50 protein-coding genes, 2 tRNA genes and 13 pseudogenes (2 of these 65 only partly in view) are annotated in these 57,671 nt (G+C 35.2%); 28 read left to right on the top strand and 37 right to left on the bottom strand.

Annotated elements, in window-relative coordinates; all coding sequences use genetic code 11:
* Positions 1 to 48: the 3' end of a hypothetical protein gene (locus OOK90_RS06165; RefSeq protein ID WP_209472434.1), read on the top strand. The gene continues 387 nt to the left of window position 1, outside the view; 48 of the gene's 435 nt are visible here — the last part of the coding sequence; its start codon lies off the left edge, out of view; the stop codon is at positions 46 to 48.
* A 70-nt stretch (positions 49 to 118) separates the two neighbouring features.
* On the opposite strand, the gene ccmE is transcribed toward OOK90_RS06165, so the two are convergent.
* Genes ccmE through OOK90_RS06125 form a run of 8 tightly spaced genes read right to left on the bottom strand, consistent with a single transcriptional unit; the run spans position 119 to position 7,072 of the window.
* Positions 119 to 511 carry a cytochrome c maturation protein CcmE gene (ccmE, locus tag OOK90_RS06160; RefSeq protein WP_174515681.1) on the bottom strand — a complete coding sequence of 131 codons (393 nt, stop codon included), beginning with the start codon at positions 509 to 511 and terminating at the stop codon, positions 119 to 121.
* Entirely contained in the window at positions 495 to 632 is a 138-nt protein-coding gene (locus OOK90_RS06155; protein ID WP_209472432.1) for a CcmD-like small membrane protein, read from the bottom strand. Before OOK90_RS06155 ends, ccmE begins: the two co-directional genes overlap by 17 nt.
* Positions 629 to 1,501 (bottom strand): biotin--[acetyl-CoA-carboxylase] ligase, encoded by an 873-nt coding sequence (locus tag OOK90_RS06150; protein WP_264705882.1) that lies wholly within the window; start codon positions 1,499 to 1,501, stop codon positions 629 to 631. The genes OOK90_RS06155 and OOK90_RS06150 overlap by 4 nt, the downstream gene beginning before the upstream one ends.
* Positions 1,502 to 1,505: 4 nt before the next feature.
* Positions 1,506 to 2,891: an NADH-quinone oxidoreductase subunit N gene (locus OOK90_RS06145; RefSeq protein ID WP_209472428.1), complete on the bottom strand. Its 1,386-nt coding sequence runs from the start codon at positions 2,889 to 2,891 to the stop codon at positions 1,506 to 1,508.
* Positions 2,888 to 4,330, bottom strand: coding sequence for a complex I subunit 4 family protein (locus OOK90_RS06140; RefSeq protein WP_010962955.1), 1,443 nt, complete (start codon positions 4,328 to 4,330; stop codon positions 2,888 to 2,890). The genes OOK90_RS06145 and OOK90_RS06140 overlap by 4 nt, the downstream gene beginning before the upstream one ends.
* Positions 4,331 to 4,333: 3 nt before the next feature.
* On the bottom strand, positions 4,334 to 6,181 hold the full coding sequence (nuoL, locus tag OOK90_RS06135) for an NADH-quinone oxidoreductase subunit L (protein WP_264705881.1): 1,848 nt from the start codon (positions 6,179 to 6,181) through the stop codon (positions 4,334 to 4,336).
* A 4-nt stretch (positions 6,182 to 6,185) separates the two neighbouring features.
* Positions 6,186 to 6,494 carry an NADH-quinone oxidoreductase subunit NuoK gene (nuoK, locus tag OOK90_RS06130; RefSeq protein WP_010962953.1) on the bottom strand — a complete coding sequence of 103 codons (309 nt, stop codon included), beginning with the start codon at positions 6,492 to 6,494 and terminating at the stop codon, positions 6,186 to 6,188.
* Complete coding sequence (locus OOK90_RS06125; RefSeq protein WP_010962952.1) at positions 6,485 to 7,072, bottom strand: NADH-quinone oxidoreductase subunit J; 588 nt, start codon at positions 7,070 to 7,072, stop codon at positions 6,485 to 6,487. Before OOK90_RS06125 ends, nuoK begins: the two co-directional genes overlap by 10 nt.
* Before the next feature lie 212 nt (positions 7,073 to 7,284).
* Between OOK90_RS06125 and OOK90_RS06120 the strand changes: the two genes are divergently transcribed.
* Both OOK90_RS06120 and OOK90_RS06115 read left to right on the top strand, forming a co-directional pair.
* Positions 7,285 to 7,713 carry a WD_0964 family protein gene (locus tag OOK90_RS06120; protein ID WP_010082321.1) on the top strand — a complete coding sequence of 143 codons (429 nt, stop codon included), beginning with the start codon at positions 7,285 to 7,287 and terminating at the stop codon, positions 7,711 to 7,713.
* Between the two features lie 127 nt (positions 7,714 to 7,840).
* The gene (locus tag OOK90_RS06115) at positions 7,841 to 9,757 is read left to right on the top strand and encodes an ATP-dependent helicase (RefSeq protein WP_264338041.1); all 1,917 of its coding nucleotides are present in this window, start codon (positions 7,841 to 7,843) and stop codon (positions 9,755 to 9,757) included.
* A 223-nt stretch (positions 9,758 to 9,980) separates the two neighbouring features.
* Here OOK90_RS06115 and OOK90_RS06110 read toward each other — a convergent pair whose 3' ends face one another.
* The 5 genes from OOK90_RS06110 to OOK90_RS06095 form a co-directional block, all read right to left on the bottom strand.
* Positions 9,981 to 10,124, bottom strand: a complete 144-nt coding sequence (locus OOK90_RS06110) for a Putative reverse transcriptase (protein ID WP_022626389.1) — start codon at positions 10,122 to 10,124, stop codon at positions 9,981 to 9,983.
* A 162-nt stretch (positions 10,125 to 10,286) separates the two neighbouring features.
* Positions 10,287 to 10,523, bottom strand: a complete 237-nt coding sequence (locus OOK90_RS06610) for a hypothetical protein (RefSeq protein ID WP_238513961.1) — start codon at positions 10,521 to 10,523, stop codon at positions 10,287 to 10,289.
* Positions 10,524 to 10,540: 17 nt separating this feature from the next.
* Complete coding sequence (locus OOK90_RS06105) at positions 10,541 to 10,669, bottom strand: hypothetical protein (protein WP_255317429.1); 129 nt, start codon at positions 10,667 to 10,669, stop codon at positions 10,541 to 10,543.
* A 33-nt stretch (positions 10,670 to 10,702) separates the two neighbouring features.
* Positions 10,703 to 10,906, bottom strand: a complete 204-nt coding sequence (locus tag OOK90_RS06100) for an IS5 family transposase (RefSeq protein ID WP_007549940.1) — start codon at positions 10,904 to 10,906, stop codon at positions 10,703 to 10,705.
* A 91-nt stretch (positions 10,907 to 10,997) separates the two neighbouring features.
* Complete coding sequence (locus OOK90_RS06095; RefSeq protein WP_010962950.1) at positions 10,998 to 12,164, bottom strand: aspartate kinase; 1,167 nt, start codon at positions 12,162 to 12,164, stop codon at positions 10,998 to 11,000.
* Between the two features lie 135 nt (positions 12,165 to 12,299).
* On the opposite strand from OOK90_RS06095, the pseudogene OOK90_RS06785 reads away from it, so the two are divergent.
* Positions 12,300 to 12,476: pseudogene (locus OOK90_RS06785) on the top strand (WPE palindromic element domain-containing protein); the annotation flags it as partial.
* A gap of 114 nt (positions 12,477 to 12,590) precedes the next feature.
* Here the strand turns inward: OOK90_RS06785 and OOK90_RS06085 are convergent.
* A complete protein-coding gene (locus OOK90_RS06085; RefSeq protein ID WP_264705880.1) occupies positions 12,591 to 14,045 on the bottom strand; it encodes a hypothetical protein in 1,455 nt (484 codons plus the stop codon).
* 343 nt (positions 14,046 to 14,388) lie between these two features.
* Here OOK90_RS06085 and OOK90_RS06080 point away from each other — a divergent pair.
* Both OOK90_RS06080 and OOK90_RS06075 read left to right on the top strand, forming a co-directional pair.
* A pseudogene (locus OOK90_RS06080) lies at positions 14,389 to 15,735 on the top strand (IS110 family RNA-guided transposase).
* A pseudogene (locus OOK90_RS06075) lies at positions 15,736 to 15,846 on the top strand (IS110 family transposase); the annotation flags it as partial.
* A 193-nt stretch (positions 15,847 to 16,039) separates the two neighbouring features.
* Here OOK90_RS06075 and OOK90_RS06070 read toward each other — a convergent pair.
* Positions 16,040 to 17,022: pseudogene (locus tag OOK90_RS06070) on the bottom strand (IS4 family transposase); the annotation flags it as partial.
* 107 nt (positions 17,023 to 17,129) lie between these two features.
* Between OOK90_RS06070 and OOK90_RS06065 the strand changes: the two are divergent.
* From OOK90_RS06065 to OOK90_RS06040, 6 genes and pseudogenes are all read left to right on the top strand, one after another.
* Positions 17,130 to 17,282, top strand: coding sequence for a hypothetical protein (locus tag OOK90_RS06065; RefSeq protein ID WP_155975182.1), 153 nt, complete (start codon positions 17,130 to 17,132; stop codon positions 17,280 to 17,282).
* The gene (locus OOK90_RS06060) at positions 17,267 to 18,208 is read left to right on the top strand and encodes an IS5 family transposase (protein WP_264705879.1); all 942 of its coding nucleotides are present in this window, start codon (positions 17,267 to 17,269) and stop codon (positions 18,206 to 18,208) included. Before OOK90_RS06065 ends, OOK90_RS06060 begins: the two co-directional genes overlap by 16 nt.
* 15 nt (positions 18,209 to 18,223) lie before the next feature.
* A complete protein-coding gene (locus OOK90_RS06055) occupies positions 18,224 to 18,562 on the top strand; it encodes a hypothetical protein (RefSeq protein WP_231115842.1) in 339 nt (112 codons plus the stop codon).
* Positions 18,563 to 18,574: 12 nt separating this feature from the next.
* The gene (rpsO, locus tag OOK90_RS06050; protein ID WP_264705878.1) at positions 18,575 to 18,847 is read left to right on the top strand and encodes a 30S ribosomal protein S15; all 273 of its coding nucleotides are present in this window, start codon (positions 18,575 to 18,577) and stop codon (positions 18,845 to 18,847) included.
* A gap of 14 nt (positions 18,848 to 18,861) precedes the next feature.
* A complete protein-coding gene (pnp, locus tag OOK90_RS06045; RefSeq protein ID WP_264705877.1) occupies positions 18,862 to 21,135 on the top strand; it encodes a polyribonucleotide nucleotidyltransferase in 2,274 nt (757 codons plus the stop codon).
* Between the two features lie 205 nt (positions 21,136 to 21,340).
* A pseudogene (locus OOK90_RS06040) lies at positions 21,341 to 21,724 on the top strand (IS66 family transposase); the annotation flags it as partial.
* Positions 21,725 to 21,752: 28 nt separating this feature from the next.
* Here the strand turns inward: OOK90_RS06040 and OOK90_RS06035 are convergent.
* Positions 21,753 to 22,563, bottom strand: a pseudogene (locus OOK90_RS06035) (IS630 family transposase).
* Positions 22,564 to 22,652: 89 nt separating this feature from the next.
* Positions 22,653 to 23,485: pseudogene (locus OOK90_RS06030) on the bottom strand (IS5 family transposase).
* A 57-nt stretch (positions 23,486 to 23,542) separates the two neighbouring features.
* Between OOK90_RS06030 and OOK90_RS06025 the strand changes: the two are divergent.
* Positions 23,543 to 24,159: pseudogene (locus tag OOK90_RS06025) on the top strand (transposase); the annotation flags it as partial.
* On the opposite strand, the gene OOK90_RS06020 reads toward OOK90_RS06025, so the two are convergent.
* The gene (locus tag OOK90_RS06020; RefSeq protein WP_256437677.1) at positions 24,152 to 24,286 is read right to left on the bottom strand and encodes a hypothetical protein; all 135 of its coding nucleotides are present in this window, start codon (positions 24,284 to 24,286) and stop codon (positions 24,152 to 24,154) included. The pseudogene OOK90_RS06025 and the gene OOK90_RS06020 overlap by 8 nt on opposite strands.
* Positions 24,277 to 27,075 (bottom strand): WPE palindromic element domain-containing protein, encoded by a 2,799-nt coding sequence (locus tag OOK90_RS06015; RefSeq protein ID WP_264329429.1) that lies wholly within the window; start codon positions 27,073 to 27,075, stop codon positions 24,277 to 24,279. Before OOK90_RS06015 ends, OOK90_RS06020 begins: the two co-directional genes overlap by 10 nt.
* 99 nt (positions 27,076 to 27,174) lie before the next feature.
* On the opposite strand from OOK90_RS06015, the gene OOK90_RS06010 reads away from it, so the two are divergent.
* The 8 genes and pseudogenes from OOK90_RS06010 to OOK90_RS05975 all read left to right on the top strand — a co-directional run bounded on the left by OOK90_RS06010 (position 27,175) and on the right by OOK90_RS05975 (position 36,217).
* A complete protein-coding gene (locus tag OOK90_RS06010; RefSeq protein WP_209473246.1) occupies positions 27,175 to 30,273 on the top strand; it encodes a phosphoribosylformylglycinamidine synthase subunit PurL in 3,099 nt (1,032 codons plus the stop codon).
* Between the two features lie 95 nt (positions 30,274 to 30,368).
* Complete coding sequence (locus OOK90_RS06005; RefSeq protein WP_264705876.1) at positions 30,369 to 30,881, top strand: hypothetical protein; 513 nt, start codon at positions 30,369 to 30,371, stop codon at positions 30,879 to 30,881.
* A 50-nt stretch (positions 30,882 to 30,931) separates the two neighbouring features.
* Entirely contained in the window at positions 30,932 to 31,072 is a 141-nt protein-coding gene (locus OOK90_RS06000; RefSeq protein WP_010962923.1) for a hypothetical protein, read from the top strand.
* Positions 31,073 to 31,497: 425 nt separating this feature from the next.
* Positions 31,498 to 34,293, top strand: a complete 2,796-nt coding sequence (gene uvrA / locus OOK90_RS05995; RefSeq protein ID WP_264705875.1) for an excinuclease ABC subunit UvrA — start codon at positions 31,498 to 31,500, stop codon at positions 34,291 to 34,293.
* Positions 34,294 to 34,474: 181 nt separating this feature from the next.
* Positions 34,475 to 34,675, top strand: coding sequence for a hypothetical protein (locus tag OOK90_RS05990; RefSeq protein WP_264705874.1), 201 nt, complete (start codon positions 34,475 to 34,477; stop codon positions 34,673 to 34,675).
* Positions 34,676 to 34,942: a hypothetical protein gene (locus OOK90_RS05985; protein ID WP_244663111.1), complete on the top strand. Its 267-nt coding sequence runs from the start codon at positions 34,676 to 34,678 to the stop codon at positions 34,940 to 34,942.
* 121 nt (positions 34,943 to 35,063) lie between these two features.
* A pseudogene (locus tag OOK90_RS05980) lies at positions 35,064 to 35,324 on the top strand (double zinc ribbon domain-containing protein); the annotation flags it as partial.
* 60 nt (positions 35,325 to 35,384) lie between these two features.
* Positions 35,385 to 36,217, top strand: a protein-coding gene (locus OOK90_RS05975) for an IS5-like element ISWpi1 family transposase (RefSeq protein WP_094189578.1) whose coding sequence is annotated in 2 segments (ribosomal slippage) — positions 35,385 to 35,754 and positions 35,754 to 36,217 — 834 coding nt in all. Because the reading frame shifts where the segments join, the coding sequence is not laid out codon by codon here.
* Positions 36,218 to 36,239: 22 nt separating this feature from the next.
* Here the strand turns inward: OOK90_RS05975 and OOK90_RS05970 are convergent.
* The 5 genes and pseudogenes from OOK90_RS05970 to OOK90_RS05950 all read right to left on the bottom strand — a co-directional run.
* Positions 36,240 to 36,650: pseudogene (locus tag OOK90_RS05970) on the bottom strand (IS110 family transposase); the annotation flags it as partial.
* Between the two features lie 267 nt (positions 36,651 to 36,917).
* Positions 36,918 to 38,930: pseudogene (locus tag OOK90_RS05965) on the bottom strand (hypothetical protein); the annotation flags it as partial.
* Entirely contained in the window at positions 38,911 to 41,265 is a 2,355-nt protein-coding gene (locus OOK90_RS05960) for a VirB4 family type IV secretion/conjugal transfer ATPase (RefSeq protein WP_264705872.1), read from the bottom strand. The pseudogene OOK90_RS05965 and the gene OOK90_RS05960, both read right to left, overlap by 20 nt.
* Before the next feature lie 44 nt (positions 41,266 to 41,309).
* Positions 41,310 to 41,684, bottom strand: a complete 375-nt coding sequence (locus OOK90_RS05955; RefSeq protein ID WP_022626145.1) for a hypothetical protein — start codon at positions 41,682 to 41,684, stop codon at positions 41,310 to 41,312.
* 101 nt (positions 41,685 to 41,785) lie between these two features.
* Positions 41,786 to 42,721 (bottom strand): hypothetical protein, encoded by a 936-nt coding sequence (locus OOK90_RS05950; RefSeq protein ID WP_264705871.1) that lies wholly within the window; start codon positions 42,719 to 42,721, stop codon positions 41,786 to 41,788.
* A 127-nt stretch (positions 42,722 to 42,848) separates the two neighbouring features.
* Between OOK90_RS05950 and OOK90_RS05945 the strand changes: the two genes are divergently transcribed.
* A protein-coding gene (locus OOK90_RS05945) for an IS5-like element ISWpi1 family transposase (RefSeq protein ID WP_094189578.1) occupies positions 42,849 to 43,681 on the top strand; the annotation gives its coding sequence in 2 pieces (ribosomal slippage) (positions 42,849 to 43,218 and positions 43,218 to 43,681; 834 coding nt in all).
* A gap of 22 nt (positions 43,682 to 43,703) precedes the next feature.
* Here the strand turns inward: OOK90_RS05945 and OOK90_RS05940 are convergent.
* The 3 genes and pseudogenes from OOK90_RS05940 to OOK90_RS05930 form a co-directional block, all read right to left on the bottom strand.
* Positions 43,704 to 43,910 (bottom strand): annotated as a pseudogene (locus OOK90_RS05940) (DUF350 domain-containing protein); the annotation flags it as partial.
* Between the two features lie 113 nt (positions 43,911 to 44,023).
* Positions 44,024 to 45,052 carry an NAD(P)H-dependent flavin oxidoreductase gene (locus OOK90_RS05935; RefSeq protein ID WP_209472394.1) on the bottom strand — a complete coding sequence of 343 codons (1,029 nt, stop codon included), beginning with the start codon at positions 45,050 to 45,052 and terminating at the stop codon, positions 44,024 to 44,026.
* Between the two features lie 5 nt (positions 45,053 to 45,057).
* On the bottom strand, positions 45,058 to 45,579 hold the full coding sequence (locus tag OOK90_RS05930) for a cytochrome b (RefSeq protein WP_010082022.1): 522 nt from the start codon (positions 45,577 to 45,579) through the stop codon (positions 45,058 to 45,060).
* Between the two features lie 825 nt (positions 45,580 to 46,404).
* Between OOK90_RS05930 and OOK90_RS05925 the strand changes: the two genes are divergently transcribed.
* From OOK90_RS05925 to OOK90_RS05905, 3 genes and pseudogenes are all read left to right on the top strand, one after another.
* Positions 46,405 to 47,601 carry a phosphoglycerate kinase gene (locus OOK90_RS05925; RefSeq protein WP_010963073.1) on the top strand — a complete coding sequence of 399 codons (1,197 nt, stop codon included), beginning with the start codon at positions 46,405 to 46,407 and terminating at the stop codon, positions 47,599 to 47,601.
* Positions 47,602 to 47,650: 49 nt separating this feature from the next.
* Positions 47,651 to 48,430, top strand: a pseudogene (locus OOK90_RS06780) (EndoU domain-containing protein).
* A gap of 97 nt (positions 48,431 to 48,527) precedes the next feature.
* On the top strand, positions 48,528 to 48,878 hold the full coding sequence (locus tag OOK90_RS05905; RefSeq protein WP_007549043.1) for a diacylglycerol kinase: 351 nt from the start codon (positions 48,528 to 48,530) through the stop codon (positions 48,876 to 48,878).
* Between the two features lie 11 nt (positions 48,879 to 48,889).
* Here OOK90_RS05905 and OOK90_RS05900 read toward each other — a convergent pair whose 3' ends face one another.
* Together OOK90_RS05900 and OOK90_RS05895 are read right to left on the bottom strand one after the other, a co-directional pair.
* On the bottom strand, positions 48,890 to 49,834 hold the full coding sequence (locus OOK90_RS05900; RefSeq protein WP_264706186.1) for an RluA family pseudouridine synthase: 945 nt from the start codon (positions 49,832 to 49,834) through the stop codon (positions 48,890 to 48,892).
* Positions 49,825 to 50,889, bottom strand: a complete 1,065-nt coding sequence (locus OOK90_RS05895; protein WP_264705870.1) for a hypothetical protein — start codon at positions 50,887 to 50,889, stop codon at positions 49,825 to 49,827. The genes OOK90_RS05900 and OOK90_RS05895 overlap by 10 nt, the downstream gene beginning before the upstream one ends.
* A 31-nt stretch (positions 50,890 to 50,920) precedes the next feature.
* Here OOK90_RS05895 and OOK90_RS05890 point away from each other — a divergent pair, with 31 nt between their 5' ends.
* Complete coding sequence (locus OOK90_RS05890; protein WP_264705869.1) at positions 50,921 to 51,172, top strand: hypothetical protein; 252 nt, start codon at positions 50,921 to 50,923, stop codon at positions 51,170 to 51,172.
* On the opposite strand, the gene OOK90_RS05885 is transcribed toward OOK90_RS05890, so the two are convergent.
* Together OOK90_RS05885 and OOK90_RS05880 are read right to left on the bottom strand one after the other, a co-directional pair.
* Positions 51,166 to 51,522, bottom strand: a complete 357-nt coding sequence (locus OOK90_RS05885) for a hypothetical protein (protein ID WP_264705868.1) — start codon at positions 51,520 to 51,522, stop codon at positions 51,166 to 51,168. The two genes, OOK90_RS05890 and OOK90_RS05885, sit on opposite strands and share 7 nt — an antisense overlap.
* Before the next feature lie 61 nt (positions 51,523 to 51,583).
* On the bottom strand, positions 51,584 to 53,758 hold the full coding sequence (locus OOK90_RS05880) for a ComEC/Rec2 family competence protein (RefSeq protein WP_264705867.1): 2,175 nt from the start codon (positions 53,756 to 53,758) through the stop codon (positions 51,584 to 51,586).
* A gap of 62 nt (positions 53,759 to 53,820) precedes the next feature.
* Between OOK90_RS05880 and OOK90_RS05875 the strand changes: the two genes are divergently transcribed.
* Positions 53,821 to 53,897 (top strand) — tRNA-Met (locus tag OOK90_RS05875).
* A gap of 3 nt (positions 53,898 to 53,900) precedes the next feature.
* Here OOK90_RS05875 and pdxH read toward each other — a convergent pair.
* Genes pdxH through OOK90_RS05860 form a run of 3 tightly spaced genes read right to left on the bottom strand, consistent with a single transcriptional unit; the run spans position 53,901 to position 55,423 of the window.
* Positions 53,901 to 54,494 (bottom strand): pyridoxamine 5'-phosphate oxidase, encoded by a 594-nt coding sequence (gene pdxH, locus OOK90_RS05870; protein WP_209472544.1) that lies wholly within the window; start codon positions 54,492 to 54,494, stop codon positions 53,901 to 53,903.
* A 16-nt stretch (positions 54,495 to 54,510) separates the two neighbouring features.
* A complete protein-coding gene (mutM, locus tag OOK90_RS05865) occupies positions 54,511 to 55,314 on the bottom strand; it encodes a bifunctional DNA-formamidopyrimidine glycosylase/DNA-(apurinic or apyrimidinic site) lyase (RefSeq protein WP_264705866.1) in 804 nt (267 codons plus the stop codon).
* Positions 55,280 to 55,423, bottom strand: a complete 144-nt coding sequence (locus OOK90_RS05860) for a hypothetical protein (protein ID WP_187296969.1) — start codon at positions 55,421 to 55,423, stop codon at positions 55,280 to 55,282. Before OOK90_RS05860 ends, mutM begins: the two co-directional genes overlap by 35 nt.
* A gap of 19 nt (positions 55,424 to 55,442) precedes the next feature.
* On the opposite strand from OOK90_RS05860, the gene OOK90_RS05855 reads away from it, so the two are divergent.
* A tRNA-Thr gene (locus OOK90_RS05855) sits at positions 55,443 to 55,515 on the top strand.
* 46 nt (positions 55,516 to 55,561) lie between these two features.
* On the opposite strand, the gene OOK90_RS05850 is transcribed toward OOK90_RS05855, so the two are convergent.
* The 3 genes from OOK90_RS05850 to OOK90_RS05840 all read right to left on the bottom strand — a co-directional run.
* The gene (locus OOK90_RS05850) at positions 55,562 to 57,088 is read right to left on the bottom strand and encodes an acyl-CoA carboxylase subunit beta (RefSeq protein ID WP_209472540.1); all 1,527 of its coding nucleotides are present in this window, start codon (positions 57,086 to 57,088) and stop codon (positions 55,562 to 55,564) included.
* Between the two features lie 107 nt (positions 57,089 to 57,195).
* Positions 57,196 to 57,480 (bottom strand): hypothetical protein, encoded by a 285-nt coding sequence (locus OOK90_RS05845; protein ID WP_264705865.1) that lies wholly within the window; start codon positions 57,478 to 57,480, stop codon positions 57,196 to 57,198.
* 42 nt (positions 57,481 to 57,522) lie between these two features.
* Positions 57,523 to 57,671, bottom strand: partial view of a hypothetical protein gene (locus OOK90_RS05840; RefSeq protein WP_223823154.1) — the 3' portion only. It continues 208 nt past the right edge of the window; only the last 149 of its 357 coding nucleotides appear in the window; its start codon lies off the right edge, out of view — the gene reads right to left on this strand; its stop codon occupies positions 57,523 to 57,525.

Here is a 57,671-nt window from a genome sequence, read left to right as displayed (position 1 = left end):
ATGATGAATGGGAAGCACCAACTCACTCTGATATATTGTAGTAGTTAGGAAAGTCACAGCTTGCTAGCAGGCTGTTACTCTCTCTACATACTATTTCAATATAGCCAGATTAAGGAATCTATTTTAAAACTTTCGGCATATAGTTCTCATCATGTTTTGCAAACACCGTATCTGCAAGAAAGGTATTATTATCAGACATTTTACCTTGCACAACAACACCACTTTTTTCTGAAAACATCGGTGGAAGTATTCCCTGGTATTTTACCACAACGCTTTTGTTAAAATCTGTCATTTGAAAAACTACTTCACTTTCGCTCCGTATCACACTATCTTCAACAACCATTCCACCAACACGGATTGGCTTTTGACTATTTGGTAAAACTATTGCCTCACTTACTGTATAGAAAAATGAGATATTTTCTTTGAGCGTTGTTAAAATAAAAAAGACTATGCAGCTTAAAAAGCAGAAAATTCCTGAAGTTATAAGTAATCGCTTATGTTTCTTCTTCATTATTATCTTTCAGGCTTTCTAGAATTTTTTTACTTTTAGTATAGCAAGAAATGGTAAAAATTAGCTCTCCAACAATCAGCGTGAAACTAATAAGGTAAGCAAAAATTACATATGTATTCATAATGCACTGCCAATAAATAACTCACCTGCATCAAAATAAATTAAGCTTCCATCCTTTTGCTGCAACACCAATTTACCACTTTTATCTATATCAGCAAAAATTCCTTCATACAATTTGTCAGCTAACTTTACACTGATTTGCTCATTCATTTTGAATGCTTTTTTTAACCACATTTCTCTTATAGCATAAAACCCATCAAATAGCCATTGCTTTCTTAGCTTATTAAAATTTATTATTAATTCCTTTAACAGATCTATGTTAGACACAGACTCACCGTAATTGCTAATGCACGTTGTTCCTGGAAGTGGTGCATGACTGACATTAATTCCAATTCCTATAATGAGCCAATTCGAATTGGATCTTTTTTCAAGCAATATTCCGCTTATTTTCTTGCCATCAATAAGGGCATCATTTGGCCACTTATACTGGAGATTTAGACCATTTATAAATGACAGTATAGTATTTCCAACAGCAAGAGCAGTAACAAAAGTCAATTCTGTTAATTTGCTAACATCCGCAATTTTATTCACCAAACCCTTCTCTGTCATCCCAATGCCCTCTGATGTCATCCCAGTGCTTGACACTGGGATCCATTCTTCTTTTTTTCTAGATTCCAGCTTCACGCGCTGGAATGACACCGAAAGCTGGCTTTCATTCAGATAATCGTTAAAGAGGTTTATCACCAAACTCGCATAAAAATTACCCTCTGGAGAAACCCAACTTTTTCCGGTGCGCCCCCTGCCTTCTGTTTGTTTATCGGCAATAATAACGGTTTCATTTGATATTCCTTTATCAATTAAATCCAACGCTTCTTTATTAGTGCTTGAAACTTCTTTGTAATGATGAATATGAAAGGCCTCAGGGATCACCTTGTCAGCCCTTTAGTTCAATGAGTGAGTAAAGATCTTCTACATACAAGAAAAGAACGAGGTTGATCAGTGAAGCCACTGAAGTGATAATGAATAGACCCTTAGAATAAGCAACCTTATTACCACTAGCTTTATCAAAATACATAACTTTCATGATATTTAAATAATAGTAGCATGATATCACACTCGCTATTACAAGGATCAAGGACAGGCTGATAAAGCCAGAATTTATTAAACTTTTGAATATAAAAAATTTAGCGAAAAACCCAGCAAGTGGAGGTATTCCCGACATTGAGAGTAACAGCACAGAAAGATGAAATGCTACAATTGGGCGTTTCTTCCCTATACCAGATAAATTTGCAATATCACAATCGTCATCGTCAATTTGTACGAGATATGAGAATAGCCCTATGCTTGTGATGATATATATCACCAGATACATTAAGGCACTATCTGTTCCTGCTTGTGTAAAAATAGAAAGTGAAGCAAATATAAAACCAATGTGACCAATTGAACTGTAAGCAAGCAGCCTTTTTAAGTTTTGCTGACGTAAGGCCCCAAAAGCTGAGATAAGCACAGACAATGCTGAAACGTATAAGAAAATAGGCTGAACATAACTTTTTACATTTACTAACTCTTCATTCATCAATCGAATTAAAAATGTTACAAGTGCAGCTTTTGGGGCCGTAGAAAAAAACGCAGTTACTATGGTAGGTGCACCTTGATAGACATCTGGAGCCCACATATGAAAAGGAGCAATAGCAAGCTTGAAACACAAACCAATTAGGACAAAGACTAACCCAAAAACTATTCCATAAGTTATCTGATGGTTTTGCAAGAATGAACCGAGCTCAGAGAAATTGACTTGTCCTGTATATCCATAAAGCAGCGACATTCCATATAGCATAATGCAGGAAGATAATGCACTGAGTGTAAAATATTTCACTCCTGCTTCACATGAATAAATCGAATCTTTATTAAAGCTCGCAAGAACATACAAAGATATACTCATCAACTCAAAAGCTAAATAAAAAGAAATCAGACTATTTGCTGAAACCAAAGTTATCATGCCAAATAGCGCAAAAAGAATCAGCATTGAAAATTCATACTTATAGTCATATTTTGATAAATTCAGCATCAAAAGTATTAAAATTCCTGTGCTGAGAATTAACCCTTGGGCTGACCTGATGTATAAATTGAGTTTTAACAACGAATTAAAGAGAAAAATTTCATTGTTTTCTGCCGAAAGAATTAAAATAATCAAAGTTACCACTGTGCAGCCAAGTGCTAATAAGTTGATAGTTCTGCGGTTAAATATAATCCCAAGCAGCAGCAACACTAACGAGGAGATAATAGAGAACGTTTCCGGCAATATCTGTATATAATTCATAGCGCATTATATTTGACTAACAAATTTGCCATACATGGCTTCAAATAATTCAGTGCAAGGGTTGGGTAAAATCCAAGCAAAATAACAAACACTGCAAGCAGAATTAAGACAGAAAATTCTATGCTATCCAAACGGTTATTTAATAATTTAGAATAGCTAACCCCCCATATTATTTGCTTACATAAATTCAGCATATAAACTGCGCTTAAAATAGTGCCAAGTGCGATAAATCCTGTAAAAAACCCTATGCTCTTAAACATTCCAACCATAGCCAAAAACTCACCTGCGAACCCAGATGTTCCAGGTAGCCCTATTGAAGCCATTGAAAATAAAATGAACATAAAACCAAATTTTGGCATTGTGTTTACTATGCCAAAATATTTTGCAATCTCCAAAGTTCCAGTTCGAGTATATAGCATTCCAACACATAAAAATAAAGCAGCAGAAATAAGGCCATGACTAATCATTTGAAATATGCTACCCAGTACTCCTTCCTCACAAAATGAAAAGAGGCCAGCAGTAACGATCCCCATATGTGCTATTGAAGAATAAGCTATTAACTTCTTTATATCATCTTGAGCAAACGCAACTAGAGAAGCATATATCACCGCAATAATGCTCAGCACAACAACGAAATTTGAAAAATACAAACTTGCCTGAGGAAGCATTGGAATAGAAAACCTTAAAAATCCATATCCCCCCATTTTAATAAGCAAGCCAGCTAAAATCACAGATCCAGAAGTTGGTGATTGCACATGTGCATCAGGAAGCCAAGTGTGAAATGGAAACATCGGTACTTTTATTGCAAAAGAAATAAAAAATGCAATCCACAGCAATGACTGCACTTCAAGATCAAGGCTTGGCACTAATGTAGCTAATTTTTGTATATTAAACGTTCCAAAAATGTTATAGATGTAAACCAATCCAAGTAGAAATAATAATGAGCCAGTTAATGTATAAAGAAACAACTTAAACGTTGCATATACCCTGTGTTTTCCTCCCCAGATGCCAATAATAAAGAACATTGGTATTAAAACAGCTTCAAAAAACACATAAAAGCTTATAGCATTCAGTGAAACGAAAAAACCGACTACAAAACTCTCAAGCAGTAGAAACAATGCCATATAGGCTTTTAGGGTCGTATAACTCATTTTGCAGTTGTAGAGTATACAAATTACAAACAAGAAAGTTGTAAGCAGAAGGAAAAGCAACGATATACCATCTATCCCTATTCCAACATTTCTAATTGGGTAGCTGACAAACTGAAAGTCCGCATTGTTATAATCAAATTCTATACAAGCTACAATGCTAAGCAAAAATGGAAGTACAGCAAAAAATAGAGCAAGGAATCTTAAGTGTATAGATTGATGATTAATCCTGATTAAGGATAAAATCAACGCTCCTATCAGTGGAAGCAAGAATATACTAAGTAACAACACCTTCTATTTAATTCCAATAATATATAAAGCACCGATTATTAGAGTAACAAACATAATAAATGCATAATCAAATATATAACCAGTTTGTAACTTTATAGAACTTTTTGAACATTCATTAACCAACCTTACAACACCATTTGGTCCAAATGAATCAATAGCCTTAACATCAAACTTCCATAGAAGCCTAGATATAAACCTTATCGGTGCAATTATAACAAACTCATACACCTCATCAAAGTACCATTTATTCTGCAAAAACTTAAGTAAAAATTTACTCTTAATTTGCCTAATTACTTGATATTGGTAAATTAGGTACGCAAGTGCTATTCCACTTAGGCTTGCTAAGGTTGGCAGTAGTTTTATAAAGAAATTATGAACTCCATGCTCATCAATCATCACTAAACTTGATTTCCAAAACGCATTACTAGTTATGTTCAAAATATTTGCTCCCCATATTCCAGAAAATACTGATCCAAAAGCGAGTATCAGTAATGGTATAAGCATAATCTTTGGTGCCTCATGTATATTAATTTTACTTTGTTTTTGGCTGTGGAACACAAGAAGCAATAACCTCCAAGAGTAAAACGCTGTGAAGAATGCAACAACTAAGCTTATTACAAAAGCAAAGCTATCCGTGCTATAAGCATGTTCAATTATCAAATCCTTTGAATAAAAACCTGCAAATGGGAATATCCCAGAAAGCGCAAGAGATCCAATCCACATGAGAGCGTAAGTGCAAGGGATTTTCTTCCAGCAATTTCCCATTTTCTGAATGTTTTGCTCATGATGCATTGCATGAATCACATTGCCAGCACCAAGAAATAGTAGAGCTTTAAAAAAAGCGTGTGTCATTAAATGAAAAATAGCAACATTGTAAGCAGAAAGCCCACATGCCATGAACATATAACCAAGTTGACTGCAGGTTGAATAAGCAATTATTTTCTTTATATCGTTCTGAGTAATTGCAACGGTGGCTGCAAAAAAAGCAGTGAGTGCTCCAACGATAACTATTAATTCTCGTGCCACATTTGATAACTCAAACAATGGAGAACACTTTGCTACTAAAAATATACCTGCTGTTACCATCGTTGCTGCGTGAATAAGTGCAGAAACAGGAGTTGGCCCTTCCATTGCATCTGGCAACCAAACATGTAAACCAAGCTGTGCAGATTTACCCATACAGCCAATAAAAAGTAATATGCATATTATATGAGTTACTTTGAATTCACAGCAGAATGCCCTAATGTTCTGCGTGCCAAGAAGATCAGTTGTGTCAAAAACTTCAGTAAAATTCAAAGAGTGAAATGTATAATAAATAAGAAAGATTCCAATCAATAGTGCAAAGTCTCCTACCCTATTCACAACAAATGCTTTAATTGCTGCATTATTTGCAGAATATTTTTGGAACCAAAATCCTATGAGTAAATAAGAACATAGGCCAACCCCTTCCCAGCCAAAAAAAAGCTGCACGAAATTATTGCTTACAACCAGCACAATCATGCAAAACGTAAATAGCGATAGGTAAGAAAAAAACCTCGACTTCCCCTTATCATGCTCCATATAACCGATAGAGTAGAGATGTACTACCAGTGAAACGGTGGTAATAACAATAAGCATTAAGGATGAGAGAGCATCCACACTAATTGCCCAATTTACTTTTAAGATGCTCAATGAAAACAAAGGAAATAAACTCAAGTGATAATTTTCAGAGAAGGTGAGAAAAACATACCAAGATAAAACTGCAGATATTCCAATCCCTGCCGTTGTAACTAACTGACTTTTTCTAAAAAGTGCTGCAAATAGCGAACCAAAAAGTGGCAAAAATACTATTAATTTCAGTATATCCATCATACTTTCATTCTTTCATTAAATTTGCTTGTTCAACATCTATATTGCCACGGCTTCTATAATATACAACCAATATTGCAAGCCCAACTCCTGACTCTGCTGCCGCAACAGTCAACACAAACATCACAAAAATTTGCCCAACTATATCATTCATAAAGGCAGAAAAAGCAACTAGATTGATGTTAATCGCCAACAATAATATTTCTATTGATAACAATATATTGATTATGCTCTTACGGTTGATGAAAATACCGCACACCCCAACAGTGAACAAAATAGCAGCAACTATCAAAAAATGATTTAATCCTATTTCCATTCCACTCCTTTTCCAAATTTAGCCTTAACCAATTTTACAGATGAAGATTGCGTCAATTGCTTTAATACATTCTGTTTTTTAACTCCTTTTTTCTTGTCCTGCAAAGTAAGAGCAATTGCACCGACAATTGCAACAAGTAGCAAAATTCCAGAAAGATGAAAAGCGTACATGTAGTCAGTGTAGAGCAAATTACCGATAGCTTTCACGTTATTGGCATTATAGTTTATAACATTACTTATATTCAGCGTTGAGCTGCGGATTACAAAACTGATAATCAAAAAAAACACACCACACAATATAGCACCAAGAGTGAAATGCTTCGCAAAACCCTGGCGCAATCTTATGTAGTCAATATCGAGCATCATAACTACAAAGAGGAACAACACTGCAACTGCACCGATGTATACTATCAGTACCATCATAGCGATGAATTCAGCTCCAAGGAGAATGAAAAGCACTGCAGAGTTAACGAAGGTGAAAATTAAAAATAATACTGCATGCACAGGATTTCTTACACTAATTACGCATACAGCAGATAAAATGCTAAGAATTGCAAAAAAATAAAAGAAAAAAGGCATTGATACTTTAACTGCAACAATAGTTACTAATTTAAAGTGACTATCGTTGTAAAGTCAATATTATATTAAACGTTTGAAAACATTGTACTACAAAGCTCCAGCTCCATTTTAAATTATTATACAGAGCGCTTTCTAAGTGCTTAATCAATACACTAAGTCCTTAATTTATCAATATATAATATGTGTATGTTAGTAATTAATGGCGGCTCAAAATGTACAACATATTTGGTTATTTTAAAAGCAACAATAGTTCTAACGCACAAAGTAGCAGACTAGATGGAGAAAGTTATCAATACACCACAAGAGACTATATGACAATTTACTTTAATAACACACTAGCAAGTTTCAGTAGATCATTGAGAGAATTTAAAGAAAAAGCGTATGGATTTATGTATGATATCGGAACTTGGTTGAAAGAAACATATGAAAATCTCACTGAACGACCTGCAACGCATAATCGCTATACCCCAAAAGAAAAACCCCTTGTTGAAGTTGAAGAAATAGAAATGAAGGAACTAAACCGTACATATAAGCCATTCCAAACTCCACTTATCCACCCAACAAGCAGAAGTTCTGGTGCCAATACCTCAAATCAAGTTGTTGTTACTCGACATACACCTGAAACTACTAAAACAAAATAGATGTAAAACCTACGTTTAAATATGTAGTACTTGAGTGAAGCATTCTTTAACTGTTCTATTCAATAAAACCTTTACAATATTTCAATCATAGGTTTAACTTTACGAAGTTATAATCTATAGGGCTACGATGAACGATTATCTCTCACTGCTAAATCCAGAACAACAATCAGCTGTAACTAACATAGATGGACCAGTTTTGATACTGGCAGGAGCCGGGACGGGAAAAACAAGAACGATTACTTCAAGAATAGCACACATAATTAGAAACGGTCACGCTTATTCTGATGAGATATTAGCAGTTACATTTACAAATAAAGCAGCAAATGAGATGGTATCAAGGGTACTTGAGCTAACGGGCACAAACATACCATGGCTTGGCACTTTCCATGCAATTGCAGCAAAAATCTTGCGCCTGCACGCAGAAATTGTGGGCTTAAACCCCAATTTTACAATCATTGGTGTGGATGACCAATTACAGGTAATAAAAAATATTATCAATGAAATAAATCCTGATTACCTATCAGAAAAATGTAAGACCATTATGAATATTATTCAGCAATGGAAAGAGAAGTGCTTATTGCCATCTGAAGTGGAAGATATTCAATCATTTAGGCCAGTATATGTAACTGCACTCAAAGTCTATCACCAGTATCAGGAAAGGTTGAAATTCCTTAATTCTGTCGATTTTGGTGACTTATTGCTATATAACATACAGCTCTTTAATCAAAAGACCGAAGTTCTGTCCTACTACCAAAACAAGTTTAAATATGTTATGGTAGATGAATATCAAGATACAAATGCGATACAATATCTTTGGCTAAAATACCTTGCAAAAGAGCACTCAAATATTTGCTGTGTAGGAGATGATGACCAGTCGATATATAGTTGGCGTGGTGCAGAAGTTGAAAATATTTTGAAGTTTTCTGATGATTTTAAAAATGCAAAAACCGTTAAACTAGAGTGTAACTACAGGTCAACATCCCACATACTTGCAACTGCGTCATATGTTATCAATCACAATAAGACTCGCTTAGAAAAAAAATTGTGGACAACAAACATTGAAGGGGAAAAGGTAAATCTAATAAAATTATGGGATGGGAAAGCTGAAGCAAGGTTCATAAGCGAACAGATATTGAAACTCAATAAATACAGATTTAGTGACATTGCAGTGCTGGTAAGGGCCACTTTTCAAACTAGAGTTCTCGAAGAGTATTTTATAAAATATTCAATTCCCTACAAGATTATAAGTGGCGTAAAATTCTACGAACGTCAGGAAGTCAGGGATATAATTGCATATTTAAGACTTGTTACAAACAATAACGATGACTTAGCTTTCGAAAGGATAGTAAATCGGCCAAAAAGAAGCATAGGAGCTACAACTCTAAAGAAAATATACACGACTGCTCAGGATAACAAAATTTCTTTTTTTGAGGCAGCAAAAATATTAGTTAATAGTAATCAGGTAACCGAAAGAATTAAACTCTCACTCAACGATTTTTTAAATAAAATTAAAGCTTGGGAAGAAATAGTAAGCGTAAAACCACTGCATGAATTCGTTAAAATCGTAGCAAACCAATCAGGATATATTGAAATGCTTGAAAATGAGGAGGTAACAGGCTTAGCACGAATAGAAAATGTTAAAGAGCTCATCTCATCTTTAAAAAATTTCGATAATGCCACAACTTTCTTGGAGCATATAAGTCTGGTGATGGAAGTGGATAATATGAATAACGATGACACCGTATATGTTATGACTCTTCATGCAGCCAAAGGACTTGAATTCCCGTGCGTGTTTCTACCTGGTTGGGAAGAGGGATTATTTCCTCATCAAAGATCTTTTGATGACAAAAGTGGTAAAGCTTTAGAAGAAGAAAGGAGACTCGCATATGTTGGCATAACCAGAGCCAAAGAAAGGTTAATCATTTCATGTGCAGATAGGAGGGAAATTAACAACCAGTGGCAACCGATGCGCACTTCTCGGTTCATTAAAGAATTGCCAAGAGAAAATGTTGAGGTAATTAAAAGCAACATTGCCTACTGTTGAAGCTATAATTGCAGATAAACATATCTTACAAATCTGAATTACTTTAACTATATGTTTCTCCTGGCAAAAATTCTGTAACCGTTCACACTTAATTCTTCAATCTCATACCAATTTCTATTACATAACAAACAAATAGACAATAGAAGTGAGAAGGTTATACTAAGGCAGTATAATGATGGAGTTTTGGAATGGCATTGGTATCAGGTTGCAATTTTAGCTTACATTATGCCAATCTTTCTTCAATTGCTGCTCGCATAAATTCTGCCTGTCTTTTAGTTCTGCAGTGCACTATCGCATCATCCACATATCTTTCAAATGGTACTGTTGGGTGATTTTGTTTCATCCATATATCAAATGCATGGTGCATAAATATGTTTGAAATGATTGGGCTTATTGAACCTCCTTGCGGAACTCCTTTTTTCCCTAACTACCTTACTGCCATCTGCTTGCTGAATAGGGGATTTCATCCACCTTTCAACATACAGTATGACCCATTTGCAGTCTGTGTGCTTCTTGATAGCCTGCAGTGCTAAATTGTGGTCCAGATTGTCGAAAAATCCTGTAACATCAACAGCTTTCTTGGTAATCGTATCCTGTCTCCAATAAACAGCGGTTTTGCTATGTATCCTTGATCAGCAAAAAACTTACGTAAAGTTGGAGCCTTGTATTTAGCTTGAGTGAAAAGATTTAGAGCACCATCACGATCTTGAACACTTGCACTATGAACATCAGCCGCAATAATTAAGCCCACTGTATCTACAACAATATGACGTTTTCTACCCTTTATTTTTTTTTCAGCATCATATCCTCTGGATCCCCTTTTTGAGTGGTTTTTACTGATTGACTGTCAATTATTCCTACTGAAGGTGTTTCATTTTTACCAAACATTTTTCTTACCTCTTTTACTAGCATATTATGTATTTTTTCCAATTTGCCATTACTACGTCACCTGAGAAAATAGTCATACACCGTCTTCCATGGAGGAAAATCTTTCGGCAGCATTCTCCATTGACAACCACCTCTCATTATATACCTTATTGCATTAATAATTGTTCTGATATTGTGCTTTCTTGGCCTCCCTATCTTTCCTTGTGCAACATGTGGCTCCAAAATTTCCCATTCCTTATCACTTATATCACTTGGATACAATTTTCCCTCCTATTTTTTACTTACACTATCATATTTTTTTCCTCATTCCTTTTTAAGACATACTCTTAGACAACTGGACGTCAAGCCTATCCTAGTGCTGCATATCAAGCTCATACTCAGTATGTAAATCTTTGACTAAAGCTACAGCGCATTCTTTTTGAACAATTATACTGATTTTGATTTCAGATGTTGTGATAGCAAGTATTTCTATCTTTTTTTCGCTTAAAACCTTGAGTGTGCGGTGCATCACTTCAGTGTTAGACATAACACCAATACCAATTATTGAAATTTTAGCTACATTATCGTTTATAGCATAATTTTCATTCTTATTCAGTAACTTTTCCATTAAATCAATATCAAATTTGGAGATAACAAAACTTGACCCATGTATCATATCAATTTTAACGTTTGCTCCTGCTATATCTCTTAAAGTACGCAAGTTATTTGCAAGGTTAGTGAAAGTTACAAGAGCTTCATTAGTGCTATAAGTTATTCCAGTAATTAAGTATCTCTCTAGTACATCCCTTTTGTGTAGCACTGTGGTGCCTTCTACTTCCTTAAAAGTGGATAGCACTTGCACTTTAATGTTATGTTTCATTGCAAGTTGTACTGAACGATTATGCAGTATTTTAGCACCAGATGACGACATTTCCAACATTTCATCGTAAGAGATAAATTTGAGCTTGCGTGCCTTTGGAACAATTCTCGGGTCTGCTGTATATATTCCATCAATATCAGTAAAAATTTCGCAAGTTCTAACACCAAAGGCTACCGCGAAGGCAACTGCTGATATATCAGAGCCTCCTCTTCCAAAAGTAGTGATTCTATCATCATTTATACCCTGAAAACCAGCAATGATCGCAGCAGTATAACCCTCAGCAAAAGATCTTTTCACACGTTCAATCTTTATTGTTTTTATTTTAGACTCAGAATAAAAATCATCAGTTACAATTGGTAACTGCCAGGCAAGCCACGATTTAGCATTAACTCCGATCGATTGGAGAGTGATAGCTAATAGACCGCAAGAGATTTGTTCTCCTGCTGAAAGCATAACGTCATACTCTGATAACTCTTGTCTATAACTTAAATTTGAGATTTGCCTAGCCTGAAAAACCATTTGGTCAGTAAATCCTGCAACAGCAGATACAACAACGATTACATTACAACCTTTCTCAATATCGTTTTTTATCAAATTTGCAACTCGGTTTAAATCAGTTAGCGAAGTCCCACCAAATTTTTTTATGATTATTTTGTCCATAGTTACAATATAACTCTCTTCTGAAGAAAAATATAGTTTTTGTAGAGATAGCAGCTTGCAAGCCATTCAGAAAAGGGAAGACAAAGCTATAGCTAACGCGTCATACCACGATTCATTCCATAGCTGTACGAACATTCATTTTTGAAGGTAAATTGCACAGCAAATGGTGTCATCCCAGTGCCTAGACACTGGGATCCAGAAGACTTAATTTCAACCAAGTGGCTGCATAATAAAGGCTGGATTCCAGTGCCAAGCACTGGAATGACACCCTCCCTTGTGGAAATTGCTCTCAAATCACAATGTTCGTACAGCTATGGATTCATTCGCGGTATAGATTCCGCTAACTAGTAGCGGAATGACGAATTTGTTGTTTTAAAATTGTCAGTAAATCTAAGTCAGTTTAGCTATATAGCACGAACTAAACCACTAAGCAGCAGAAGACCTTGCATGACCTCCAAAAAATGTTTTTACTCTTTCAAGATAAGTAAGTGGTTCTGCAGGAATTTCTATCTCGTCTATCTTATAAGATATTGCTGCATCTATGACTTCATCTGTTATTAATTCTCTTAGCCTTTGTTTTATTTGCCCTCTCCGAATATGTTCTCCATAGTCGTTATAAAACTTTACATATAATTCCTTAAACACAAATTCTTTTATAGCATCTCTTGTATAAGAAATGCCATCCTTTACTTCATCACTCACGCTGCTCAAATCCACCCCAGAACTTGGTGAATACAAATTATCAAAATTTTCTTTCAAAACTTTTATTTTATGGTAGTGCTTATCCACATATTTCTCAAGAAATCTTTTAGTAGCATCACTAGCCAACTTTCCTATTGGCTGAGGCTCTAGTTGAGCTGCAAAATTATTTTTCGCTTTAAGACCACTTAATGCATAAATGATACGGTTGAGCATTCCAGGACCACATTGGCGATTACTTTCCTCAAAGCGAACCAGTAATATAGACTTCAATAATTCTATATCTGCATTTTGCTTTCTTGCCGCAATTAAAACTAAATTTATAGCCTGTGTCAATGTCAATCCGGTTTGTGAATCTGCCCAATTTACCCACTCCCCAGTTTCATAACCATCCAATCTTAGATAAGGTTCTATCATTCGTTTTTGCTGACTTGTTAAACCGCTTATATAACTTTTAAACTCTTCATCCAACTCATTTAACGGCGTACCATGTTCTTCCTTTAATTTTTTGGCACATTCAATAACGCTTTGCTGAAAACTTCTAGTATGAACGCTCTGACTACTAGTACCCACATCACTTACATTAAACAAAAAGCTTAGCTGCTTTACATTCAAACCCAAAGGTGAAAAGAGTTTTACTGATGGATATTTTATTAACTCAAGAAGTGCTACTGGAATTAGCAGTGCATAATTTAACAATAATAAACCAAAATTAAATATAAGAAACCCACGTATAGCTGATACCTTTGATGCAATATACAAAAATGGAAGCTGTAGGTAATATATCAAGTGTATACTGAAGAATAAGATTTTGTCCTTTAATTTTATTGTTGGATCTTTATAAACCTCAAACAACATGCTATTGCTATCAATATTGTTGTTTTTAAAGGAGGTATAGTTGTTTATGATCTTCTCTTGCAAGGGAAGAAGCATTTTATTCAGGCAAATAAACGCAGCAATAACAATAAAACCTGTAGCCAAAAATGCTAGTGCAGGGCTAGAAGTGCTTGTAGATAAATAGGCATAAAGACCATCAACAATTAAGTTTTTGTATAATCTTTCAAAGGGACGAACTAGAATCGGGTCAAGGATATAGTTAACAAGAAGATTTAAATAATACACGAGAAACAAAAGTTCAATAATACTACAAACAACCAAAAATGCTTTTAATCTCGGATTCATAACCCCCTCTTAATAATCTGTTAATATAATCTATTTTAGGAATAAATTGAAAAAAATGCAAGTTTTTATGTTAAAAGCCCAGAACAGATAAAATCTGTAAAACCAAAAAGAAACTCCCTCTTTACTTTATGTTCTTTGGGTATAGTGTTATGAAGAAGCGCTTCTGCAGCTATAACCGAAACAATCAATGGTGCTATAAATGCCCGTTTGAAAGCATGGTTTTGGGGGAAATGGTAAAACCATTGATGGAGTTCTTTTTGGGCTACCTCGTTTAGAAGATTGTATAACCTAACCGTCCCAAGCTGAAGTGCTTCTTATCATAATAATATAGGAGGGATTTTATATGGCAGAAGCAAAAAGTAAATTAAAAACAATAAACCTTGATGCAGCAGGGATTGATATTGGCTCGACTGTACATTATGTATGTGTACCTGAAGGAAGAGATGAACAACGTATCCAAAAATTTGGGTGCTTTACAGTAGATCTACACAACTTAGCAAAGTGGTTAAAAAAGTGTCAGGTTAGAACTGTAGCCATGGAGTCAACTGGAGTATATTGGATTCCCTTATTTCAAATATTAGAATCACATAAATTTGAAGTAAAATTAGTAAATGCGCGACATGTCAAAAATGTGCCTGGTAGAAAGTCTGATGTTCAAGATTGTCAATGGCTGCAACAATTGCACAGCTATGGACTGCTTCAAGGATCATTTAGACCGGATAATCAAATGTGTGTACTGCGTAGTTACGTTAGACAACGTGCTAATCTAATTGAAAATGCAGCTAAACATACTCAACGTATGCAAAAAGCGCTAATTCAAATGAATATTCAATTACACAAGGTTATTAGTCATATTACTGGGATAACTGGTATGAAAATCATTGAAGCTATAATTGAAGGCGAAAGAGATCCTGAGAAATTGGCTAAATTCAGGGATGCACGAATAAAAAATGATCAGTCTACTATAGCAAAAGCGTTAGCTGGTGATTATAGAGAGGAACACTTGTTTGTGCTAAAACAAGAATATGCAGCATATACTTTTTTTCAAGAGCAAATAACGGGATGTGATAAAAGTATAGAAAATTACTATAAAACATTTGAAACAAAGTCGAATGAGAACAGGGCATTGAATAAGACACGAAAGAGAAAACAGAAGAATAGTCCAGATTTTGCCGTAGATGAAGATTTATATCGAATAACGGGGATGGATTTTACTAGAGTTCCAGGACTTGATGTATTAAGTATACAGGCTATCATTTCAGAAACAGGTATAAATCACAATAAATGGAGGACAGAAAAGCATTTTTCTTCCTGACTCGGATTAAGTCCTGCTAATAAAATTACAGGAGGGAAAATTATTGGAACAAGAACTCGTAAAGTTGTTAATCGTGCTGCAACTGCCTTGCTACTTGCTGCTCATTGTGTATCAAGAAGCAACACTGCACTTGGTGCATACTGCAGGAGGTTAAAGAAGCGACTAGGGATACCAAAAGCGATCACTGCTACAGCAAGGAAATTAGCATGTATTTTTTATAATATGCTAAAATATGGACAAGAATATGTAGAAAAAGGAATGAACTATTATGAAACACTCTACAAAGAGAGAGTAGTCAAAAATTTGACTAAAAAAGCAAAGGAATTTGGTTATATACTAATGAAAGAGGAGCCGATAGATGAAGAAGGTTCTTAGGAGTTTCTTAGAAGTGGTAAGAAGAAGATGGTGGCTATAACAGCCCTAATGCGTAAAATTATAGTAATTGCTAATACAAGACTTAAAGAAGCAATTAATTTGCATACTTAAAAATCTTCACAACGGTAACTGAAATTGGCTAATGAATATGTGCGTCCACACAGACTTAAAGCACATATTCATTAGCTTAAGCAGAAATTGCTGTGGTAGCTGTTTGATATAAAATTCTATTTCTATGACAAACGGGTTTTTATTGCCCATATAATTTGCAAAATTACACAAATAAAAAAATTTTTAAAAAACATAGTTGATACCAACTAATTTTTTCAACAGCTTCATCGAAAGTATTAACTGAAAGATTCGTTAATAGCATCCATTCTAGCGGTTTTTTTTAAGGGAAGGGGAGTTTTCTCAACAACATAAACTGCATAAAGTGGTAATTTAGGTAGTTCTTCCGTCTTATGCCTAATATTATTCTTAGATGGATTCATCATAAACTTTCCAAATCTAACTTCCAAACGTGCTGTTCTTTTTGGCTTATTATCTTTTACAGGAACTTCAACTTCTACCGTACCTGCACAATGAGAGGATTTAATAAATGCCCATAACTTCTGCTCACCTTTTTCAGGATATCGAGATTTTCTATTTACTGCTCTATCTCTGCATGCTCTAACTAGCACTGCCGAATTAAGATTATGTGCAAGCTCAAAAAAGTCATATATATCTGCTTCTCTATCGCATACAGTTATAGTCTCAGTTTGAGTTGGATCAATAATATTATTTGTTTTTCTTAAAGTTTCCAACCACTTTACGCTTTCTTTATCTTCAATGCGATCGCTCTTTTTTTTAAGGTTCTCAGTTTCTTCAGGTCTTGAATAAACTTTTTGATCTAGTATCCCTAGTACCAAACCTTCTATACTAACGGCAAGAGCTGTATGCATTATAATACCTTTTGCAGTATCATAACTGGACAAATTTGCTAATCCGCTTGTTTTTTTATGGTTATTATATACAATGTAACTGGTATCTTGAATGACAAGAACCCTCTTGTGAGCTTTTGTTCTCTCAACCGTCTTATTAATATGTGTAGCTAAAATATCACTTTCTTTTACATTCTCATTTTGAAAAAAACGTTATGCTGTTTTTGCTTCTGACCAACTTTCACATGCTTGATTAATCTAACTTTCAGGTAATTTTGTCAAACATATCAGCAATCTTTACTAATCGCTCAGTTAACCTTTTATCTCCAAATTCATTTTTAGCCCATTCACTACTTTTACTTGCCATTTTACACCCTCAATATTTGCAAACTTTAATATTGTAATATTTTACTTTTTAGTCCATTTATATTTGTGGGTAATAGTAAGGAATGACACCGTCTTGGATGGAAACCAGTGTCAGCTACTTTCATGACACCATCACAAGGTGAAACTGGATCCCAGTGGGCTTTGTTGCATCGCTCAAGTGAAAAGAACTGGCAGTTACTGACAAAATTCATTATAAATAGCCATTTAACTGTTGAAGAAAAAATATGCCACAAAAAATGAGAGTCAGTAACTGCCATGAATATAACAAATTTCTCCAAGAAAGAGGAAGCATTTTTTGTTATATCAATGACGCCATAGAAAATTGGTACGAGAATTGTCCAAAAATGCAGGGCGGCAACTATATTTATAGTGATAAAGTTGTGATTTTGGTGCATATAATCGTCAGTTTCTTTAGAATTGGTTTAAGACAAACAGTCGGGTTTATAAAAGGGTATTTGCAACAAATAGGAAGAGATTTGGCAGTTATCAGCTATTCACAAGCATCAAGAAGGTTTGAGAAACTTAATATTAAGATAAATGATTGCAGAATTGATAAAAATAATATGGAAGATATCGAAATTGCTATAGACAGTACAGGAATTAGTATATACAACAACACTCCTGGTCACAGCAAGGAAAATAGCACTGACAGAAAATATCGTGGCTATGAGCAAACGAGAAAATTGCACGTAATGTTGAATATAAACAACAAAAAAGCCATAGCTGTAAAATACAGTAACGGTGTCTACTCTGATCACTATGGAGCTTGTGATTTGCTAAAAGAAGTTGATTTTCAGCATGCCATAAAAGCACTATATGCAGATAGAGCATGTGATAGGCACAAGTTTTATAAGTTGTGTAACGAATATGGTATAAAGACAAAAATTCCACCAATAAACAATGCGGCAGAACATCCAGAAATAGATTATATGTCTGACAGGAATGCTGCTATTAGGTTAATAAAATTATACGGTGAAGATGGCATGAAAGAATGGAAAAAAGAAGTAAATTATGGGAAAAGATCTTATATTGAAAGTTTTTTCTCGCAACTGAAACAAACATTCGGGTTTAGTTTTAGGAATAAATCTGAGACAAATAGAGAGAAGGAACTAAATGCTATTTGCTCAATAAGTTCACTGATATTGGTATGGCTAAATTTGAGATAGCTTCATAAATTTATTGTGCGTTACCTACTATCCGAAGAGCGATGCAACAAAGCCATCCCAGTGTCAGCTACTTGGATGACAGAGGGGGGTGGGATGACAGAAGATGATGGAGTGACAGGGAGTAATACAAAAAGTTTCGTCATCCCCATTGAATCGGCTTTAAAATCGATGTTCAAAGTTGAAATTTCCCTAGAAGATGCGGGGAAAATCAGAAAAGGTCAGGAAGTTGTATTAAATAACTTGCGTAATTTAAAGAATCATGATATTTGTTGTACGGTGGTGGGTAGTGTACCTATTGCAATCTGCAGTTTTATTTATGGTTGTGTGAAACCTATTCGTGTTTTTAATATTTAAAATGAGGTTTAGATGTCGATAACATCCGAAAAGAAAAAGGGTTTGATAAATATATATGCAATTAAAGAAGATGATACAGGCTCATCTTTTGTACAATGTGCAATTTTGACCGAGAGGATCAGTAACTTAACTGAGCATTTTAAAGTGCACAAGCATGACCATCACTCTAAGCGTGGTTTACTTATATTGATAGGTAGAAGACGCAAGCACTTAAATTATATAAAGCGTAAATTTGGTAATGAAGCCTATCAGGAATTAATAGAGAAGTTAGGCATTAGAAAATAATCGAGGAATTTAATATGTTTAAAATTATAAAAAAATCTATAGAGTGGGGTGGTCGTGCCTTATCTTTAGAAACAGGAAAAATAGCACGCCAAGCTCATGGTTCAGTAGTTGTAAATTACGGTGATACTTCTGTTTTAGTAACTGTTGTACGTAAAAAGAAGGAAGAAAGCGTTGATTTCCTACCTTTAAATGTGCAGTTTATCGCAAAAAGCTATGCCATGGGTAAGATCCCTGGCGGGTTTTTTAAAAGAGAAGGCAAGCCATCTGATAGAGAAACTTTAATCTCAAGAGTAATAGATAGAAGTATAAGACCACTATTCCCAGAAGGATTTCATGATGAAATTAGTGTGGTGTGCAATCTATTAACTTATGATACAGTCAATCCTCCTGAAGTGCCAGCATTGATTGGTGCTGTTGCAGCTCTTGCAATTTCTGGTGTTCCCTTTCACTTTACTATAGCTGGAGTGATGGTTGGTTGTGATGAAAATAATAACTATATACTCAACCCTTCTGTTCAAGAGATGAAAGCAAGCAGCTTGGATCTGTTTTTGTCTGGTGATGAAAATTCAATTTTAATGGTTGAATCAGAAGTGAAAGAGCTCTCTGAAGAAAATGTTTTTAATGCAATAAAATTTGGCCATGAACACCTTAAGCCTGTCATTAAGCTCATAAAAGAGTTTGCTGATACAATTGGCAATAAACCTGAGAGCTTTGCCCCTATTGATGCATCAGATATAACACAAGAGCTCGAAAAATACGGTAAAGATTTTGAAAAAGCATATTCGCAAACAGTAAAACAAGAGCGAGTTCAAGCTCTAGAAGCGATCAGAGAGAATATATTGAATACTCTTAAAGAAACTGGAAAAGACGAAAAGTTAATTACGTATGCAGTAAAAAACTTTGAAAGATCTTTAGTACGTGAAATAATTAGGAAGAAAAGTGTAAGGATAGACGGTCGTAAGCATGATGAGATACGTCAGATAGAAGTTGAAGTTGATATTCTGTCCAAAACTCACGGTTCTGCACTATTTACAAGAGGCAATACTCAGGCACTGGTTGTTACTGCTCTTGGCACCACTCAAGATGAGCAAATTGTGGATGATATTGAAGGGGATAGACGTGAGCATTTCATGTTGCATTATAACTTTCCCTCATTTGCTGTTGGAGAAACTTCTGCTGCGCGTGCACCAGGAAGAAGAGAAATCGGTCATGGCAAACTTGCTTGGAAAGCAATTCATCCTGTTTTACCCGATAAGTCTGAATTTCCTTATACAATAAGAGTAGTGTCCGAAATTTTGGAGTCTGATGGTTCTTCTTCTATGGCAACAGTTTGTGGGACTTCTCTTGCTTTAATGGATACGGGTGTGCCAATAAAGGCCCCTGTTGCTGGAATTGCTATGGGTCTCATCAAAGATAAAGACGAGTATGTAATACTTTCCGATATACTTGGTGATGAAGATTATCTTGGTGATATGGACTTTAAAGTAGCAGGAACTAGTGAAGGGGTTACGGCGCTACAAATGGACATGAAAATTTCTGGTATAAGCTTTGAAATTGTTGAAAAATCTTTAGAACAGGCAAAAGCTGGAAGATTACATATTTTAGAAAAAATGAATGCAGTGATTTCAGAACACAGTGATGATGTCAAAGACCATGCACCAAGGATGTTATCATTTTACATAGATAAAGACAAAATTTCTGCTGCTATAGGTTCTAAGGGGAAAAATATACGCAGTGTGTGTGAAAGAAGTAATGCAAAAATTGAAATAGGAGATGATGGTAAAGTTTCTGTTTTTGCTACGAGTGGCACTGAAGCTGAAATTGCAAAGAGTATGATGATTGATTCAATAACAGAACTAGAACAAGGTTCTATAGTTGATGTCAAGGTTGTAAGAATAGAGAAGTCTATTGTAGAGCTTGAATTTCTTAATGGCAGAAAAGGAAAAATGCACATAAGTGAAGTAGCTAATGAACATATAGATTCTATAGAGAGCGTACTTAAACAAGATGATACTTTCAAAGCACTAGTAATTGACTTCGAAAAAGGTGGGTGTCCAAAGTTGTCAAGACGTCGGGTTGATCAAGAGACGGGAGAGTTTTTTGAAGGTGAGCTTTACAACGAGGAAAGGAAAGGTGGTCCAAATGACAGGGATAATTATTACAATAATTCATTTAGTAGAAAACCTGGAGGAAGTCACCATAAGAGGCCTCCTCGTCCTCGTTCTGGTTTCAGCAACAGAAATAGGCCGAAATTTGGTAATAATGATTCATCATCAGGTTTTTATTAAGAGTAAACTTCTTGCGTTACCTCTCGTCATTCCAGTGCTTAACACTGGAATGACACCCTTTCTGGTGAAGGTTGTTCTCAAATCACAATGTTAGTACAATTGTGGTGTTAGCTATAGCTAACCCAAGGTATCCGTTCAGCGGAGTGGTAGAATAAGGTAGACAAAGTGATCTAAAAAGATAATCATAGAGCAAAAGTGAGGTAATGTGGTAAACCTTTTAGAACTTTGCAAAAATTTACAGCAAAAAATAGAAAAACTGAAAGCAGAGATAGAAAACTTAAAAGCAGAAAATAAAGCTTTAAAGATAGAGAACGCTGAATTAAAGGAAAGGCTTGGTTTAAACTCGAAAAATTCATCTCTACCGAGCTCTAAAGAATTGTACAAAACAAAAAAGGACAAGCCAAAAAGCGAAAGGAATGTTGGCGATCAGGTTGGGCATAAAGGAAATTTTCATGCTACAATGGAAGCGGATAAAGTAGTAAAAATAGAGTTGCCTAATATTTGCGAATGCGGAGGAGAGCTTGTAATATGCGAAAAACCTTATGTTCACCAAAAAGTTGATCTTCCGGAAATTAGGCCTTATGTAGTATAGCATTTCTCATAATAGTCCGAACAGGTCATAGGAAGGCAGAATCAACAGCACGACGAAAGGATTCGAATAGAGGAATGTTTTTCCTGGCTCTGTTTTTTATAGCAAACCAATGATGCTCAATTTTGTTGAAATCTGGAGAATAAGGCGGCAGATACAAAATTTCTGCACCAACCCCTTTAGCAAGCTCGATAATCTTATCAGACTTATGAAAAGTAGCATTGTCAAGAATGACAGTCTGTCCAGGTTCCAAGATCGGTGTCAAAAATTGCTCAAACCATCCATTAAAAACATCCATATTACAGTGGCCTTCAAAGGTTAACGGAACAACTATCTTTCTTCCACTTAAGGCTGCAACCATACTGATTCGTTGAGTTTTCTTTCCAGATTTTAAGGCATAAAACCGCTGTCCTTTCTGGCAATATCCGTAGTTCGGTGTTATCAATGCCAGACTCATCTATATACACTAAGTTTTTAGGTTCTTTTGTCGCTATAATTTTCAAAAATTCAGCACGTTTTTCTTCGTTTCTTTCCTTGTATCCATATGTCTTTTTTTGCGCGTAAATCCAATTTTTTTAAGGGCTCGATAGATCGTTTGGATACTAACGTTGTTCCAAAGTTTAGCCATTTCCGATAGAGTCTTTCCTCCGTGTTCTCTGGCAAATTTGGCAAAGGTATCCCAGTCGGTAATTTTGTGATTGTAACCCCCATTTCCAAGTTTTTTTGATTGAAAGTCTCCTGTTTCTTTTCTTCTTTGCTGCCACTGTTTCTCTGCTTTCTCCTTCGTCTAGCGCTTCCATTGCTTTTTTTCTTAAATCATAACTATATGCTGCTGGCATTCAACCTCCTTATCATCATCTACCCTTATCCTATCACATCCGGACTTTTATGGAAAGAGCTATAAGAGGTTGTCCGGAAACTAGTAAATTCAAGCATATTCCCTCTTTAACATAACCCTACTCATAGCTAGGTATATGAAATTCTCAGTGGATGTTGTGAGTAAATCATACTCCTTCGATAGCCTTCTATTCCTATTAACCCAAGCAAAAGTCCTTTCTACAACCCATCTTCTTGGCTGTACTTTAAACCCTTGTTCTCTTGTTGGTAGTAGCTCAGGTGGCGTATCTTTGTGCACCCAAAATCTACATGGAGGCCTTTTAACAATTTCAATATCTATGTCATATTCTTCCTTTATGTGATTCTTTAAATTTCTTCCTTGGTATCCCATGTCAGCCCACATTTTTTTAACTTTAGTATATTTTGTTCTCATATTGTTTAATGCTATTTTAATACCATCTCTATCATTTTCGTTAGCAGCGCCTACGTAACAACCTAGTATAAAACCCTGAGTGTCTGTAATTATATGCCTTTTTCTACCCTTTACTTTTTTACTTCCATCATAGCCTTTGATCCCCCCTTTTCTGTAGTCTTTACAGATTGACTATCTACTATACAGGCACTCGGCTGCTCATTCCTTCCTATTTTTCTTCTACTATATTTTGTAATTTCATAATTCATTTTCTCAAAAATTCCCTGCTTCTTCCATTGCCTGAACTGCTCATACACAGTCTTCCATAGCGGAAAATCATTTGGTAAATACCGCCATTGACACCCTGTACGCAATACATAGAAAATTGCTTCTAATATTTCTCTTTTGCTATACTTTGGCGGCCTTCCTCCTTTCTTGTATGATACTCTGAAGTGTTTTTCTATTCTTGCCCATTCCCTTTCGCTTAGATCTGTTGGATACTTTTTTCTCATCTTTACCCCGTACTAAAATTTCAGATATTATAGCCTTTTACTTGTTTCCGGACAACCTCTAATATGGAAGATATCGAAATTGCTATAGACAGTACAGGAATTAGTATATACAACAACACTCCTGGTCACAGCAAGGAAAATAGCACTGACAGAAAATATCGTGGCTATGAGCAAACGAGAAAATTGCACGTAATGTTGAATATAAACAACAAAAAAGCCATAGCTGTAAAATACAGTAACGGTGTCTACTCTGATCACTATGGAGCTTGTGATTTGCTAAAAGAAGTTGATTTTCAGCATGCCATAAAAGCACTATATGCAGATAGAGCATGTGATAGGCACAAGTTTTATAAGTTGTGTAACGAATATGATATAAAGACAAAAATTCCACCAATAAACAATGCGGCAGAACATCCAGAAATAGATTATATGTCTGACAGGAATGCTGCTATTAGGTTAATAAAATTATACGGTGAAGATGGCATGAAAGAATGGAAAAAAGAAGTAAATTATGGGAAAAGATCTTATATTGAAGGGTTTTTCTCAAGATTAAAGCAAATATTCGGATTTAGTTTTAGGAATAAATCTGAGATAAATCGAGAAAAAGAACTAAATGCTATTTGCTTAATAAATTCACTGATATTGGTATGGCTAAATTTGAGATAGTTACATGAATTTACCATAAATCACCATCTCATAAAGTGTGATGCAACAAAGCCATCCCAGTGTCTGGGCACTGGGATGACACCCTTTTGGATGGAAACCAGTGTCAGGTACTCGGATGACACCATTTACAACCACTCTCCTACCCTTTCTAGCTGTTTATAGCTGTTAAATCTCAGGAATTTATCAAAATATGGAGAGGCAATAAAGGGTGTGGAATTACTTAAATAGTTAGATAAAAAACCAGGCAGATCATTTTTTAATTCTTGCATTTTGTATCTATAATTTTGTATAGAAATAACTTTTATTTTATCATAATCAAGTTTCCAATAAGCAAGTTCTGAGACTTCTCTTTTTGTTATATGTTCTACCGCTAAGGCTTGTAAAATTAATTGCGGAAAAAATCCCGACATTACTTCTTCATTGGAAGGTGGTGTACCAAGCTTATAGTCTATAATTGCCACTTGCCCACTTGGTAGATACTCAACTCTATCACATCTTGCTATCAGTGAAATTTCTTGTGGCTTATTTGTCATCCAAGCAGTTTCATACTGATCACAAGAACCAGTGTCACGCGCTGGAATATGAAATATCGGACAGGAAAAGTTCTTTTCCAACTCAACATAATTGCTTCGAGTTTCATCAAATTCGACAAAAGATTGAATTATCCTTTGCAGTCTTACCCACCACATATTTGAAAAATTAAACTGACTAGTCGAGAATGCTTTTCGTGCAATGCTCATTGGCGATTTTTTGTTGCGTAAATATCTTGCAAGAATGTTGTGTACCATAGTGCCAAATTCCAATATCGATGGCTTGAAATTCAAGTCTCTTAATTGTTTAAGACCCAGTATATATTCAACGTAAAATGAATAAGGATTACGAATTAGCTTTTCTATTGCACTGCAAGACATCACCTGCATTTTTTCTTTTCTAACTTCGGTTTGAGGTTTTGGCATAGGCTGAGTACATGGAACAGTACATTCAGGCGTATTTAATATCCTTAGCCAATCACGATACGGCTGCTTCCCCTCCTTGAGTAGAATTTCCAAACGCTGCAATAGAATTGGCTTTCTATGGCTTAGCGATCTTGTAATATAAACCTTACTTGCACAAAACAAATTGTGTAAAGTATAAAAAAAATACCCCTGCTCTTCTTGCGCAGAAGGAAGATTAAATTTTTCTCTCGTAAGTGCATTCAAAAGCGGACTTTGAAAGCTTGGCGCTTCATTAAATCCAGCAAGTATTACAACTTTGTTGTGATATAAGCTGAATTTATTCAAGTCACTTGCTACAAAGAAAAACTCTTTCTCTAAAAATAAGGTCAGAATTTGGCTATATAACTCTAAGGAGCATTTAATTCCTACACCCTCACATGCATTTGAGAAATTACAGGTAAAATTACCTATTTCACTATTTAGCTCTGAAAAATTTATACCAGATAATATATTAATACACTGCAAATGAGTTGCTACCACATCGAAAATAGAGCAATTTATAGAACGAAGTAAAGGATTAAATATAACCTCTAACTTACTGATAATAAGTAATATATCTTCTTTGTATTTTAGCTTTTTATGGGCATTGATAGCATTTATAATATCGCTCAGACCATTTGTACTAAAGTTGCGTAATATCTCTATTTCAAATTCAGATAAAATCCGAGTGTACTCTTCTTGAGTGTAACCAAAAGTCACTAGCCTATGTTTAAGGAGCGAAAGTAATGACACACTGCTCCAATTTGAGGTCAAAACTTCGATACTATAAAGCAGAAGCGTTATATAAGGGTAATTTTCCGGTATGGCACTGTGTTGCCTTGATAAACATGCTATACGAGCTGCAAGTAATTTATCAAAGACGACCAAAGAAATGTTTTCATAACCTTCATTTTCTATAATTAATGATGTCACTTGTGCTTCTTCCTCTCTGGAATCACAAGTGATGACTTCAATATTGCCAACATGTCCACTACTAACTTTGCTTAGATCGGCAGTTGTATCAAAGACGTAATCTAGATATTCCTCAGGACTTCCTGTTATCCCAGCCCTTTCTTCTGTCATCCAAGTAGCTGACACTGGGATCCAGTTTTCATTATACAGCCACCTGGTGCGCTCATTTAAAGTTAAGTTTTCTGGATCCCAGTGTCTGGGCACTGGAGAACACGCTTCTGGCAGAAAACTAACATCCCTTCTATCCACTTTTAAATAATCGAGCAGATCTTTCAGGCAATATTGATAATGTTTTTTATCAAGCGATTTCCAGTCTTTCTCTTTAATTTTCAAATTCAAGTTAGGCAAAATTATTTTTCCAAATGGCAGATCATATATAGCCCTAATTAACGACTTATCCTTTCCAATTCCAACAAAGATTATATATTGGTCTTTTTGTAAAGAGATTATCATATTGTTTATGTAATCACTCTTATGTTTTAATATATCTACTACTTCTAAATCTTTTAAAGTTTTACTCCAAGTCTCAGTGAGTAAGCTTATGAAATTCTCTATTTTTTTTGAATGTTCATCAAATTGATAACAATCCGTTGTTTGGGTAGATTGAATTTTATCAAGCAGTGATGGCAGGCTATAAGCTAAATCAATTGGAAAATTATCATTATTTTTTCTATTCCACTCCAATATGAATTGAATGAGTAGCAGTGTCCTTTTTGTTGGCTTGATAACTTTAACCCTATCAAGATTTAATATTAAATCTTCCTCATCAATATTCTCTAGCGAAACTATCTCTGGCAAAATTATGCATTTTTTAGCGTTATGATTCTTGAATGCACTCAGCAGCGCTATCACATCCCTCTTGCAAGGAAGTATGATTTTTACTTCAGGAATTTTTTCTCTTTCATATTCAGAAAATATGTGCTGAACCAGCACATCAAAAAGAGATTCATCCACATTAACGGTAAAAACTCTTCCCACTAACAGTAACAATTAATACAATATTTTATTGTATAGAAATTATTCAAAATATAAACGTGCTTGTATGCTATTATATATTAAAATTTTTTATAACATTACATGGCAAACATTAGAATAGAAGTTTTAAATAAATGCGAGCAAATTGGCCGCAGATGGTTAGTCAACGTTTACTCGATTTACATACGCAAAGGATTACCATCCAAATTATATGAAGAAATTTGCGGGCTATTTTATAATAAAGTCATACAAGACTGCCGTTATTATTCCTACAATGAAAACCTTGAAGAAGTTCCGTATGATTTCATAGAACCACAAGCAAAGTGGGGCTTGGAAATAAGCTTCCTACCTGGCATGACCGATAATGTAGGCAACACAGTGAAACAAATTGTTAGAGAGTATTTAATAAGCAAAGGCTATATCGACCAGCCTGTCATCCCAGCCCCTTCTTTTGTCATCCCAGTGCTTGACACTGGGATCCAGAAAGAGAAAACGCAGATTCCAGCGTCACGCGCTGGAATGACACCAATTGAGATCAAAGCAAGAAGTTCAAAATTGATTCTAAGTCAAGGAGATTTACCAACCGAAGATGATATAAAACAAGAGTTCAACCCCATCACTGAGTATTGCACACTTATCTGTAAAGAAAATAATAACTATAGCTGGAAATATTATGGTAAATATAAGTCATTAAATACCCACTCCGGTGTCATTCCAGCGCGTGACCAGGAAAAAAAAGAATGGATCCCAGTGTCAAGCACTGGGATGACAGAAAAAAAGGCTGGGATGACAAAAGAGAGCACTGGAGTGATATCAAGTAGTAATGGGGCTAAATCTGTTGATTTAAATGTAAGTGACCAAGAACTTGAGAAAATCAGCAGAGATGGAATCGATGGTAATGGCACTTTAGGGCTCTCGCTGGCAGCAATGAAAGCTATAAAGGATTACTTTAAAAAACTTGGTAGAAATCCATATGATATTGAACTTGAGTCTCTGGCACAGACTTGGTCTGAACATTGTAAACACAATATTTTTTGCTCCCCTATTGATGAAATAAAAGACGGTCTATATGCTCATTATATTAAGCGTGCAACGCGTGAGATAAATTCTGACATATGCGTGTCAGTTTTCTCCGACAACGCAGGAGGAATAATTTTTGATGACGATTACTTGATTGTAGATAAAGTTGAAACTCACAATAGCCCTTCAGCTCTTGATCCATTTGGTGGAGCAATGACCGGAGTGCTTGGAGTTAATCGCGATATAGTGGGTTTCGGGAAAGGCGCAGAGCCTATAATGAATACCTATTACTTTTGCTTTGCCAAAGAAGCAAAAGGCAAATTTTATAGGGATAAAGAGCGCACTGATGAGATCTTACCGCCAAAATATATAATGAAAGAAGTGATTCACGGTGTTAATGTTGCTGGTAATTGCTCTGGTATTCCAACACAACTTGGATCGGTATATTTCGACGATAGATTTTGTGGCAAGCCATTAGTTTTTGTCGGAAGCATTGGAATTATTCCACGCAATATAAATAATGCACCTTCACACATTAAAGGACCAAAAAATGGCGATAAGATTGTAATTATTGGCGGAAGAGTTGGAAGAGATGGAATTCACGGTGCAACGTTCTCTTCAGAGGCTTTATCGGGAAATAGCCCTTCAACAATTGTGCAAATTGGTGACCCTATAACACAAAAAAAATTATCCAATGCCGTCATAAAAGCAAGAGATCTTGATCTTTATAATGCAATAACGGATAACGGAGCAGGTGGGCTGTCGTCGTCTATTGGTGAAATGGGAAAAGACGGATTTGAAGTTGATTTGAGCAAGGTTCTCCTTAAAAACGATGGTATGGCTCAGTGGGAAATATGGATATCAGAATCACAAGAGAGAATGACCTTAGCAGTGCCAGAAGAAAATCTCCCTATGTTTAAGCAAATCATGAAAAAACATGATGTGGAGGTTTGTGTGATTGGAGAGTTTAATGAGAGTGGTAAAGCTGTTGTTAAATGTCCTGAAGGGACAGTAATAATGGACATCGAAACTGAATTTCTGCATGATGGTAATCCCAAAGTGCATTTACAGACGAAACCGTGGTCTAAGGGGCTTCCAGCGCTATGCGCTGGAATGACAACAAGTTCGCCTTCTTTAGCAATTGAACTAAAAGAAATGCTGAGCAGACCAAACATTTGCAGCAAAGAGTTCATAGTGGTGCAATATGACCATGAGGTTCAAGGGTCGTCAGTGCTGAAACCACTGCAGGGCAAGGGAAGAGTGTGCAGTGAAGCTATTGTTTCAAGGCCAATCCTTTCTTCAAATAAAGGTGTTGTAAAATCGCAAGGATTTGGCTCAAGTTATGGAGAAATTGACACCTACCACATGGCAGCATGTGCAATTGACACCGCGATACGCAACTATGTAGCCGCAGGAGGAAATATAAATCATCTAGCGTTGCTCGACAATTTTTGTTGGTGTGATGCTTATAATCCAGAAAGGTTGTGGCAACTAAAGAAAGCTGCAGAGGCTTGTTACGACTTCGCAACTGCATTTAAAACACCATTCATATCCGGAAAAGACAGTATGTTCAATGACTTCAAGGGATATGATGAAAATGGCGAGAAAGTGATAATCTCTGCACCACCTTCATTACTCATCTCAGCAATTGGAATTATAGAAAATATTGAAAATGCGGTATCGCTTGATGTAAAAATGCCAGGGGACTTGATATATGTGCTTGGAGAAACACTTGATGAACTTGGTAGATCTGAATATCAGTTATATAGTGGAATAGGTAATAACAACGTACCAAAAGTTGATGCAAAGAGCGCTAGGAAGTTGTATGAGCGTTACAACCAGGCAATAAAAGATGGCATAATTGCCTCTGCAATTGCACCAAACTTAGGCGGATTAGTTATTGCTCTGGCAAAATCGCTAATTGCAGGAGACCTTGGTGCTGAAATCGATCTTTCACTAGTGCCAATAGGAAAAATACAAAATACAGACATAATAAACAAGATAATAATGTTTTCTGAATCGCAAAGTAGAATTTTGGTTACTATTGCACCACAAAATCAGAAGAGGTTTGAAGAATTGTTTGAAGGTGCAGTTTATTCATGTATTGGCAAAGTAACAGAGAAAAAGGTGCTAAACATAAAGGATGTTTTAAAAGTAGATCTGAAAGATGTGGCATGCTAATATAAAATATTTTTCTTATTATGCTAAATAACTCTTTTACTATATGTAATGTTTATTTAGAATGAATGTATGTTATTAATTTTGGGTAGGTAATTATGTCTATTTTATCGATACTCCTGTTTATCAGTCTTTCTTTATTCAACACTTCAAATAAATTGATGATATGTGCTGCCTTATTTGTGGGAGCTGCTTTAGTTGTAAATTCAATGGTTGAATTTTATGGCAGAAGCAAAGCTACGTACAACTTAATAGTGTGTACAGCGCTATGTTGTGTTTTTAAATGGCAAAGTTTTAATTTGATGATATTGATTTCATATACTGCAATTTTAGTATCTCTTCTCTCAAGCATAATTATTTTTGAAAAATTAAAGTCCAAGTTGAATTTTCATATGGCAAATTTCATTACTTTAATTATAGCATCAGTGGTTGATAGTGCCGTTGTATGTGTTGGATTACTATACAAATTTTCTGCAGGTAAATGCCTATCAATATATACTAGAGACTTAATTTTTAAGTTTTCTTATGCGTCAGTATTGAGCATCTGTTTGTTTGTAGGAATGTATTTATTTTGCTTGGCAAACAAGAAGTATTTTAAGATTTCCACATAACCTGTTTTCTGATATAGCTAAACTGACTTTGGGTCCTAGGGGTGTATTTGGTGCGTAACAACAGTTTAGAATTTATAGGTAGCCTAAACCCACAACTGTACAAACATTATGATTTGAGCCTATCAGGGGGGTGTCATTCCAGTCTGGAATCCAGAAAAAAGAATGGTGTCATCCCAGTGCTTGACACATAGCTGTACGAACATTCATTTTTGAAGGTAAATTGCACAGCAAATGGTGTCATTCCAGTCTGGAATCCAGAAATTTTGCTTATAACTGAGCTGATGAGCTAAAGGTAGTTGTCTTACGCTAAAACAAACGTTTTTAATTAAGTTGCATAGAACCAGTGTCTGGGCACTGGCCCACTGGTGGGAATTGCTCCTAAACTACAACGTTCGTACAGCTATGTGCTTGACACTGGGATGACATCATAGGGGCACTGGCCTACTTAACCGTCATACCGTCGCGGTATCTCAGCCGCTAACAAGTAGCGGAATGACGATTTATCAAACGCTGCCTAATTTTCCGTAACAGTTGAAAAAATCAATAGAAAATCAATATATCACTATAAATTCACGTATTTTGAGGCTATAATGGTTAATACGTTATATGGTATAATATGGACGATTTTATCAGAGTTAAGGGCGCAAGGGAACATAATCTGCAAGGTGTAGACGTCAATATACCGAAAAATAAGCTAGTTGTTATAACTGGGCTAAGTGGTTCTGGCAAGTCTAGCCTTGCATTTGATACGATTTATGCAGAAGGCCAACGCCGGTACGTTGAAAGCCTGTCAGCTTACGCGCGTCAATTTCTCAACATTCAGGATAAACCAGATGTTGAGTCGATTACAGGTCTCTCTCCTGCAATATCTATCAACCAGAAATCGATCTCAAAAAATCCAAGGTCAACAGTTGGAACTGTTACCGAAATTTACGATTACTTGCGCTTAGTATATGCACGAATAGGAGTTCCTTATTCACCTGCAACTGGATTACCAATAACAAAACAAACGGTGTCTCAAATTGTAGACACTATAATTGCGTTACCTTTAGAAACTAAGATATATATACTTGCCCCTGTTGTGCGTGGTAGAAAGGGAGAACATCTTAAAGAGATATTGGAAATTAAAAGACAAGGTTACGTAAGGTTCAAAATAGATGGTGAAGTGTACAATGTAGATGACTTGCCTAAACTCGATAAGAACAAGAAACACGACGTTTTTGTGGTTGCAGATAGAATATCAATATTGGGCGATATAGGAAATCGACTGCCAAGTAGTATAGAATCCGCACTAAAACTTGGTAATGGTCTAATGTATGTAGAAATAGTAAACCTACCTGACAACCATAATTCCGAGTATAAAAATGGTCAAATTCTGACTTTTTCAGAGAATTTTGCATGCCCCGAGTCTGGTTTCACTCTTGAGGAAATAGAACCAAGATTATTTTCTTTTAACAGCCCTTACGGTGCATGTGGTTCGTGTAATGGGCTTGGTAAAAAACTAAGTGTTGATATAAAGCTAATAGTACCGGATGAAACTCTTTCAATATCTGAGGGTGCTTTAAAGCCAGTGGGATCAATGTTCCGCCAAGTGCACACAGGTTATGGATTTCTAAAAAGTGCAATTCTATCACTGGCTGAAAACTACAAATTTAACCTTGATATTCCGTGGAAGAACATAGATCAAGAAGTAAAAGATATGATACTCTTTGGCTCTAATAAATTTCAAGGTTTGATCAGTATCTTGGAGAACCAGATGGATTATGATGAAACACTTGTTGAGCGATATTGCTCTGTCACTCACTGCAGAGAATGCACTGGCTATAGATTGAGAAAAGAAGCGCTTACAGTAAAAATTGATAGCAAACATATAGGTGAAATATCAGGGCTTAGTATCGATGAATCCCTTAAGTGGTTTGAAAATTTGCCAGACAAGCTCACAGAACAACAGAAGCAAATCTCAAATAAAATACTAAGTGAAATAATCAAGAGGCTAACATTTTTAAAGAATGTAGGGTTGAATTACCTAACGCTTGATCGAGAATCTAGCACTCTCTCTGGCGGTGAGAGTCAGAGGATCAGACTTGCTTCGCAAATTGGCTCAGGATTAACGGGGGTTTTATATGTTCTTGATGAACCCTCGATTGGCCTTCATCAATGTGATAATGATCGGTTAATTGCCACACTAAAAAACTTAAGAGACATGGGTAACACTGTAATCGTTGTTGAGCATGATGAAGATACAATAATGGCTGCTGATTATGCGATTGATATTGGTCCTGGAGCTGGCGTAAATGGTGGAAAAGTTGTTGCAGAAGGAACACCAGACCAGGTGCAAAGAAATTCAGGGAGCATAACAGGGCAATATTTGAGTGGAGAGAAAAAAATTTTAATTCCAAGGAGAAGAAAGAAAGCAACTCAGTTCATAAAAGTAATAAATGCATGTGAAAATAACTTAAAAAATGTGAACGTTAAATTTCCTATAGGGAATCTTATTTGTGTTACTGGAATATCAGGAGGGGGAAAATCAAGTTTAGTCATAGAAACGTTATATAAATATTCAGCACATAAGGTACATCACTCGTCTGCACGGTATGGTCGGTGTGATAGAATAGAAGGCCTTGAATATATAGATAAAGTTATAGAAGTTGATCAGTCGCCAATTGGTAGAACTCCAGCGTCAAATCCAGCAACATATGTTGGTATGTTCACTCATATAAGAAATTGGTTTGCTGGTCTTCCAGAGTCAAAAGCAAGGGGATATAATATAGGCCGGTTTTCATTTAATACCAGAGGGGGAAGGTGTGAGGCTTGTAAAGGTGATGGGCACTTAAAGATAGAGATGCATTTTCTACCGGACGTTTATGTGAAGTGTGAGCAATGTAAAGGGCGAAGGTATAATCGGGAAACATTGGAAGTTACTTATAAAGAAAAATCAATCTCTGATGTGCTTGATATGACGATAGATCAGGCTTGTGATTTTTTTGAAAACCTTCCAATGGTAAAAGAAAAGTTGGTTTCTTTGCAGGAAGTAGGGCTTGGCTATATAAAACTCGGACAGTCGTCAACAACGTTGTCTGGGGGTGAAGCACAACGAATAAAGCTGTCCAAAGAGCTATCAAAACGATTTACCGGAAGAACATTGTATATTCTTGATGAGCCAACAACTGGATTACACTTTGAAGATATAAATAACTTACTAAAAATACTCCATAGATTAGTCAATCTGGGAAACACTGTTATAGTTATCGAGCACAATTTGCACGTTATAAAAACTGCAGATTATATAATAGACATCGGACCAGAGGGAGGAATAAAAGGCGGAGAAGTGATTGCTACTGGAACTCCAGAAGAAGTGGCAAAAATTCCAGAAAGTGTTACAGGCAGGCATCTTAAAACATATTTATTATAAACTATTTCTTAATTATATTAGGCTAGGTTGCATATTTATGATTTTGAGATAAGAATATCGATACTTTAGAAGGTACGTTGAATATGGAGTTGTACCTGCTAAGAAAGCAGAAGATAACACACTAGTTCCAGAAAATAGTTTCTATAAATCTGTACGTTACGTTGATAATGTGCTAGGACCTGTGAAAGATGTAATTTGTGGAGTTGAGAGTAAAGACAATTATAACAAGTATTATCAAGATAATGATAAATGTGAATACGTGGGCCACAGAGCAGAGGGAGTGTATTCATTGTGTACACTGGGTGCTGTTTTAGCAGCCAACATAATATTGCAACCTTTATTTTTGATAGTGGCATGTTTGTCATACTTTCCAGTCAAGTGATTGTCAAAAATAACAGGGGACTATTGTTTAAAAGCAAGTACAAAGTCATTAGTTGATCATTCAAATGCATTTTTAAGTGCTGGGCAAGATTGTGCTAATGCAGTAGCTAGAGTATTTAACAAGATTGTAAGTTATGCTTGCGCTGCTATCGTTTGGGCTGCCGCGTCAATCATAACGCCACTTGTGTGGGCTTGTGACAAAGTGCAAAGTAAGTTGAGTGAAATACAGGAACCAGAAAAATATCAGCGTTTATCTACTGAGTTATAAGTTCTGCTTTTTCAGCAGTGGCTTAGTTTGAACTATATTGAGATGAAATAAAAAGTGAAAGAGTGTAAGCACAAGTTACTTTAGCTATACTATATAAATTTTATAATATATTTAATGAATTGTGAACCTTCTCTTACTAAACAAAGCTACAAATCTCATATTTCCAAACGTATGCGTAAGTTGCGAGTGTATCATTGATGAAAATCTTAATCTGTGTAGTGAATGTAACAAAAAAATCAATTTTCTAACTAAGCATTACTGCAATGTTTGTGGCGTAGTAATCTTAGACAATATTTATACGTGTGGTAAGTGCATCATCAATCCTCCACCGTTTAAAGTATTAAGATCAGTTTTTGCTTATGATCAACATAGTAGAAACATGAGAGGTTGTCCGGAAACAAGTAAAAGGCTATAATATCTGAAATTTTAGTACGGGGTAAAGATGAGAAAAAAGTATCCAACAGATCTAAGCGAAAGGGAATGGGCAAGAATAGAAAAACACTTCAGAGTATCATACAAGAAAGGAGGAAGGCCGCCAAAGTATAGCAAAAGAGAAATATTAGAAGCAATTTTCTATGTATTGCGTACAGGGTGTCAATGGCGGTATTTACCAAATGATTTTCCGCTATGGAAGACTGTGTATGAGCAGTTCAGGCAATGGAAGAAGCAGGGAATTTTTGAGAAAATGAATTATGAAATTACAAAATATAGTAGAAGAAAAATAGGAAGGAATGAGCAGCCGAGTGCCTGTATAGTAGATAGTCAATCTGTAAAGACTACAGAAAAGGGGGGATCAAAGGCTATGATGGAAGTAAAAAAGTAAAGGGTAGAAAAAGGCATATAATTACAGACACTCAGGGTTTTATACTAGGTTGTTACGTAGGCGCTGCTAACGAAAATGATAGAGATGGTATTAAAATAGCATTAAACAATATGAGAACAAAATATACTAAAGTTAAAAAAATGTGGGCTGACATGGGATACCAAGGAAGAAATTTAAAGAATCACATAAAGGAAGAATATGACATAGATATTGAAATTGTTAAAAGGCCTCCATGTAGATTTTGGGTGCACAAAGATACGCCACCTGAGCTACTACCAACAAGAGAACAAGGGTTTAAAGTACAGCCAAGAAGATGGGTTGTAGAAAGGACTTTTGCTTGGGTTAATAGGAATAGAAGGCTATCGAAGGAGTATGATTTACTCACAACATCCACTGAGAATTTCATATACCTAGCTATGAGTAGGGTTATGTTAAAGAGGGAATATGCTTGAATTTACTAGTTTCCGGACAACCTCTAACGTAACTACGCAGTACACACATTTGATTATCCGGTCTAAATGATCCTTGAAGCAGTCCATAGCTGTGCAATTGTTGCAGCCATTGACAATCTTGAACATCAGACTTTCTACCAGGCACATTTTTGACATGTCGCGCATTTACTAATTTTACTTCAAATTTATGTGATTCTAATATTTGAAATAAGGGAATCCAATATACTCCAGTTGACTCCATGGCTACAGTTCTAACCTGACACTTTTTTAACCACTTTGCTAAGTTGTGTAGATCTACTGTAAAGCACCCAAATTTTTGGATACGTTGTTCATCTCTTCCTTCAGGTACACATACATAATGTACAGTCGAGCCAATATCAATCCCTGCTGCATCAAGGTTTATTGTTTTTAATTTACTTTTTGCTTCTGCCATATAAAATCCCTCCTATATTATTATGATAAGAAGCACTTCAGCTTGGGACGGTTAGGTTATACAATCTTCTAAACGAGGTAGCCCAAAAAGAACTCCATCAATGGTTTTACCATTTCCCCCAAAACCATGCTTTCAAACGGGCATTTATAGCACCATTGATTGTTTCGGTTATAGCTGCAGAAGCGCTTCTTCATAACACTATACCCAAAGAACATAAAGTAAAGAGGGAGTTTCTTTTTGGTTTTACAGATTTTATCTGTTCTGGGCTTTTAATTTCTTTTTGAGACCTTCTAAATCGAACCTACACAATTTATCAGCGTAAAAAACCTCTGTTCTGTTTGCTTTAATCAGTTGATCTTTTAATTGTGTACACTTTCGTACTTCATTTTTTTCATCTCTTAATACTTTACCATCCTTATCTTTACAATCCACTTCCTCATACCTTAAGTAGAATGGCTTATCATCTTCATTTTTATTCAAATATTGTTTTGAACGGCTACACTTTCCATCAAAGCAGATGCAACCATCATCACCTTGCTCACATCCTTCTTTATGCTCTACATCCGTCAATTTGTATACTACTTTCAGTCCTTCACCAGATTTTAATTTTTCGTCTATTTTGCTATCTTTCTTCACACAATAACTGCATTCTTCCTTCTTCTGCTCATTTTCATCAGGGAAGAAAACATACTCTTGCTTATTAAATATTATTTTATCCAACCTCTCTTGAGTTTCTTTCAAAGGGTAAACTATTTCCTTGCTTGGAAGATAATAGAACTGATTTGATTCCTTGGAGTAAACAGCATTGTATTTAGTATATCTTGTTCCCATTAATTTTAGTGGTATTATTTTATTTTCTCTTTTAAGAACAAACTCCTCTGGTTCTGGCTGCCATCCAGAAAGACAAAGCATTTTACTGTTAGAATTTCCTTTATACTTTACTTCTATTTCCGGCTGCCCAGAGTTATTAAATTCACATTGAATAGATTTGTCTTTTAACTTTTTCTCAAAATCATTAAAACTATAAAAACTTCCGCCTTTAGAACATTTAATTTGCACATCAGGAACATAGCCATATTCTTTCAGAACTTTAAATTGTTGCGGATTACTTTCTAATATACCTTCTATAATATTATCAATATTACTATCAGTTGTTTTTGCTACTATTGCTGGTTTTACTACTTTTAAAGATAGGGGGCCAATGTTTATAGGATGGTTGAGGTCAGTATTAACATTAAAAGTACAGGAACCATTACTATAGGTTCCATGTGCTTTAGCACAAGTGCTCTCACTCATCTTCATTTCTACTTTCAATGTATTTGCATTTACTATCTCCACTATCTCAGGTTCTGGAGCAGGTGGTGCAGGAAAACAGCGGATGAACTGTGGATTGTTTTCATCTATACTTTGAGTTCCAAGGTATTCAGCGCAGAGCTTATCTTTTTCTCTATAAGTTTTGAAGTAGTACGTGATGCCATCTTTGTCTAAAATAGAGCGCCACTCAGCTTTATTTTCTCCATACCCTTTAGGGAAATCTAATTTTTCTCCAATCTCTCCGTCTCTTCCTTTCAGATCACCAATGATTACCTTAACCTTAGGATTAAAGTAATCATTGTCTTTATCTGTTATAGGAACAATTCTAACTTGTGGAAGCGACATTGCAAGTTGTTCACAAAATGGAGGGGGGCCAGGTGCAAGTGGAACAGGAGCACATTTTACTGCCGTTTGGTAGCAGGTATCACAGACTTTTTCCATCTCCCCAGGACGGAAAATATTCTCACCCGAAAATACTCTAGAACCCCATGAAGAAATTCCTGACATACAAGCCCCTTTTTGACTGCAAGCACATATTTTAGGAGAGTTAGCGAATCTTCTTTTTTCCTCATCAGTAACACCGTCTGCCCATTCCCATTTAAGACCCCGAGCAATTTCTCCTCCAGCTTTTGTTTTATCTCCTTCCCAGTCGATAAAAGCTGCAGCAGAAACTCCAGCTCCTGTACCTTGCGTTCCATATATCTGGCGGCAGGATTCCCCACTTTGTAAGTCATAACAATAACTTTGTCCATCATAAGCACATACTCTAATTTTGGGATTAAAGTAACCATCAACTCCTTGATCTTTTATTGCTTGCACCTTAATTTCCTTTACCCAATCTCCACCAACTATTGCTTCCCACCAAGTATTACTTTCTACAAATGTTGGACAATCAGCATATCCTTGATACGAAAGACCAAGTATCAAAAAAAATATCAATAAGAAATTAAGCCTTACACTTCTCATAAAATACCGGTAACCACTCATTAACTTCTTCTCCTTTTTCTTTTATTGCCTCATACATATACTTTATAGTCTCTTTGTTAGCTGAAAGTACATGTATTTCTTGCATATCCTTCAAATCCAGATTTAAGGTTACTAATCCTTTGTACTGTTTTATCAAAAATAAACCTTCCTGTGTTGGCGTCTGCAGAATTATATTCAGCTCCTCTTTCGATAGAGAAAATGCCTTCATGTATAATCTATTTGCATTGACGTTCGGCATCAAGATTCTTGTATCAACATGTTTATCTAAATATTGAGTAAATTTGCTAGCAAATGCGAGATTTAAATTCTCAGTACTTAGGATTACTACAACATTTAGTTCCGTCATTCTTTGCATCCAGTTATCAAACTCTTTCTCTGTAGGAAAAATATTACTTATCTCCCATGCTTCATCCAAAACAAGTATTGCAGGCGAGCCATCACATTTTGCCTCAAAAGAATATAAAAAATAGTAAAGTATCACGGACATACATTCCTTTTGTTTTGTAAGGTTTGCGGTGTTGAGAGATATAATTTTTGTTTCCCAGTCAATATCTGATTCATCACCATCTTGAAATAAGTAAGCAAAGTCACCATCGTCACACCATCTACTTATCTTACCCCCAAGGAGCAAGAGCACCTCAGAAATTTGTGAAATAGAACGTGATTCCTTGGGTATAGCAAATATAGAATCCACAATTTTTCTTATCTTTTCTTCTACGTCCACCAAGCTCGTATCGGCTACCATTCTTCTGATCAGTTCAACCAACATATTGCGATTGGAAGCACTATCTTCAATGTTTAGTGGATTAAATTTTAGGCTTTTGTCCTTATATTTTGGATCGATTATGTAATATTTACCACTCACTGCTTTAGTAAAAATTATTGATTTTCCAGTGTTATCCAATATGACAATTCTTGGGTTAAACTTTCTTGATTCTGATAATAGAAAATTAATGAGTGAAGTTCTGCCTGAATTTGGAGCTCCGAGTATCGTAGTATGGCCATTATTTCTTTTTCCATGAAAATTAAAGAAGTAAGGATTTCCTTTTTTTGAAAAAAAAATCATTACCGCTTCTTTCCACCTTCTTCCTTTTAATGTACCTGACGTAAAATCGTGCAGCATAGCAAAGCTGCAAGCGTATTTTGTTAAGATATTTTTCGGTTGCGTAATAAAAGCAAAATTGCCTGGAAGTTGTGCCCAAAAATGACTTTCCATATGTAAATCAGTTCTAAACATCATGAAGCCAACTAATGACATTATAGAAGATAAATCACTAATACTTTCAGCTAACTTATTCCTATCATCTGCAAATATTGTAAAAATAATTTTCTGTTGGCAGAAGTCTATACTAGAGGTCTTTTCAAGCTCTATTATTTCTTCAATTCCTGAGCTTTTAAGTAAGGTATTATCCTCACTAATTTGCAGCATGTTGATTTGTTTTTTAAATTCTTTTATTGCTTTGTTATTACTAGTAAATATCATTATTTCTGTAATGATAAATTCAGATTCAAGCTGCAAGCATCTATCTATATTACCTAAAGAGATTTCCCGGTATTCTTTTATGCTGAAAATAGAGCCAAATTTCTGTTGATTTTCAAATATTGTTTGAAACGTATTGAAACCAAAAGCTATTTTAAAATTTCTAATATATTGCGACAGGTCCCTTTCATGTATTGGATAATCTTTGTGCGTTAATGTAACAATATAGTGGAGAAATTCTATCATTTCAGAATATATTTTACCTTCACTAAACCTTAGACTCAGTTTTTTAGCTCCAAAAGGTCCTAAATCATTTTGAATTACGTCAGTTATCTTTTGCAACTCCTGATGGCTTTCTTGTAAAGACAACTTATGCTTATTCTTTATTCTATTGAAAAAAAACGAATTATTAGTATGCTTGCCAAAATCGCTAAACAATATTACAATGTATAGTTCATTTATATACTGTAATTTACTATCAGTTAGTTTATTAAACCACGTTGAATGTAGGTTGTCAGAGAAGTCTTCAGTTTTATTCCATTTCAAGCTCAGTTTATTGCGCTTTCTAACGGTATGAATCCAAACGGTAAAACACAGGCTATTAATATTTTTTGATATGCTTTTTCTAATTTCAGTTCTGAGGTCGCTGTAGTTATCAACAGAAGAATAATCTTCTAACTTGATTATTTTTAACAATTCTCCCTGTTTTGTTAGTATGGTTTCTTCATCGTAATGACAAGCATAAGGAACAAAATCTAAATCAATGCTTTCTAGTAATGCTAAGTTGTTCTTTTTTTTAAGCTTAGATTTAACTGTTGGTACTTTTAACTGCATATGCGTATTCAATAAAGATAATTAAAAAAGATAAAAATACTATCTTAATTTTTATCTTTTTTTTCGCTATCGGATTGTAATTTTATATCTTTTGCAAAGTTAAATTTTTCTTTTAAGTAGTCTGTTGCCTTTTCTGTACTACCGAACATCAGGACCAGTACACCAAACATTATCATAAAAAAGATTAGACCTCTGAACACTACTGCAAGTATCACTGCAGCTATACACAACCCTATGATTGTTGAAGGACTCATATTTTCTACAGTATCTTTAACTGAAAATGAAGAAATAAAATTTTTTACCGTTTCTTGTATACCCTTTAATTCATCACTCGCCGAACTTGCTTCGCTAGAATATGATGCAAAAATGAAACTTAATAAGGCTATAAAAACCAAAACTTTATTCAATTGAATGCGCATCAACTAAATACCTTTTAAACATTTCTTAAATATAACAACTTTTATATCAATAGGCAAGAACTGAATTCACTTATCCACTACAAGTAACACATATTTAATTTTTACAGACGTGAACATGCTGTAAGCTCTTTATCATCAACAAGAGGACTCACATTAATGGATGTTAATTTACTTGATAGGAAGTTTGAATGCAATTCAGCTACTGCTGCTATAGCAAACACTGCAGCCATAGCAAGTAGTCCTGCTCCGATCAATCCTGATGTCATTGCTCCTGCAACAATGCACCCTATTGTGGAGAGAGCACAACCTGCTACAAGTGCAACGTGAAGATTTCTGTTATTGGGTTGGTTTTTAAGTAGGATATCTTTCTTAACTTGATCTGGATTTGCTTGACCATCTGAGTTTTCATTTTCTTGCATTTTTGGCTCTTTTTTTACAGTCTGCTCTGGCTGCACTTGAGTCTCGTTTTCTTTTGGGGATTCCAAATTTGATTCTAATAACTCAGTTTTTTCTCCACCCTCTGGTTGTAAGCCATTATCTTCTTCAACAGAGCTCAATGTTGAGTTTAAACTTTCCTCAGATGAAGTGCTTGCTATTGATGTTAAACTGTTTTTTCTACTATTTATTGGTGATATCGAGTTTTTTTCACTCAGTCCAGGTGAGTTTATTCCACTATCTGAACCACTACCGTTACCAAGCTTAGGAGTTTTTATATTCTTCTTTAATTGCTCCATAACTTTACTATATTTTCTAGATACCTCTTTCGGAATATCTAATCGGCCAAGTATTTTAGTATCACCACTTTTTTTCTCAGCTACATTCAAGGGTGTTTCTTGTGTGTTGTTTTGCTCTTCAATATGTCCTAGCTGCATTTGATCTTCAATATTTTCTTCAACAGCATTTGGTATTGAGCTTACACTGCTGCTCCTTTTAGTAATCCCTGAAATTATTTCTAATATTTTCCCTCTTCTTGTTGGTGATCTTTGTAATTGTTCTCTTTCATTGTTAGATACTGAAAGCTCGACCTCTAATTTCATTACTTCTGTTTCCAACACTGGAAGAAATTTTTTGGTGTAATAATTATAAGATTCTTCTTGCTCTTTCAGAGGTTGTCCGGAAACAAGTAAAAGGCTATAATATCTGAAATTTTAGTACGGGGTAAAGATGAGAAAAAAGTATCCAACAGATCTAAGCGAAAGGGAATGGGCAAGAATAGAAAAACACTTCAGAGTATCATACAAGAAAGGAGGAAGGCCGCCAAAGTATAGCAAAAGAGAAATATTAGAAGCAATTTTCTATGTATTGCGTACAGGGTGTCAATGGCGGTATTTACCAAATGATTTTCCGCTATGGAAGACTGTGTATGAGCAGTTCAGGCAATGGAAGAAGCAGGGAATTTTTGAGAAAATGAATTATGAAATTACAAAATATAGTAGAAGAAAAATAGGAAGGAATGAGCAGCCGAGTGCCTGTATAGTAGATAGTCAATCTGTAAAGACTACAGAAAAGGGGGGATCAAAGGCTATGATGGAAGTAAAAAAGTAAAGGGTAGAAAAAGGCATATAATTACAGACACTCAGGGTTTTATACTAGGTTGTTACGTAGGCGCTGCTAACGAAAATGATAGAGATGGTATTAAAATAGCATTAAACAATATGAGAACAAAATATACTAAAGTTAAAAAAATGTGGGCTGACATGGGATACCAAGGAAGAAATTTAAAGAATCACATAAAGGAAGAATATGACATAGATATTGAAATTGTTAAAAGGCCTCCATGTAGATTTTGGGTGCACAAAGATACGCCACCTGAGCTACTACCAACAAGAGAACAAGGGTTTAAAGTACAGCCAAGAAGATGGGTTGTAGAAAGGACTTTTGCTTGGGTTAATAGGAATAGAAGGCTATCGAAGGAGTATGATTTACTCACAACATCCACTGAGAATTTCATATACCTAGCTATGAGTAGGGTTATGTTAAAGAGGGAATATGCTTGAATTTACTAGTTTCCGGACAACCTCTCAGTGATTTTTCTAATTTAATTAATACATTAGGATTAGCCTCTTTCTTGAACAACTCTATGCATTTTTTGATAGTTCCATCTCCATTTTTTTTTGGGCTTTCATGATTATGTGTTTTTTTTGTTACCTTTTTGTATATAGTGTTGTGCAATTGTTGGTTAATATCTCCTGTATTATTCTGAGATTTTTTTAAAGGACTTAGCATAACATTCCTCCATACATAATAAAATGTATAGATACCTTTTTAGCGTTAATTTTACATTAAAACTGGGCAATTATGCCATATATGGATAATTTGCTTATTGTGAGGTCGCTTAACTATTTGCTTTCTGGGCTTTCTACTTCTACAGATTTGCTCTCAATATAATTGTTTGCCTGTTGAACTAACATATTCACTACTTCTTTTACAGGCTTTTCCCTATCAACCATGCCAACACTTTGGCCAGCCATTAAAGATCCTGTTTCAACATCTCCTTCAATCACTGCCCTTCTTAAAGCTCCAGCCCAGAACTTTTCTATTTCAAGCTGCCCATCTTCTTTTGAGATCTGTCCCTTTTGGTATTCATCAATAACTTCTTTTTGACGCTTCATGAAGTCATCGCTTGCTTTGTTGGCTATAGCTCTTACAGGAATTACAGGAAAATCAGCACTTATCTGTACAGAAGGTATTGCATTACGTGCGGCCGATTTAATAAACACTTCCTTGAAATTTTTGTGGGCAATTGACTCATTAGTGCAGACAAATAATGTACCTATTTGACAGCCACTTGCTCCCATTTCCAGGTAATTAACTATCATTTCACCTCTTCCTATTCCACCTGCAACAAACACTGGTATTTGTTCATTTTTAAAATGAGGCAATATCTCTTGTGCAAGAACAGAAGTGCTAACTGGACCTATATGCCCACCTGCTTCCATTCCTTCTATTATTAATGCATCTACTCCCATTTTTACTAACCTTTTCGCAAGGCTTAATGCTGGTGCAAAGCACATAACTTTAATGCCTGCACCCTTGATTTTTTCTATATTAGGCTTTGTTGGCAGTCCACCGGCAAGCACTATATGGCTCACTTTCGTTTCAATACACACATCTATCAACTCACTCAACTTTGGGTGCATAGTAATTAGATTTACACCAAATGGCTTGTTAGTTAATTGCTGCGTCTCTATGATTTCTTTTTTTAGCAAGTCTGGAAACATTGCACCACATGCAATCACACCAAAACCACCAGCGTTTGAGATTGCTGAGACCAAGTTTCTCTCTGAAACCCAGCTCATAGCACCACCCATTATAGCAAACTCACTGCCAAGAAAATCTGTTCCTTTTTTCCAGAGGCTACTTAACATATAACCTATATCATACGTTTAAAAATGTTTTGTTTATCTATAAATGTGTGTTTTAAGGCGCCAAGTATATGTAAGATTATAAAGAGTACCATAAAATATGCAAGCATCGAATGTAGCTCGTTAGCCGTGTTAGCTAGGTCTTTGTTTTGATTAATCAACAAAGGGATATGAAAAAAATATTTGATCTGTTTGCCAGAAGCAGAAGACATGACATAGCCAGATAGTGGCATTAGCACCATCAAAGAATATAAACCAAAGTGTACTGCTTTACTTATATTGATTACAAACCGAGAAAAATTTGCTGGAAGTGGTGGAACATAAGTAAAGACGCGAAAAAATATGCGTACTATGATTAATCCAAGAATAGTGATACCGCAAGCCTTATGAATAGCGTATATGTTGAACTTAATTTCATTGCTAAGTGGTAAGCTTTTCATATAAAGTCCAGAGCAAAGCATACCGATAATAAAAACAGCCATCAACCAATGGATAACCCTTAAACCTAGGCTATATTTATCGTCTTCCATTTTGATTACCCTAAAGTAGCATTTATATAATAGAAAAACTATTTTTCAATCAAAATCATTAAAGCAATTTAGATTTACCGACAATGTAGCTATACAAATTCGACCCAGCCGGAAGTCAAGGGCACCTAAATCAAGAAACGGATTAAACGAAAAACTTACTTGACAAACTCCGCCAGCCTCCTTATCATGAAACTGAAGCTATTTATTTATCTTCTCTGTACAGATTAAATGACAAAAAAACTCAACGTATCTGGCGTCTCATGTTTAATTTTTTGCACTATGTGCACTCTATGTCTTTATCAAATTTCTAGGTTTTTACCTATACAAGCTGAAATACGCTTATAAAGCATTTAAAACATCAAAAAACGCCAACTTAAAAAATGGATAGTGAATAATTAGCTACCCTAGGGTTTCTTTTGCCTTTTTTTCTATTTAGTAAATTTCTTAAACATTTATGACTAAAGGTTAGTTGCATTAAAAAGCAGCTAAATCGCGGTTATTAAGCGTTTAGAATAAAAAAACGCCATACTTGAAAGTATAATGTAAGTAATTAGCCAACCACGGGGCTTCTTTTGCCTTTTTTTCTGTTTAGTAAATTTCTTAAATATTTATGGCTAAACGACAATCGTCATCCCTGTAAAGGTCAAGTATCCCGCTACGTGTTAGCGGCTAAGAGATACCCGGCGGTATGACGGTTCGTGATGGCATGACGATAAGGTTCCAGTGTCAAGCGTTTGGCATGCAAATTTCCTTAAACGTTCGTAAGCTTAAAACTTTACTTTAGATCAAACTGCTGTATAGTGACTTTATAGCTTCAATTTTGTAATGAATATACCTAGTATAGAAAATTGTGATCTTCACAATAAAACCGTCTTACTCAGAGTTGACTTCAATGTTCCTATAAAAGATGGAGAAATTCGTGACGTCACTCGTATTTTGAGAGCATTGCCTACTATTCAGTATTTAGTGAATGCGAGTGCAAAGATTATTATTATATCACATTTTGGACGCCCAAAGGCCAGAGACAATAATCTGTCGCTAAAAAATGTAATTGACACTTTATCGCAGTTACTAAATAAAAAAGTGAAATTCATTGACGATTGCTTTGGTGAAAAAGTACAAAGAGCAGTAAGTGTTATGGATGCAGGAGATATAATATTACTAGAGAATCTAAGATTTTATAAAGAGGAAGAGCAAAGTGACTCAAATTTTGCCAAACAACTAGCATCTCTAGCGGATATATATGTAAATGATGCATTTTCTTGCTCTCACAGAGCTCACGCTTCTATTTCACGCATTACAGAATTTTTACCCTCTTATGCAGGGTTTTGCTTGCAAGATGAGCTAAAGTATCTTGAAAAAGCTGTATCGTTTAAAGCTAAACCTATTACTGCGATAGTTGGGGGAGCTAAAATATCAACTAAAATAAAAGTGCTTATGAAGCTAACAGAAAAGGTTAATTACCTAGTTCTAGGTGGTGCAATAGCCAATAATTTTTTGTCATTTAGCAAAGTAAATATAGGGAAATCTTTCTTTCAAAATGGTGTTGACGACCTTCTGCATAATATTCTTGAAACAGCAAATAAAAACAATTGCAAAATAGTTGTGCCAGAAGACGTTCTGGTTGCAGTAAACTCTGATTACAGCACTAGTATTTCAAGAAGAACTGAGTCCATTTTGGACGGTGATATAATTTTGGATATCGGACCACAAACTTTGAGTACAATAAGCAGTATAATAGCAAGCAGTAAGACTCTGCTGTGGAATGGACCTATTGGTGTTTTTGAACATTCAGCTTTTGCAAGCGGTACAATAGGGGTAATGAAAATCGTAAGTGACTTAACGCACAAAGGAAAGTTAACCAGCATAATAGGGGGAGGCGATAGTCTATCTGCAATAAGCGCTGCAGGCCTTGCCGATAAGGATTTTACATATGTTTCCACTGGTGGAGGAGCATTTTTAGATTGGTTAAGTGGCGATGAAATGCCGGGAGTTGCTGCTCTGCAAAAACGATTAGATTAAAACTTTTTTAAATTATTTCTTATAGGCTAGCTTTTTTGTGAACGTGATTATGTCGAAGACAGTTAAACTAATTTTGTGTTTAATAATACCAATAATAGGATTTATTTTTTATATTAAGGATCATTATTTTCACACCGGCTATGTAGAAGAAAATGTTGAAGTCAATTTTGAACCATTTTTCAGTTCACAACCAGCCACCGTTTCAGAATTAACTGACTTCGATAGAGGAGTGTTGAAAGTTTGTGGAGATTGGGGAGCACATCCAGATAAAGAAGATTTCAAAATTTTACTTAGTTGTCCGCAGCATCAAGAAGTAGTGAAAGGAATATATAAGTGATTACGCCAGATGCGGATTTGGAGTTACTTAAAGATGAACTGGCTAACATTTGGTTTACAAATAGTGGAAGTGAAAAAGAAACTATAGGGTTTGGACATATTTTTTGTGGTGAGCCAAACGATAAATTAGGTGGTATGCATTTTGTAGGTAGATATGTTGAAGCTCAAGAGGATAAATGGGCAGTTGGAATCCTGTGCAATGAATCAGATATTAAGCCGCCGGTTTATACATTTGGAATGAAATATTTGGGTAAGGATGGGGAAGTGAAAGTTAAATGCCCAAATGGATACGCATATAACCTTCATGCCGATAATTTCTGCAACTAAGGCGTTTAAGGAATTAGGAAAAGATGGAATGTGTCTATATGAAATGGAAGATGACAATTATCAATCAGTGTTTGTAAGAAAGAATGATGCTATACTCACGTTCTATCCTGACTTAACACCAAAATGTGATGATAAGAGTACTTATTGTAGTTGCGGTAAATCTTAATTTCAAAACCAATAGGGTGAACAAATGATAAAAATGCTATAGGGTGTAGCAAATCTAAATGAGTTAAAATTTTGATTAAAGGGTTTTGTGAATAATAATGAAGAAGGGCATTATTCGTCTAATAAAAGCAATTCAATACTCTTGTGAAGGAATAAAATCAGCTTTTATATCAGAAATTGCGTTCAGACAGGAGTTACTGCTTTTTATAGTATGTGTCTCAATTTTGTTTGTTTTGGATGTAAGTAATCTAGAACGTGCAGTAATGATAAGCAGCCTATTCCTGGTGTTAATTGTGGAAATTGTTAACACTGCTTTTGAAACGACAATTGAGCGTATTTCCAGTGAACAACACATACTTTCAAAAAAGGTGAAAGATCTAGGTAGTGCAGCAGTTTTTCTTTCATTAATTAACTTCCTGATAACATGGATGATAATATTGATAGGTTAATACGAATGTTATTAAGATATGTTGTCAAACTCACCAATTAAAGTTTTTATATCTTGCGGTAAATCAGAGACAAATTCCATGTATTCCTTACTTTTTGGGTGGTATAAGCCCAGTGTATAAGCATGTAGTGCTTGTCTATTGAAATTACGAATGAAACTAGAGTTTTTAGCATATTTTGTGCTTTTACTACTATTTTTTCCATAAACTTGATCACCAACTATGGAATGTCCTATGTGGCTCATTTGGACTCGAATTTGGTGTGTTCTGCCTGTCTCTAAAGTGCATTTAACGAGGCTTACTTGTCCTATAACTTTTTGCACTAAATAGTGAGTGATTGCTAATTTGCCTGTGATTTTTGTTACACACATCATTTCTTTATTACCGCGTTTGGGAGCAATGTTAGTTTTTATCGTGCCTTGCTGAGAAGATAATGTTCCCCAAACTACTGCTAAGTATTCCCGCTTTATTTTGCGATTCGATAACAATTCAGACAAAAAACTATGGGCTGCTTCATTTTTTGCAATTACCATTAGCCCACTAGTATCTTTATCGAGTCTATGAACAATTCCTGGTCTTACATTAAGGTGAGCGATAACTGCGTTCAAAAGCGTATCATTGTTTGTCCCAGCACCTGGGTGCACTGTTAATCCACTTTGTTTACTCAGAACTATAATGTCCTCATCTTCATAGACGATATTAAGTTTTATGTCATAATTAGGCTCAATTGATGTGGATATGTCAGGTTGAACGAGATGCACCACATACTCTTCATCTGGTTTTACTATGTAGTCATTATTAATTATCGGTGTGCCAAGTAATTTCACCTGCTCATTTTGTATCAATCTTTGCGCTTTGCTGCGTGATATGTTGCATTTTTCAGCTATATAGGTGTCTAACCTTAATTTCTCTTTATCATTATTAACACTTAAGGTTATTATTGAGTAATCTATAGTGATTTACCCCGCGCCATTTCCCATGCTGCTTGAACATTTGGGTCTGTAAACATTGTTGCACTAGACTCAATTTGCAGATCACCTTGTTTTTTAATATGGCAAATTGTTTGAGAGCCATCTTTCCAGTAGATTGTAACTTTATTATCAAAATCTCGTAATGTTGCCTCAACCTTTTTTTCTTTATTATCTTTTTCTTCCAGCTTAATAGATTCTAATAAATAATATAAGAATTCACTTGGTTTGCCGTTGATTTTTTCTTTCCATTCATCTGTTTTTTCTTGTTCAGATTTTTTTTGCTCTAACTTTTCCTTCTTTTGCTGCAGCTTATTTTGTTCTGCTTCCAGCTCTAACTTTCTAACTGTGTCACGTAGTTCTTTGACTTTATTTTCTAATACTAATAATTTATTAGTATTATTTCCATTGTTAGCTTCTAAATCAGGCGTACTTGGTTGAGCTTGCTTCTTTTTTATTTCTTCTAATTCATTCCTTACTACGTTTAATTGCTCCTTCAATTCCGTTTTTTCCTCTTCTGTATCCTCTTTTAACTTTTTTAGCATGCTAAGGAACTCGTTATTATTAGACTGCGTAGTTGATTGAAGCCAGCCTACAAAGCGGCTTGGTTCAAATCGTTCAATTTTATCTTCAGCAATTTTAATAGCATTCTCTAACCTAGAAAAAGTACCTTCAATATCTAGTGAATGTGCTTTTTTTGTCAATTCTTTAGTGTTGTTTAAAACTTCTGAAATTTCTGCATGTAGCCAATCTAAATCTTTTTTGATGTCTTCTCTGATTTTTTTTAGGTGATCAAGCGTTTCTTTAATGTTAATATTTGCAGGCTTTAAAAGACTATTATCAAGTAAATCGCAAGCTTTTTTAAGGTTACTGTCAAATGAGTTGCAAAGCGGACTAAGTAGTTTTTTCATTAGAGATATTAGTTCATTTTCCCTTTTACCAAGCTTATTTTCTACTACTGATACAACCATGCCCTTTCCAGACCAGTATGGAAATAGAAGACCTAAAGAACTGTGTTTTCTAATAGTATGATTTTCATGATCCACGCTATTACTTATTAGATTGCTAAGTGTTGATATGATGCATAAAAGAATAGCGACTAATAAAGCTATTAATATTATTGGAGCATTAATGGATTGTGATATTGCTGAAACTACTATAATAGTACCAAATACATATGATCCAGTAAACAAGAGAATCCTATTTCTATTTTCTGCTTCTATATCTTCTAGTATTTCTCTCTGCGTCTTAGAAATTGGTAAAACTATTGAAAGCTTTTCCCCCTTTTTATCTAAATTTGTTACAATTTCAATTTTTTTAGCTTATTGAGCAATCTGGCTGTACTGTTCATCAACTTGATAGTTTCCTATTTTTTTATCTATTTCATTCTCTTTTATTTTTTGTGTATTTATAAAGTTTATAACAGCAGTAAATAAGAGAACTATAAGAGGAATAAAGGCAAGAGGTGCTGGCGTGAACGCAAACCCAGCAATACTTACTGTAACAGGCTGAATAGAAAAGGCAGTAAATGCTATAAGAGTAGCAATGGTACTTGCTATCGATATAGTACCAGAATACTTTCTTATAGAGCTCAAAATTCTACTGGGCTGGTCAGAAAGTTTTCTAAATCCTAAAAAATCAAAATAGTCTTTGAAAGGATCTTGAGTGTCTGTAACCATAACATTTTTCTAGTTTAAACTTATTTAGGTATACGTTAACCAAACCTTAAAATCAAGTTTCTTAATTTTTCAACATGTGCCAAGGCCTATTGGAGCGCACTGTATTAATCTTTACGTAACGATTTGTTAACCAAACAGAATGTGTGCCATACGTTTCTAGATCAGCATGTTTAATAATTTTAGCGTTGCAAGCTGAATAGTCGAATTCACTTAATTGAATTATCAGATCAACACTATTACAGTTTCTCAAGATATCTTCTTTTTTATAAGCAAGCAGTACTGATTTATTATTTCCTTTATTATATATACAGCCATACTTTAGTCTTTTATCTGGATTGCTATATTTTGTATGATTCAAAATTTGGTTCTGTCCGTTTTGCTTTGCCCACGTTTTGATAACAAAATTTCTGCTTTTTCTAGTGAGAGAATATAGTAAGTTATCACTCTCCTTTGCAGCAACATTATCAGCATTTATTAGGATGTCGGGGGTTTTATATGCAGCGCTAAAGCAAATACCTAGTACAATAAAAAAAAATCCCAAAAAACGCCAATTTCTTTCCCACAAGCACAGCCACAATAACCCAAATGTTATTATAATAATTGATGAGGCAGGAAAAGTACGAATGGGAATAACCAAATACTGAAGACTAGCGATAGCGTTTGTTATATACAAAATGCTGTCAATTGGGCGCTCTATAAATGGCGCTATAATCCATTCAATACCTAAAGGAATCAATAAGACATAAATTATTCCAAGTGGAATAATAATTAATGTAACTATTGGTATAGCAACTAAATTTGTGATAATGCCACTAATTGAAAAATAATTAAAATTATATATCGTATACGGAACAGTTGCTAAACTTGCTATTACTGAGCTGATCATTATCGACACAAAATATTTCATTATTTTTATTTTGAATAATTTATTAGCATTAATTTGATAACTGGCAACCAGTGCCAAAACAGTAGAAAATGACATCTGAAAGCCTGGCTTTAAAATTGCTTCTGGTTCTACTGAGAGTATCACTGAAGCAGCAAACGCAATTGCTATTAACCCTCGATATTTTCTCTCTATCATTATTGCAACGAGTACTAAAATCACCATGATGTAGGCACGCTGAGCAGAAATTTGCATGCCGGTAATCAACAAATAAAACGTGGTTGGCAAAATAGTAAGGAATGCAGATATTTTCTTGGTGTTATACTTAAGAGTTAAAGTTTCAGATGTTGCAAATAAATTACGAAACACTATAAAAAACAGGCCAGCAACAAATGATAAATGCAAACCAGATATGGCAAACAAATGTGCTATACCTGAATCTCGTATCGCATCCATAGTTTTTTGGTCTATTCCGTCCTTTTTACCGATCAGTAATGCAGAAATTATGTCTGCATGTGGTTTTTTAATATTTTGCTGCAGGTTTTCATAAATGTATTGACGGAAAGATTCCATATACTCTAGAAATTGCCTTGCTTCAGCCTTTTTGTGTAGGGCTATTTTGCTTGTTGCAAAACCTGTTGCACTTATTTTCTGGTAATATGCTATTCTTGCAAAATCGTATGCATACTCCGAAGGCGCAATTTTTGGAGGGAAGAGTTTTGCTGATAATTTTACTTGATCGCCTATTTTAATGCCTTTTTCCACTTTGGTTCTAACTGATATTCTGATGTTATCTAGAGCTCTATCCGGTGTCATTCCAGCGCGTGACGCTGGAATCCATATCTTTTTTTTCTGGATCCCAGTATCAAGTACTGGGATGACAGAAGAGGGCGCTGGGATGACAGAAGGGAGCACTGGGATGACAGAGGAGGATTCTGGAATGGTGGAAGGCTTTGTAATAGAAAGCAGAAATTGTTTGTATGAGCCCCTGTCATTAATATCCTTCACTGTGGCAACGATATTTTTTACATACCTCTCTTTATCAAGAATTTGAGTATCAACTAAAGCTGTTCTTAATTTACTGGCTGTAAATCCTATGAGCACTGCAATTAAAGCAATGCATAATATTGCGTACTTTCTGTATAATATTGCAATCAAAATTAGTGTGGGTAAAAGCAAAAGAAAAATAGATATGCAGCTTGGTTCAAAACTTAGGGAAAAATATGTTAAAATTCCTGCACACTGAAGAACAGGAAACCACAGTATCAAGTTATATTGTTCATTGCGCAGATTGTTACGTATATAACTAACTATTATGTCAAGAAAAGTTAATAAGTGTGTCGATATTTGCATGTGGTGAAATTTTATTTTTCTTTTTTCATTATTTGTATATATAATAACTAAATAAGCAACGACGCGGGATGGAGCAGCTCGGTAGCTCGTCAGGCTCATAACCTGAAGGTCGTAGGTTCAAATCCTACTCCCGCAACCATTTTTAAGGATATAGTTGTTCCACTTTCCAATCGCTTCCCTCAACAAGAGTGTATCTAAATCTAATATGCTTCCTATATTCACCTTCTTGCCAAAATTCAATTACTTTTGGGATTACGCAAAATCCCACCCAAAAATCAGGACGAGAAACTTGTGTATTGTGAAATTCTTTTTCCTTCAATTTTATAGCTTGCTCAAAATCTTGCCAATCTTTCAGAATGCTCGATTGTTTTGAGCACCATGCGCTAATTTGACTACCCAGCGCTCGAGAAGAGAAGTATTTGTCAGTTCTTTCATCGTTTAGAAGTTTAACCTCTCCTTCAATTCGCACTTGCCTAGCAAATTCTATCCAATGAAACACTAACGCAGCTTTGGGGTTCTCAGTCAATTCTTTCCCTTTTTTACTGTTTACGTTAGTGAAAAACACAAAACCTTCTTTGCTATATTCCTTTAGTAATACTACTCTTGCAGATGGAATGTAGTCTTTGCTACAAGTTGCTAGCGTCATTGCAGTTGGTTGTTCACACGGAGAATTAAGTACTGCTTTGTACCACTTTGAAAACAAATCAAACGGATCTTTTTCAGGTGAGAATGTCATATCTAAAAATAAAATCTTAATTCTGGCACGCGTTGCAAAAATAAGTGCTACGGCCATTTTGTCGTATAAGTGTTATGATATTATTGCAAATCTTGCAAGGTTTTTGAACTTTACCATATACGTAAAAGTTATTTTGAAAGTATCCAGCAGATCCAGATGGCTGTGCATAATCTTTCAGTGTTGAACCGCCTGCAGCAATTGCATCACTCAGAGTATTTTTTATTTCAGCAGCAAGTTTTTCGCACTCTCTATAGGTCAAGTTTTTTGCTGACCTGAGTGGTGATATACGGGCTCTAAACAAGCTCTCAGAAGCATATATGTTGCCTACGCCAACTATTGATTTATTGTCCATTAACGCTGATTTGATATTCACTTTTTTGTTTTTCAGCAACTCCTGTAAATAGTCTCCACTGAATTCATCCGTGAGGGGCTCTATTCCGAAACCGTCAAAAAAATTTATTTCTTGTTCTTTGCTTAAAATAATAACTAGTCCAAATCTTCTTGGGTCATTAAAGATTATTGAAGTATTATCGGAAAATAAAAATACCACGTGATCGTGCTTATTCCGCACTTGAGCATATATAAGCTTTCCGCTCATGCCAAGATGTATGATTACAGCCATACTATCTGTATTCCAGATTATATACTTACCTCTACGCTTGATATCGTTTATAACTTTGCCCTTTAGCAAATCATCAATATTTTTTGTTACTGGTACACGCAAATTCCAATTATTTACTGTAACACTGCTTATTTGCTTGTTTTTAATTTTATCAAGCAAAAAATTAGAGATTACTTCCACTTCCGGTAGTTCTGGCATCTTGTCTACTCTGTTGCTGTTTTTTTCTTTTTACAATATTTTGCTTTAAAGCTTTTGCCAATCTTTTTCTCTCTTCTTCTTTTTCCTTATTCCTTTTTGTGTTATTCATTATCATAATATATAAGACTGCCGTTGTAGCTCAGGTGGTAGAGTACGTCATTGGTAATGACGAGGTCCCAAGTTCGAATCTTGGTAACGGCACACTCTTACAATATTGCATAACTTGCAAGCAAGGCTTAAAAGAAAGTTACAGAGGCAGGTTATCATGCTTTTTCCATATCCTTTCTACTTTCTTGTTTTTGAGTAGCTCTAATGCTTTGTGAAAGTGATGCCTTGTTTTACTTGGCACTATAATGTCATCAATGTATCCATGTGATGCAGCAAAAAATGGATTAGCAAATTTTTCTTTATATTCTTTAATTAACGTTTGCTGATCTTTTTCGTGTCGAAATATAATCTCAACTGCACTTTCAGGGCCCATCACAGCTATTTCAGCAGTTGGCCAGGCATAATTTATATCACCTTTTAGATGTTTCGAATTCATAACAATGTATGCACCACCATACGCTTTTCTAGTGATAAGGCTAATTTTCGGCACGGTCGCTTCAGCGTAAGCGTAAAGCAGTTTCGCTCCGTGTTGTATTATATTATTGTATTCTTGATTTGTACCCGGCAAAAATCCTGGAACATCAATAAGTGTGATGATCGGAATGTTAAATGCGTCACAAAACCTTACAAACCTCGCAGCTTTTCTTGAAGAATCAATATCCAAACATCCTGCAAGGTGCATAGGTTGATTTGCAACAATACCGACAGTATTTCCTCCAATTCTACCAAAACCAGTTATGATATTACGAGCAAAATCAGGTTTCAGTTCAAAGAAATTCCTTTCATCACAAACTTTTTCAATGAGTTCATACATATCATAAGGAGTATTAGGATTGCTAGGAATCAGAGTATTTAAAGATTCATCAATCTCATTAACATCATTACAGATTGGTGCAGATTTTGGTGATTCTTGATTATTTGCTGGTAAGAAAGTAAAGAATTCACGCATTTTTAGCAGCATTTCAACATCATTATTGAATGCAAAATCCGCTACTCCTGTTTTGCTTGTATGAATTTTTGCTCCACCAAGGTCTTCGAAACTTACATCTTCGTAGGTAACCTTTTTTACTACATCTGGTCCGGTTATAAACATATATGAACTGTTTTTCACCATGAAAGTAAAGTCAGTTAATGCTGGGGAATAAACTGCACCTCCTGCACATGGGCCCATAATTAAAGAAATTTGTGGTATAACACCCGATGCATTTACGTTTCTTTGAAAAATTTCTCCATAACCAGCAAGAGAATTTACTCCTTCCTGAATTCTGGCTCCACCAGAATCATTTAGTCCGATAATTGGAACTCTGGCATTAATTGCCATATCCATAATTTTGCATATTTTTTTTGCATGTGACGCACCAAGTGAACCACCAAAGACAGTAAAATCCTGAGAATAAACAAAAACTTTTCTGCCATAAATAGTACCATGACCAATCACTACCCCATCACCTAAAAAATTAGCATTTTGCATGCCAAAATCATTTGCATGATGTTTTACGAATTTATCGTATTCTGCAAAAGAACTTTCATCGAGCAATATACTGAGCCTTTCTCTAGCAGTTAATTTCCCTTTTTCATGTTGTTTGGTAATCCTGTCAGAACCGCCTCCTTTTTCAGCTTCTAGTGCTTTGGTTTTTAGATTTTCTAGTATTTTAAAGTCTTGCATACAATAAAGTAGTTTTCAAATTAGTTGTAGACTTTATTAAGTTTACAAACCCTACTAACTATACACATACACTATTGCTATATGCAACAATGTATGTATGATAATTGTTAATGCTCTGGTGATTCATGGTCACTACTTTGAAAATGTTGCGATGTGTCAACACTTTTCATATTAGAAAGAGGTGGACTAACTGCACTGCTTTTCGTTTGTGCAAAACTTTTAGCAGCTTCAACAACCTTGCTTATACGAGGTTCTTTTTCTAGCTCTTTTAGGTACTTTGAGAAGATTTCACAACTTTTGTCATCCATATGTACCATTATTTTACCAAAACTTTCAGCTTTTTCAGAAGATAAAATCATTTCGATCTTTTCATCGCCTACCCTAAAGGTCATTTTTACTTTGCCTTGCATATCATGATATTGCCAGCTTTTTATTCAGATTAGATTATCTCCTTCTCCTATTCGCAATGCACCATATTCTAAGTCCTTAAATTCCGGGGAGTTCATAAATTTTGCAGGAGTGATCACACTTTTTTCTGGACACTGTACATAATAAAATTTATTATCTCTTTCTACTACAATTC

This window comes from Wolbachia endosymbiont (group A) of Ancistrocerus nigricornis, assembly GCF_947250785.1.
GTDB classification, from domain to species: Bacteria; Pseudomonadota; Alphaproteobacteria; order Rickettsiales; family Anaplasmataceae; genus Wolbachia; species Wolbachia pipientis.
The sequence above is the reverse complement of the archived record's forward strand: the minus strand, read 5'-3'. Positions and strand labels throughout refer to the sequence as shown.

What these genes read in the sequence shown, in the direction of transcription:
- OOK90_RS06105 (WP_255317429.1), bottom strand. Translation starts at nt 10,669, where the DNA reads ATGCTAGTAAAAGAGGTAAGAAAAATGTTTGGTAAAAATGAAACACCT.
- rpsO (WP_264705878.1), top strand. Translation starts at nt 18,575, where the DNA reads ATGTCGATAACATCCGAAAAGAAAAAGGGTTTGATAAATATATATGCA.
- OOK90_RS05850 (WP_209472540.1), bottom strand. Translation starts at nt 57,088, where the DNA reads ATGCAAGACTTTAAAATACTAGAAAATCTAAAAACCAAAGCACTAGAA.
- OOK90_RS06005 (WP_264705876.1), top strand. Translation starts at nt 30,369, where the DNA reads ATGTCTATTTTATCGATACTCCTGTTTATCAGTCTTTCTTTATTCAAC.
- OOK90_RS05930 (WP_010082022.1), bottom strand. Translation starts at nt 45,579, where the DNA reads ATGGAAGACGATAAATATAGCCTAGGTTTAAGGGTTATCCATTGGTTG.
- nuoL (WP_264705881.1), bottom strand. Translation starts at nt 6,181, where the DNA reads ATGATGGATATACTGAAATTAATAGTATTTTTGCCACTTTTTGGTTCG.
- OOK90_RS06120 (WP_010082321.1), top strand. Translation starts at nt 7,285, where the DNA reads ATGTACAACATATTTGGTTATTTTAAAAGCAACAATAGTTCTAACGCA.
- OOK90_RS05880 (WP_264705867.1), bottom strand. Translation starts at nt 53,758, where the DNA reads ATGCAAATATCGACACACTTATTAACTTTTCTTGACATAATAGTTAGT.
- OOK90_RS06145 (WP_209472428.1), bottom strand. Translation starts at nt 2,891, where the DNA reads ATGAATTATATACAGATATTGCCGGAAACGTTCTCTATTATCTCCTCG.
- pnp (WP_264705877.1), top strand. Translation starts at nt 18,862, where the DNA reads ATGTTTAAAATTATAAAAAAATCTATAGAGTGGGGTGGTCGTGCCTTA.
- OOK90_RS05925 (WP_010963073.1), top strand. Translation starts at nt 46,405, where the DNA reads ATGAATATACCTAGTATAGAAAATTGTGATCTTCACAATAAAACCGTC.
- uvrA (WP_264705875.1), top strand. Translation starts at nt 31,498, where the DNA reads ATGGACGATTTTATCAGAGTTAAGGGCGCAAGGGAACATAATCTGCAA.
- OOK90_RS06095 (WP_010962950.1), bottom strand. Translation starts at nt 12,164, where the DNA reads ATGGACAAAATAATCATAAAAAAATTTGGTGGGACTTCGCTAACTGAT.
- OOK90_RS05890 (WP_264705869.1), top strand. Translation starts at nt 50,921, where the DNA reads ATGATGCATAAAAGAATAGCGACTAATAAAGCTATTAATATTATTGGA.
- OOK90_RS05905 (WP_007549043.1), top strand. Translation starts at nt 48,528, where the DNA reads ATGAAGAAGGGCATTATTCGTCTAATAAAAGCAATTCAATACTCTTGT.
- OOK90_RS06010 (WP_209473246.1), top strand. Translation starts at nt 27,175, where the DNA reads ATGGCAAACATTAGAATAGAAGTTTTAAATAAATGCGAGCAAATTGGC.
- OOK90_RS05950 (WP_264705871.1), bottom strand. Translation starts at nt 42,721, where the DNA reads ATGAAATTAGAGGTCGAGCTTTCAGTATCTAACAATGAAAGAGAACAA.
- OOK90_RS06125 (WP_010962952.1), bottom strand. Translation starts at nt 7,072, where the DNA reads ATGCCTTTTTTCTTTTATTTTTTTGCAATTCTTAGCATTTTATCTGCT.
- nuoK (WP_010962953.1), bottom strand. Translation starts at nt 6,494, where the DNA reads ATGGAAATAGGATTAAATCATTTTTTGATAGTTGCTGCTATTTTGTTC.
- OOK90_RS06085 (WP_264705880.1), bottom strand. Translation starts at nt 14,045, where the DNA reads ATGAATCCGAGATTAAAAGCATTTTTGGTTGTTTGTAGTATTATTGAA.
- OOK90_RS05935 (WP_209472394.1), bottom strand. Translation starts at nt 45,052, where the DNA reads ATGTTAAGTAGCCTCTGGAAAAAAGGAACAGATTTTCTTGGCAGTGAG.
- OOK90_RS06060 (WP_264705879.1), top strand. Translation starts at nt 17,267, where the DNA reads ATGCCACAAAAAATGAGAGTCAGTAACTGCCATGAATATAACAAATTT.
- OOK90_RS06115 (WP_264338041.1), top strand. Translation starts at nt 7,841, where the DNA reads ATGAACGATTATCTCTCACTGCTAAATCCAGAACAACAATCAGCTGTA.
- OOK90_RS05955 (WP_022626145.1), bottom strand. Translation starts at nt 41,684, where the DNA reads ATGCGCATTCAATTGAATAAAGTTTTGGTTTTTATAGCCTTATTAAGT.
- pdxH (WP_209472544.1), bottom strand. Translation starts at nt 54,494, where the DNA reads ATGACATTCTCACCTGAAAAAGATCCGTTTGATTTGTTTTCAAAGTGG.
- OOK90_RS05960 (WP_264705872.1), bottom strand. Translation starts at nt 41,265, where the DNA reads ATGCAGTTAAAAGTACCAACAGTTAAATCTAAGCTTAAAAAAAAGAAC.
- OOK90_RS05860 (WP_187296969.1), bottom strand. Translation starts at nt 55,423, where the DNA reads ATGAATAACACAAAAAGGAATAAGGAAAAAGAAGAAGAGAGAAAAAGA.
- OOK90_RS06155 (WP_209472432.1), bottom strand. Translation starts at nt 632, where the DNA reads ATGAATACATATGTAATTTTTGCTTACCTTATTAGTTTCACGCTGATT.
- mutM (WP_264705866.1), bottom strand. Translation starts at nt 55,314, where the DNA reads ATGCCAGAACTACCGGAAGTGGAAGTAATCTCTAATTTTTTGCTTGAT.
- ccmE (WP_174515681.1), bottom strand. Translation starts at nt 511, where the DNA reads ATGAAGAAGAAACATAAGCGATTACTTATAACTTCAGGAATTTTCTGC.
- OOK90_RS05845 (WP_264705865.1), bottom strand. Translation starts at nt 57,480, where the DNA reads ATGACCTTTAGGGTAGGCGATGAAAAGATCGAAATGATTTTATCTTCT.
- OOK90_RS06110 (WP_022626389.1), bottom strand. Translation starts at nt 10,124, where the DNA reads ATGCACCATGCATTTGATATATGGATGAAACAAAATCACCCAACAGTA.
- OOK90_RS05885 (WP_264705868.1), bottom strand. Translation starts at nt 51,522, where the DNA reads ATGGTTACAGACACTCAAGATCCTTTCAAAGACTATTTTGATTTTTTA.